Source organism: Salinibacterium sp. PAMC 21357 (assembly GCF_000247645.1).
Classification (GTDB): Bacteria; Actinomycetota; Actinomycetes; order Actinomycetales; family Microbacteriaceae; genus Rhodoglobus.
On record NZ_AHWA01000005.1, the window covers coordinates 227,395 to 285,065 of the forward strand.

The 57,671-nt window shown below is 60.0% G+C and carries 48 protein-coding genes, 3 rRNA genes and 1 pseudogene (2 of these 52 only partly in view); 32 read left to right on the forward strand and 20 right to left on the reverse strand.

The genetic code is table 11. The features are described from left to right. The 7 genes from ON14_RS11355 to pheT form a co-directional block, all read left to right on the forward strand. A protein-coding gene (locus tag ON14_RS11355) for a TrmH family RNA methyltransferase (protein ID WP_026037692.1) crosses the window boundary here: on the forward strand, positions 1–551 show its 3' portion. It extends 253 nt beyond the left edge of the window; the window shows 551 of its 804 coding nt (coding positions 254–804); its start codon lies off the left edge, out of view; it ends in the stop codon at positions 549–551. A gap of 72 nt (positions 552–623) precedes the next feature. Beyond that, positions 624–1,376 carry an amino acid ABC transporter ATP-binding protein gene (locus tag ON14_RS11360; RefSeq protein ID WP_010205219.1) on the forward strand — a complete coding sequence of 251 codons (753 nt, stop codon included), beginning with the start codon at positions 624–626 and terminating at the stop codon, positions 1,374–1,376. A 38-nt stretch (positions 1,377–1,414) separates the two neighbouring features. Beyond that, positions 1,415–2,290, forward strand: a complete 876-nt coding sequence (locus ON14_RS11365; protein WP_010205220.1) for a glutamate ABC transporter substrate-binding protein — start codon at positions 1,415–1,417, stop codon at positions 2,288–2,290. Positions 2,291–2,367: 77 nt separating this feature from the next. Then, a complete protein-coding gene (locus tag ON14_RS11370; RefSeq protein WP_010205221.1) occupies positions 2,368–3,036 on the forward strand; it encodes an amino acid ABC transporter permease in 669 nt (222 codons plus the stop codon). Beyond that, the gene (locus ON14_RS11375) at positions 3,033–3,962 is read left to right on the forward strand and encodes an amino acid ABC transporter permease (RefSeq protein ID WP_010205222.1); all 930 of its coding nucleotides are present in this window, start codon (positions 3,033–3,035) and stop codon (positions 3,960–3,962) included. Before ON14_RS11370 ends, ON14_RS11375 begins: the two co-directional genes overlap by 4 nt. 51 nt (positions 3,963–4,013) lie before the next feature. After that, complete coding sequence (pheS, locus tag ON14_RS11380; RefSeq protein WP_010205223.1) at positions 4,014–5,054, forward strand: phenylalanine--tRNA ligase subunit alpha; 1,041 nt, start codon at positions 4,014–4,016, stop codon at positions 5,052–5,054. Then, a complete protein-coding gene (gene pheT / locus ON14_RS11385; protein WP_010205224.1) occupies positions 5,054–7,546 on the forward strand; it encodes a phenylalanine--tRNA ligase subunit beta in 2,493 nt (830 codons plus the stop codon). Before pheS ends, pheT begins: the two co-directional genes overlap by 1 nt. Positions 7,547–7,551: 5 nt before the next feature. Here the strand turns inward: pheT and ON14_RS11390 are convergent, their stop codons facing one another. Beyond that, positions 7,552–8,100, reverse strand: a complete 549-nt coding sequence (locus ON14_RS11390; RefSeq protein ID WP_010205225.1) for a DUF937 domain-containing protein — start codon at positions 8,098–8,100, stop codon at positions 7,552–7,554. Between the two features lie 271 nt (positions 8,101–8,371). Here ON14_RS11390 and argC point away from each other — a divergent pair, with 271 nt between their 5' ends. The 9 genes and pseudogenes from argC to ON14_RS11435 all read left to right on the forward strand — a co-directional run bounded on the left by argC (position 8,372) and on the right by ON14_RS11435 (position 17,801). Next, the gene (gene argC, locus ON14_RS11395) at positions 8,372–9,418 is read left to right on the forward strand and encodes an N-acetyl-gamma-glutamyl-phosphate reductase (protein ID WP_010205226.1); all 1,047 of its coding nucleotides are present in this window, start codon (positions 8,372–8,374) and stop codon (positions 9,416–9,418) included. After that, the gene (gene argJ, locus ON14_RS11400; protein ID WP_010205227.1) at positions 9,415–10,566 is read left to right on the forward strand and encodes a bifunctional glutamate N-acetyltransferase/amino-acid acetyltransferase ArgJ; all 1,152 of its coding nucleotides are present in this window, start codon (positions 9,415–9,417) and stop codon (positions 10,564–10,566) included. Before argC ends, argJ begins: the two co-directional genes overlap by 4 nt. Continuing rightward, positions 10,566–11,479, forward strand: a pseudogene (gene argB, locus ON14_RS11405) (acetylglutamate kinase). The gene argJ and the pseudogene argB overlap by 1 nt, the downstream one beginning before the upstream one ends. Then, positions 11,476–12,663 (forward strand): acetylornithine transaminase, encoded by a 1,188-nt coding sequence (locus tag ON14_RS11410; protein WP_010205230.1) that lies wholly within the window; start codon positions 11,476–11,478, stop codon positions 12,661–12,663. Before argB ends, ON14_RS11410 begins: the two are co-directional and overlap by 4 nt. Continuing rightward, the gene (gene argF, locus ON14_RS11415; protein WP_010205231.1) at positions 12,660–13,586 is read left to right on the forward strand and encodes an ornithine carbamoyltransferase; all 927 of its coding nucleotides are present in this window, start codon (positions 12,660–12,662) and stop codon (positions 13,584–13,586) included. Before ON14_RS11410 ends, argF begins: the two co-directional genes overlap by 4 nt. Positions 13,587–13,652: 66 nt before the next feature. Next, positions 13,653–14,852: an argininosuccinate synthase gene (locus ON14_RS11420; RefSeq protein ID WP_010205232.1), complete on the forward strand. Its 1,200-nt coding sequence runs from the start codon at positions 13,653–13,655 to the stop codon at positions 14,850–14,852. Positions 14,853–14,854: 2 nt separating this feature from the next. Next, positions 14,855–16,291: an argininosuccinate lyase gene (gene argH / locus ON14_RS11425; RefSeq protein ID WP_010205233.1), complete on the forward strand. Its 1,437-nt coding sequence runs from the start codon at positions 14,855–14,857 to the stop codon at positions 16,289–16,291. A gap of 2 nt (positions 16,292–16,293) precedes the next feature. After that, positions 16,294–16,881 carry a DNA-3-methyladenine glycosylase gene (locus ON14_RS11430; RefSeq protein ID WP_010205236.1) on the forward strand — a complete coding sequence of 196 codons (588 nt, stop codon included), beginning with the start codon at positions 16,294–16,296 and terminating at the stop codon, positions 16,879–16,881. Beyond that, positions 16,881–17,801: a DUF817 domain-containing protein gene (locus tag ON14_RS11435; protein WP_010205237.1), complete on the forward strand. Its 921-nt coding sequence runs from the start codon at positions 16,881–16,883 to the stop codon at positions 17,799–17,801. Before ON14_RS11430 ends, ON14_RS11435 begins: the two co-directional genes overlap by 1 nt. Before the next feature lie 21 nt (positions 17,802–17,822). Here the strand turns inward: ON14_RS11435 and ON14_RS11440 are convergent, their stop codons facing one another. Further along, positions 17,823–18,377 (reverse strand): hypothetical protein, encoded by a 555-nt coding sequence (locus tag ON14_RS11440; RefSeq protein WP_010205238.1) that lies wholly within the window; start codon positions 18,375–18,377, stop codon positions 17,823–17,825. Further along, complete coding sequence (locus ON14_RS11445; protein WP_010205239.1) at positions 18,374–18,874, reverse strand: hypothetical protein; 501 nt, start codon at positions 18,872–18,874, stop codon at positions 18,374–18,376. The genes ON14_RS11440 and ON14_RS11445 overlap by 4 nt, the downstream gene beginning before the upstream one ends. Before the next feature lie 272 nt (positions 18,875–19,146). Here ON14_RS11445 and tyrS point away from each other — a divergent pair, with 272 nt between their 5' ends. The 11 genes from tyrS to ON14_RS11500 all read left to right on the forward strand — a co-directional run bounded on the left by tyrS (position 19,147) and on the right by ON14_RS11500 (position 33,940). Further along, positions 19,147–20,457: a tyrosine--tRNA ligase gene (gene tyrS / locus ON14_RS11450; protein WP_026037696.1), complete on the forward strand. Its 1,311-nt coding sequence runs from the start codon at positions 19,147–19,149 to the stop codon at positions 20,455–20,457. Positions 20,458–20,598: 141 nt separating this feature from the next. Beyond that, on the forward strand, positions 20,599–21,150 hold the full coding sequence (locus ON14_RS11455) for a dihydrofolate reductase family protein (protein ID WP_010205264.1): 552 nt from the start codon (positions 20,599–20,601) through the stop codon (positions 21,148–21,150). Positions 21,151–21,896: 746 nt separating this feature from the next. Next, positions 21,897–23,421 (forward strand): 16S ribosomal RNA (locus ON14_RS11460). Between the two features lie 508 nt (positions 23,422–23,929). Then, positions 23,930–27,046: ribosomal RNA gene (locus ON14_RS11465) — 23S ribosomal RNA — on the forward strand. Between the two features lie 180 nt (positions 27,047–27,226). Next, positions 27,227–27,343 (forward strand): 5S ribosomal RNA (gene rrf, locus ON14_RS11470). The 16S, 23S and 5S rRNA genes sit together here, the layout of an rRNA operon. 242 nt (positions 27,344–27,585) lie before the next feature. After that, entirely contained in the window at positions 27,586–27,936 is a 351-nt protein-coding gene (locus ON14_RS11475; protein WP_010205265.1) for an HPF/RaiA family ribosome-associated protein, read from the forward strand. A 131-nt stretch (positions 27,937–28,067) separates the two neighbouring features. Further along, the gene (locus ON14_RS11480) at positions 28,068–29,192 is read left to right on the forward strand and encodes a LacI family DNA-binding transcriptional regulator (RefSeq protein WP_202800948.1); all 1,125 of its coding nucleotides are present in this window, start codon (positions 28,068–28,070) and stop codon (positions 29,190–29,192) included. Further along, positions 29,192–30,805, forward strand: coding sequence for an FAD-dependent oxidoreductase (locus ON14_RS11485; RefSeq protein WP_010205267.1), 1,614 nt, complete (start codon positions 29,192–29,194; stop codon positions 30,803–30,805). The genes ON14_RS11480 and ON14_RS11485 overlap by 1 nt, the downstream gene beginning before the upstream one ends. Positions 30,806–30,821: 16 nt before the next feature. Next, a complete protein-coding gene (locus ON14_RS11490) occupies positions 30,822–32,099 on the forward strand; it encodes an extracellular solute-binding protein (protein WP_010205268.1) in 1,278 nt (425 codons plus the stop codon). 10 nt (positions 32,100–32,109) lie between these two features. Next, entirely contained in the window at positions 32,110–33,060 is a 951-nt protein-coding gene (locus ON14_RS11495) for a carbohydrate ABC transporter permease (protein WP_010205269.1), read from the forward strand. Beyond that, the gene (locus tag ON14_RS11500) at positions 33,050–33,940 is read left to right on the forward strand and encodes a carbohydrate ABC transporter permease (protein WP_010205270.1); all 891 of its coding nucleotides are present in this window, start codon (positions 33,050–33,052) and stop codon (positions 33,938–33,940) included. Before ON14_RS11495 ends, ON14_RS11500 begins: the two co-directional genes overlap by 11 nt. A 100-nt stretch (positions 33,941–34,040) precedes the next feature. On the opposite strand, the gene ON14_RS16210 is transcribed toward ON14_RS11500, so the two are convergent. The 7 genes from ON14_RS16210 to ON14_RS11540 all read right to left on the reverse strand — a co-directional run bounded on the left by ON14_RS16210 (position 34,041) and on the right by ON14_RS11540 (position 41,073). Continuing rightward, positions 34,041–34,169: a putative transporter small subunit gene (locus ON14_RS16210; protein ID WP_010205271.1), complete on the reverse strand. Its 129-nt coding sequence runs from the start codon at positions 34,167–34,169 to the stop codon at positions 34,041–34,043. A 9-nt stretch (positions 34,170–34,178) separates the two neighbouring features. After that, positions 34,179–35,855 (reverse strand): sodium:solute symporter family protein, encoded by a 1,677-nt coding sequence (locus tag ON14_RS11510; RefSeq protein WP_010205272.1) that lies wholly within the window; start codon positions 35,853–35,855, stop codon positions 34,179–34,181. 401 nt (positions 35,856–36,256) lie between these two features. After that, entirely contained in the window at positions 36,257–36,991 is a 735-nt protein-coding gene (locus ON14_RS11520) for an FAD:protein FMN transferase (protein ID WP_141630047.1), read from the reverse strand. Continuing rightward, positions 36,988–37,485 (reverse strand): FMN-binding protein, encoded by a 498-nt coding sequence (locus ON14_RS11525; RefSeq protein WP_010205276.1) that lies wholly within the window; start codon positions 37,483–37,485, stop codon positions 36,988–36,990. The genes ON14_RS11520 and ON14_RS11525 overlap by 4 nt, the downstream gene beginning before the upstream one ends. Before the next feature lie 26 nt (positions 37,486–37,511). Beyond that, on the reverse strand, positions 37,512–38,945 hold the full coding sequence (locus tag ON14_RS11530) for a ferredoxin reductase family protein (protein WP_010205277.1): 1,434 nt from the start codon (positions 38,943–38,945) through the stop codon (positions 37,512–37,514). A 65-nt stretch (positions 38,946–39,010) separates the two neighbouring features. Beyond that, positions 39,011–40,396: a sensor histidine kinase gene (locus ON14_RS11535; RefSeq protein ID WP_010205280.1), complete on the reverse strand. Its 1,386-nt coding sequence runs from the start codon at positions 40,394–40,396 to the stop codon at positions 39,011–39,013. Then, positions 40,396–41,073, reverse strand: coding sequence for a response regulator transcription factor (locus ON14_RS11540; RefSeq protein WP_010205281.1), 678 nt, complete (start codon positions 41,071–41,073; stop codon positions 40,396–40,398). Before ON14_RS11540 ends, ON14_RS11535 begins: the two co-directional genes overlap by 1 nt. Positions 41,074–41,091: 18 nt before the next feature. On the opposite strand from ON14_RS11540, the gene ON14_RS11545 reads away from it, so the two are divergent. From ON14_RS11545 to ON14_RS11555, 3 genes are all read left to right on the forward strand, one after another. Further along, the gene (locus ON14_RS11545) at positions 41,092–42,171 is read left to right on the forward strand and encodes an ornithine cyclodeaminase family protein (protein WP_237719731.1); all 1,080 of its coding nucleotides are present in this window, start codon (positions 41,092–41,094) and stop codon (positions 42,169–42,171) included. A 64-nt stretch (positions 42,172–42,235) separates the two neighbouring features. Beyond that, positions 42,236–43,705 carry an aminopeptidase P family protein gene (locus ON14_RS11550; RefSeq protein ID WP_010205284.1) on the forward strand — a complete coding sequence of 490 codons (1,470 nt, stop codon included), beginning with the start codon at positions 42,236–42,238 and terminating at the stop codon, positions 43,703–43,705. 46 nt (positions 43,706–43,751) lie between these two features. After that, positions 43,752–45,230 carry an SPFH domain-containing protein gene (locus ON14_RS11555; RefSeq protein ID WP_010205285.1) on the forward strand — a complete coding sequence of 493 codons (1,479 nt, stop codon included), beginning with the start codon at positions 43,752–43,754 and terminating at the stop codon, positions 45,228–45,230. A gap of 144 nt (positions 45,231–45,374) precedes the next feature. On the opposite strand, the gene ON14_RS15730 is transcribed toward ON14_RS11555, so the two are convergent. The 8 genes from ON14_RS15730 to ON14_RS11590 all read right to left on the reverse strand — a co-directional run bounded on the left by ON14_RS15730 (position 45,375) and on the right by ON14_RS11590 (position 53,432). Beyond that, the gene (locus tag ON14_RS15730) at positions 45,375–45,518 is read right to left on the reverse strand and encodes a MetS family NSS transporter small subunit (RefSeq protein WP_141630048.1); all 144 of its coding nucleotides are present in this window, start codon (positions 45,516–45,518) and stop codon (positions 45,375–45,377) included. Then, positions 45,515–47,098 (reverse strand): sodium-dependent transporter, encoded by a 1,584-nt coding sequence (locus ON14_RS11560; protein WP_010205286.1) that lies wholly within the window; start codon positions 47,096–47,098, stop codon positions 45,515–45,517. Before ON14_RS11560 ends, ON14_RS15730 begins: the two co-directional genes overlap by 4 nt. A 158-nt stretch (positions 47,099–47,256) precedes the next feature. Beyond that, positions 47,257–48,333, reverse strand: a complete 1,077-nt coding sequence (locus ON14_RS11565) for a C45 family autoproteolytic acyltransferase/hydolase (RefSeq protein ID WP_010205288.1) — start codon at positions 48,331–48,333, stop codon at positions 47,257–47,259. Beyond that, positions 48,330–49,169, reverse strand: a complete 840-nt coding sequence (locus tag ON14_RS11570) for an ABC transporter ATP-binding protein (RefSeq protein ID WP_010205289.1) — start codon at positions 49,167–49,169, stop codon at positions 48,330–48,332. Before ON14_RS11570 ends, ON14_RS11565 begins: the two co-directional genes overlap by 4 nt. Next, positions 49,166–49,963: an ABC transporter ATP-binding protein gene (locus tag ON14_RS11575; protein WP_010205290.1), complete on the reverse strand. Its 798-nt coding sequence runs from the start codon at positions 49,961–49,963 to the stop codon at positions 49,166–49,168. The genes ON14_RS11570 and ON14_RS11575 overlap by 4 nt, the downstream gene beginning before the upstream one ends. Continuing rightward, positions 49,963–50,790 carry an ABC transporter permease gene (locus ON14_RS11580; protein WP_010205291.1) on the reverse strand — a complete coding sequence of 276 codons (828 nt, stop codon included), beginning with the start codon at positions 50,788–50,790 and terminating at the stop codon, positions 49,963–49,965. Before ON14_RS11580 ends, ON14_RS11575 begins: the two co-directional genes overlap by 1 nt. Further along, positions 50,787–51,728: an ABC transporter permease gene (locus ON14_RS11585; RefSeq protein WP_010205293.1), complete on the reverse strand. Its 942-nt coding sequence runs from the start codon at positions 51,726–51,728 to the stop codon at positions 50,787–50,789. The genes ON14_RS11580 and ON14_RS11585 overlap by 4 nt, the downstream gene beginning before the upstream one ends. 69 nt (positions 51,729–51,797) lie before the next feature. Further along, positions 51,798–53,432, reverse strand: coding sequence for an ABC transporter substrate-binding protein (locus ON14_RS11590; protein WP_010205295.1), 1,635 nt, complete (start codon positions 53,430–53,432; stop codon positions 51,798–51,800). A 136-nt stretch (positions 53,433–53,568) separates the two neighbouring features. Between ON14_RS11590 and ON14_RS11595 the strand changes: the two genes are divergently transcribed. Continuing rightward, positions 53,569–54,618 carry a LacI family DNA-binding transcriptional regulator gene (locus ON14_RS11595; RefSeq protein ID WP_010205296.1) on the forward strand — a complete coding sequence of 350 codons (1,050 nt, stop codon included), beginning with the start codon at positions 53,569–53,571 and terminating at the stop codon, positions 54,616–54,618. 32 nt (positions 54,619–54,650) lie between these two features. On the opposite strand, the gene ON14_RS11600 is transcribed toward ON14_RS11595, so the two are convergent. Then, positions 54,651–56,018: a flavin monoamine oxidase family protein gene (locus ON14_RS11600; RefSeq protein WP_010205298.1), complete on the reverse strand. Its 1,368-nt coding sequence runs from the start codon at positions 56,016–56,018 to the stop codon at positions 54,651–54,653. A gap of 163 nt (positions 56,019–56,181) precedes the next feature. Further along, positions 56,182–56,841, reverse strand: coding sequence for a GntR family transcriptional regulator (locus ON14_RS11605; protein ID WP_039742762.1), 660 nt, complete (start codon positions 56,839–56,841; stop codon positions 56,182–56,184). A gap of 236 nt (positions 56,842–57,077) precedes the next feature. Between ON14_RS11605 and ON14_RS11610 the strand changes: the two genes are divergently transcribed. After that, positions 57,078–57,671, forward strand: partial view of an NAD(P)-dependent oxidoreductase gene (locus ON14_RS11610; RefSeq protein ID WP_010205301.1) — the 5' portion only. The gene runs 327 nt beyond the window's last position; 594 of the gene's 921 nt are visible here — the first part of the coding sequence; its start codon is at positions 57,078–57,080; its stop codon lies off the right edge, out of view.

Genomic DNA, 57,671 nt, shown 5'->3' on the forward strand with positions numbered 1-57,671 from the left:
TGGCCGACACGGTAACTCCTCAGGGCGTTATTGCGGTCTGTCGCCAGTTTCCGACATCGGTAAAAGACATGCTTTCGGGTGGCCCTAAACTCATTGCGATCCTCGAAGAGGTTCGCGATCCTGGCAATGCGGGCACAATCATTCGTGCCGCGGATGCTGCTGGTGCCGATGGTGTCATTCTCACTGGTCGAAGCGTCGACCTTTACAATCCCAAGGTCGTGCGCGCCACTACCGGTTCACTCTTCCACCTCCCGGTCGCGGTAGGCGTAGAGCTGGAAGATGTTCTGGAACGAGTCAAGGGCGCTGACCTTCGCGTAATCGCCGCCGATGTCAAGGGTGGTGATTTGCTTGCTGCCCGCACAGAGGGAGTGCTCGATCATCCGACCGCTTGGTTGTTTGGTAACGAAGCTCGCGGTCTCACCGATGAGCACTACGCGCTGGCGGATTGGGTCATCTCGGTACCGATTTATGGCCACGCCGAGTCAATGAACTTGGCAACTGCCGCCTCGGTCTGCCTCTACGAAAGTGCATTTTCGCAACGTAGCCGCTGATCTGTGTCACGAGCGTGTTACATCTAGGCGTGCCGTTTGACCGTTCTTGCACGCGTGTGGTTGTCTTGCCATATGGCAGCACAGAGCGGTGAACCTCTGGTCGTAATTGACCATGTCAACAAACATTACGGTGAGCTGCACGTGCTCAAAGACATCTCAACCACGATTCATCGTGGCGAGGTGGTGGTCGTAATCGGGCCAAGTGGTTCCGGAAAGTCCACGTTGTGTCGTGCCATCAACCGTCTCGAAACTATCGATGACGGCACGATCACCATCGATGGCAAGTTGCTTCCCGAAGAGGGAGCAGGACTCGCCAAGTTGCGTGCAGACGTGGGCATGGTGTTCCAGTCGTTCAACCTCTTTGCCCACAAGACGATCCTTGAGAACGTCACGCTCGGCCCACGCCGCGTGCGCAAGCTCGGCAAGGCCGAGGCCGACAAGCACGCGATGGAGCTTCTCGATCGCGTGGGAATCGCCAATCAGGCATCCAAGATGCCCGCTCAACTTTCTGGTGGTCAGCAGCAACGTGTCGCAATCGCACGTTCGCTAGCGATGGACCCCAAGATCATTCTGCTGGACGAGCCAACCTCTGCTCTTGACCCCGAGATGATCAACGAGGTGCTCGATGTCATGGTGCAGCTCGCCAAGGATGGCATGACGATGCTCGTTGTGACTCACGAAATGGGCTTCGCGCGCAAGGCAGCTGACCGCGTTATTTTCATGGCGGATGGCGAAATTGTTGAAGAGGCAGAGCCTGAGCAGTTCTTCACGAACCCCCAATCTCCGAGGGCGCAAGACTTCCTCTCAAAAATCCTTACTCACTAAAACAGCGGGTAATTTCACCACAGCATAAGGAGAAAAATATGAGGCTCAAAAAAGGCCTATCGATCTCTGCTATTGCGCTTGCCGGCCTCCTGGGCTTGAGCGCGTGTGCAGCAGACACCGGTACCGGTACCACTGACCCCGAGATCGTTGTTCCTGAGTTCGAAGCAGGAACCACCATGGCTGACCTTGCCGACGCTGGCAAGATCACCATCGGTACTAAGTTCGACCAGCCGCTGTTCGGCCTCAAGGGTCCGTCGGGCGAACCTGTCGGTTTCGACGTCGAAATTGGCAAGATCATTGCTGCATCGCTCGGTATTAGCGAAGACAACATCGAATGGGTTGAAACGGTTTCTGCAAACCGCGAGACGTTCATTGAGAACGGCACCGTCGACATCGTCATCGCTACCTACACGATCAACGACAAGCGCAAGGAAGTTATCTCCTTCGCTGGCCCGTACTACAACGCTGGCCAGGACATCCTCGTTCTCGAAGGTAACCCCGAGGGCATCTCAGGCCCCGAGGACCTCGCAGGCAAGGACGTCTGCAGTGTTGCTGGCTCGACCTCAGAGAAAAACATTGCTGAGTACGGCGTCAACCTCATCACCACTGACACGTACTCGAACTGCCTTGAGCCGCTTCGTAGCGGCACAGTTGTTGCTGTCACGACTGACAACGTGATCTTGGCTGGACTTGCCGACCAGAACGCCGGCGAGTTCGAAGTTCTCAGCAACCCGTTCACCGAAGAGCCTTACGGCATCGGTCTCGGTCACGATGACGACGCCTTCCGCGACTACATCAACGACGTGCTTGAGGGCTCGTACGACGATGGCACGTGGGACAGCGCTTGGGAAGAAACTGCAGGCAAGGTCCTGAAGCTTCCGACCCCTCCCGCTGTAGACCGTTACAGCAACTAGTGTCACCGGTGCCCACCTGCGGCTAACGCAGGTGGGCACCTTTCACGTCACGATCACTTAATTATCAGGAGGCCCGGATGGACGTCATCTCCAATGCGATCGACGCCCTTGTCGACATTACGCCGCTCTATATGGAAGGCTTTCTGCTGACGCTGGCTCTTCTGGGCATCTCCGGTCTGGGGGCTTTTGTTCTCGGGATCGTTATCGCAACGATGCGAATTTCGCCGGTACCCGCGTTGCGGTTGTTCGCAACCATATATACGGAGATACTGCGCAATATCCCGTTGCTCCTCGTCCTATTCTTCTGCGCCTACGTCCTTCCAATTTTGGGAGTGAGCTCAGACTTCTTCCTCCTCGCAGTGCTCGGACTGACTCTCTACACGTCACCATTTGTTGCCGAGGCCGTGCGATCTGGTTTCAACGGCGTGCCAGTCGGACAGGCTGAAGCCGCCCGAAGCATCGGCATGGGCTTCACCCAAACTGTAGGGCTGATCATCCTGCCGCAGGCTGGGCGAATGGTCGTTCCTCCATTGATCAACGTCTTTATTGCTCTCACGAAGAACACGTCAGTTGCCGGAATCTTCTTCGTCAACGAACTCTTCAAAGCGACCTACGCAGCCGCGCGAGATAACGGTGACGTCGTCGTGCTCACCCTGGTTTACGCTGTGGCGCTCTATCTCGCCATTACTGTCCCGCTCGGCCTCATAGCCGGAGCGATCGAGAAGAAGGTTATGGTGCTGCGATGAGCATGACTGTTCTCTACGATGCCCCCGGTCCTAAGACCCGGCGCAATTCGACAATCGCTTCAGTGATTAGCGCTGTCGCTATTTTGGCGGGTTTGGCGTGGGTATTTTTCACTCTCGCGGCTCCTCGAGTTAGCGCAAACGGTGCCGAGCAGCCTGGCATGTTCGACGAGTCACGACTCGACATTCTGAGTGATCCCGAAGTCTGGGGTGCATTTGGTGGAGGTGTCGTAGACACACTCCGTATGGCAGGGGCTGCCGCTATTCTCGCAATCGTCGTCGGAATCTTGTTTTCGTTTGGCCGCACAGCGGCATCCAAATGGATACGAGTACCCACCTCGATTCTTCTCGAGCTGTTTCGAGGAATGCCGCTTCTTCTTCTGATTCTGTTCGTCTTCCTCCTTTTCTCGACGGGGAGCTACTGGGCTGGAGTCCTCGGACTGGGGATTTATAACGGTGCGATCATTGGTGAAGCATTGCGCGCCGGCATCGTCTCATTGCCCAAGGGGCAACGAGAAGGCGGACTCTCGGTTGGGCTAACCTCGCTTCAGACTCGCTTCCTCATTGAGTTCCCGCAGGCGTTCCGCCAAATGCTGCCGATTATTCTTGCGCAGCTTGTTGTGCTCCTCAAAGACACGTCGCTGGCCTACGTCGTGGGGTATCCAGAGCTAGCGCGCACGATCAAGAACCTTCAGAATTTCTACGGTAGCCGCTACCTCTTCACTCTGTTTGCGGTCGGTTTTGTCATCTACTTGGTGATGAACCTGACGCTGTCGTACATCGCTCGCTATGCCGCAAAGCGCAGCGGACCGAAGCTGGGAAAGATCACGCCTGAGGCCCCCAAAATTCCCGGCGCTGAAGGTACTCGTGCGATCACGATGCCTCGTGGTGGCAGTCAGCATGGAGAAGCCGGCAATTCGCACTGGTAGCTCTCCTTCGGACGCGGATGGCAGTGAGGGTTTCCGCTAAACTCGGTTCTTGTGTCTGAACCCACCCCGATCACAGAACCAGCGGTAACCGCAGCGGTTGATGCAGCGTTGGCTGCCATTGAATCCGCGGCGACAATGGCCGACCTTAAAGCGGTACGCACCGCACACCTCGGTGAGTCATCGCCGCTGGCGGCGTTGAACGCCGAAATGAAGAATGTTCCTCCCGCTGACCGAGCCGCCTCAGGCAAGCTCATCGGTGGCGCACGCGGTCGCGTCAACGGCGCCTTTGGTGCGCGCGAGGCTGTTTTGGCGGTTGCCGAAGAACGGGCGAAGCTTGAAGCCGAAGCTGTGGATGTCACCGCAGTTGCCACTCGCTATGTCAAGGGAGCCCGGCATCCGCTCAGCCTGCTCATGGAACACATGAGTGACCTGTTCGTGGGAATGGGGTGGGAAGTCGCTGAGGGGCCCGAACTCGAGAACGAGTGGTTCAACTTTGACGCCCTCAACTTCGATGAGGATCACCCCGCGCGGGCGATGCAAGACACGTTCTTCATCGATCCCGTTGACTCGCACCTTCTGCTGCGCACGCACACGAGCCCTGTGCAAATTCGCTCGCTGCTTGAGCGACCGCTGCCCGTGTACGTCGTTGCCCCCGGTCGTGTATTCCGCACCGACGAACTCGATGCGACTCACACGCCCGTATTTCACCAGTTGGAGGGCATCGCAATCGACAAGGGCCTCACGATGGCTCACCTCCGTGGCACGCTCGAGCACCTCGCTCGCGCGATGTTCGGCGAGGGCGCCCAGATTCGCCTGCGCCCCAACTATTTCCCGTTCACCGAGCCCAGCGCTGAAATGGACGTGTGGCAGCCCAACGCCAAGGGTGGTGCACGCTGGGTTGAGTGGGGCGGCTGCGGAATGGTTAACCCGAACGTGTTGCGTGCCGCCGGGATCGATCCCGACGAATACCAGGGCTTTGCTTTTGGTATGGGAATCGAGCGCACGCTCCAGTTCCGTAATGAGATGAATGACATGCGAGACATGGTTGAGGGCGATATTCGCTTCTCCCAGCAGTTCGGAATGGTGGTCTGATGAAAGTTCCCATGAGTTGGTTGCGGGAATTCGTTGAGCTCCCCGCAGACATCACGCACGAGCAGGTTCATGCTGCCCTCGTCAAAGTCGGCTTTGAAGAAGAAGACGTTCACGGTTTCGAATTGTCTGGGCCGATCGTTGTTGGCCAAGTTCTTGAATTCGTTGGCGAACCCCAGTCCAACGGCAAGACCATTAATTGGTGTCAAGTGGATGTCGGCGAAGCTGAACCGCGCGGTATCGTGTGTGGCGCCCACAACTTTGTTGTCGGCGACAAAGTCGTGGTTACTCTTCCCGGTTCAGTACTTCCCGGACCGTTTCCGATTGCGGCACGCAAGACCTATGGTCACGTCTCCGACGGAATGATCGCGTCGACTCGCGAACTTGGTCTCGGAGATGAGCACGACGGCATCCTCGTGCTCTCGACGTTGGGAATCGACGCCGAACCCGGTACGAGCGCTATCGAATTGCTCGGACTCGACGACTTCGCTGTCGAAGTCAACGTCACGCCGGACCGCGGCTATGCCATGTCGATCCGCGGCATTGCACGCGAGTTCGCTCTCTCGACGGGGGCGACCTTCTCCGACCCGGCAGACGCTCCGACGGTCACCGAAGCCAGCGGCTATTCCGTGGTCATCGACGACGAGACGCCAATTCGTGGTCGTGCTGGGGTGCGGGCCTTCACCACCCGTGTTGTGCGCAATGTTGACGTAACCAAGCCGACGCCATCGTGGATGATTTCGCGTTTGACGCTCGCAGGCATGCGCTCGATCTCGTTGACGGTCGACATTACGAACTACGTGATGCTCGAACTCGGGCAGCCGATTCACGCCTACGATCTCGACCGTGTAGCGGGCGGGCTGACTGTGCGTCGCGCGCGTGCGGGGGAGACGCTCACCACCCTCGACGACAAGACGCGCACTCTTGATTCCAAAGATCTGCTTATTACCGACGACTCTGGCCCGATTGGCTTGGCCGGAGTGATGGGTGGTGCGAGTACCGAGATTACGGATGCTTCCACAAACGTTCTCATCGAGGCGGCCAATTTTGAGCCAGTTTCGATCGCTCGAAGTGCCCGTCGTCATAAGCTCGGAAGCGAGGCCTCTCGTCGGTTCGAGCGCGGTGTCGACCCGCTTGTGGCCCCTGCTGCTGCGGCGCGCGTCGTCGGGTTGTTGGTGGAGTTGGGTGGCGGAACAGTTGACGCTCTCGGTAGCGATGTGCCGGCAGCACACAACCCGCTGGCTATCGAACTACCGGAGGCCTATATTGAGGGCCTCATCGGCGTGCGCTATTCGTCGGACGAGATAACGGATTCGCTGACCGCAATCGGCACGACAGTCACGGTTACCGAAACTGGCTGGAGCGTTATCCCACCAAGCTGGCGCCCTGATCTCGACGACAAAACTACGCTCGCCGAAGAAGTAGCCCGCATTGTGGGCTACGACCGCATCCCTTCGGTGCTCCCAGTGGCTCCTCCCGGGCGCGGGTTAACGCGTGCGCAGCGACTGCGGCGCACGGTGTCAAACAGCTTGGCCTCGTCCGGTCTCACCGAGGTCCTGGCGTACCCCTTTATTTCGCAAGCGTCGAACGATCTTTTTGGTTCTCCGACTGCAGGGGGAGTTGCCGCGATTACGCTCGCTAACGCTTTAGATCCGGATGCGGCATCCCTGCGACGTTCGCTGCTGCCGGGCCTCACTGCCATCGCTCATCGTAATGTTTCGCGCGGCCTGACAGATCTCGCACTCTTCGAGGTCGGAACGGTGTTTTTGCCTGAGGCAGGTCGGGCGTACGGTAGCGGCGATCTGCCCGTTGGCGACGAATTGCCCACTGAAGCCGCGCTCTCTGAGTTGCATTCGAGTGTTCCGGCACAGCCGTGGCACGTCGCAGCGTTGTTTGTTGGCGATGCGATCACGCGCCAACCTGGGCAGCAAGCCGTTTCGCGCGGCCTAACGGATGCACTGGCAACGGTGCAACATCTGGCCGCGACAATGCTCATTGAGATCGATGTTGTGACGGGTAGCCATCAGGCGCTGCACCCGGGCCGCACTGCAGAGCTGCGCGTCGGAGATCAGGTTGTTGGTTACGCTGGCGAGTTGTTGCCGGCGTTGGCCCTTGAGCTTGATCTTCCTCGTGTTGTCGCGGTACTGGAACTCGACCTGAGCGCTCTCATCGACGGCGCAACGACCGATGTTGTGGCTATGCCGATCGTCTCATTCCCCGCGGCGACGCAAGATGTGTCACTAGTCGTCTCTGAATCGGCCCAGGCTGGTGAGCTACTTGCGATCATTCGCGAGGGTGCTGGCCCCCTTCTCGAGAGCGTGCGGTTAGTGGACGACTACCGTGGCGCAGGAATCGCGGAAGCACATAAGTCGCTGACCTTTGCGCTCCGCTTCCGTGCAGCGGATCGAACACTCACTCAGGCTGAAGCAACAGACGCAAAAAACGCGGCAGTGGGCCTTGCCCGCGAACGCGTCGGCGCTGAGCTTCGCGAGTAGCGCGCTTAGCGCTTTCCACCGCCCAGAAGTCCACCGATGAGACCGCCAATGAGGTCTTGACCGCCAGCGTTCCCGAGCAGGCCCCCGAGTAGACCGCCGATCCCGCCGGCAGTCGATGACGGTGATTCTGCAGCTGTCGAGGATGCCGTTTTCTGGCCAAGGAATCGTGAGCCGACCCAAGAAATGACGATGGGGGCGAGGAGCGGCAGCAGCTTGTTAATGAGCTCGCTCGTGACGTTGTCGTCGCTGTTGTTTTTGGCAACTGCGGAAGCAACGTCGTTCTGCTTTCCACCGAACACGTTGGTGACGATCTTTGCGCCGTCGGTGGTGTCAATTTCGTTGACGGTTGTGCTGGCAGCTTTTTTGCCGTGCGTGGTCAAGGCTTTTTCTAGCGATTGCGCACCGGCGTCGTCCTGTGCGTTGGCGGCCATTCCGCCGATGAGCGTCGGAACAACTTGCTTCACTGCACTTTCAGCAAGTTGCTCATCGATACCAAGTTTCTTGGCGATGTCAGCAATGGGAATGAGTTTTAGTAGGCCATCGAGGTCAGACATCTGTGCTCCTTCGGGGGAAAATATGCGAGCGAGGACCCGCTGCACTCAGAATATCGATTAGCCTGCGCCGGTGTCTGGGCACTATCCTAGAAATGTGACCGACTTCCGCACTTGCAGCCAGCGATTCTCGCTGAGCTTTGTGGTGCCGTCTTCGCCGGTTCTCCGCGGGGCTGACGAGCGACGATAGGCGGAGTATTGCCACGACCCACGAGGTTGTGTGATTCGCCGCCGCAAGTGTTCTCGTTTCCGAACCCACCTCGAAGGTAATTCCATGTCAATTTCGGTCGCCGTGGCCGGTGCCAGCGGTTATGCCGGTGGCGAGCTTCTTCGCCTCCTGTCCACCCATCCTGAGTTCGATGTCAGAACCGTGACCGCGTTTAGTAACGCGGGTCAGCGTCTCATCGACGTGCAGCCGCATTTGCGGTCACTCGCACACCTTGTGCTTCAACCGACTGAGCCGTCGGTGCTCGCCGGGCACGATGTTGTCTTTTTTGCGCTTCCGCACGGCAAGTCAGGAGCGTTGACGGCTGAACTCAGTCCAGACACTCTGGTTGTCGATTGTGGCGCAGACCACCGCCTCACTAGTGAGAAAGACTGGGCGGCGTTCTACGGTGGCGAGTTCTTCGGTGCCTGGGACTACGGGATGCCCGAACTCCTGCACGCCGCAGGGGGCACCCAACGTCAAGCCCTTGTCGGTTCGAAGCGTATTGCGGTCCCTGGCTGCAACGTGACGGCAATTTCTTTGGCGCTGGCTCCCGGCATCCGCTCTTCTCTGATCGAGGCAGAAGACATCGTCTCGGTGCTTGCCGTTGGCCCGTCGGGCGCCGGCAAGAGTTTGAAAGTGAACTTGCTGGCGAGCGAGATGATCGGTTCGGCTTCGGCCTATGCCGTTGGCGGTACTCACCGTCATACTCCCGAGATCGTTCAAAACCTGAAGGTGGCGGGGGCCTCATCGGTCTCGGTCTCGTTCACGCCAATGCTGGTTCCGATGTCGCGCGGAATTTTGGCGACGTCTACGGCCAAGTTGGTCGACGGCGTCACTGCCGCTCAAGTGCGCGAAGCGTGGGAGACGGCGTATGCCGACGAACCGTTCGTTCATGTGCTGCCGGAGGGCGCGTTCCCTCGCACCGCAGACACTCTGGGCGCGAACACAGCACTAATCGGGCTCGCTATCGACGAAGTTACGCGTCGCGTCGTCGTCGTCAGCGCGATCGACAATCTTGTTAAAGGCACCGCAGGCGCCGCTATTCAATCGACAAATATTGCGTTGGGGCTCGACGAAACCCTCGGCCTCGCGCTGGACGGAGTTGCACCATGAGTGTCACATCAGCCGCAGGATTCGAAGCAGCCGGAGTTGAAGCTGGGCTCAAGGCCAGTGGCGGCCTCGACGTTGCCTTGGTGGTTAACCGAGGGCCGCGTTTCGACGCCGCCGCCGTATTCACGAGCAATCGCGCTCAAGCGCATCCAATCATCTGGTCGAAGCAAGTCATCGACGATGGTGTAGTTTCGGCCATTGCTCTCAACTCGGGTGGAGCGAACTGTTTCACCGGGCCGCAGGGTTTCCAGGTGACACACGCGACTGCTGAGCATGTTGCCGAGATGCTCGGTACCTCTGCTGGCGACATCCTCGTCTGTTCGACCGGCCTTATTGGCGAGCCCCTGCCGCAAGACAAGGTGCTTGCCGGAATGACGGCAGCCGCAGCGGAGCTCAGCGCTGATGGTGGTGACAATGCCTCCCGAGCCATCATGACGACCGACAGTAAGCCCAAAACTTCTGTCGTTACCGGCACTGGCTACACGGTTGGCGGTATGGCTAAGGGAGCCGGGATGCTCGCGCCGGGGCTTGCGACAATGCTGGTGGTTATCACTACTGACGCCGCTATCGCCGCTGCCGACCTCGACCATGCACTGCGCGAAGCTACCCGGGTGAGTTTTGACCGTCTCGATTCTGACGGCTGCATGTCGACGAACGACCAGGTCAGCGTGATGGCGTCGGGCGCCTCGGGTGTTACGCCGGGAGCGGCAGAGTTTTCCGCTCTTCTCACCCAGATTTGCAGCGATCTTGCCGAACAGCTGCAGGCGGATGCTGAGGGTGCGAGTCACGAGATCCGTATTGAGGTCGTCGGTGCGCTGAACGAAGACGAAGCTGTGGTTGTTGGTCGCTCGGTTGCGCGCAATAACCTGTTCAAGGCAGCGATCTTTGGCAACGACCCTAACTGGGGCCGAGTGCTGGCGGCGATCGGAACCACGGATGCCGCTTTCGATCCCTATGCGGTCGATGTCTCGATGAACGGTGTGCGGGTGTGCCACGCCGGTGCCCCCGATCGCTCGCGCGACGAGGTCGATCTCACGGGACGCACGGTTCACGTGCTGATTGATCTTGCTACCGGCGATGCCGAAGCAACCATTTTGACCAACGACCTCACTCACGATTACGTGCATGAGAACAGCGCGTACTCCAGCTGATGCCGGCTTTCACACACGGCGCTGACCACGAGCAGGCTATGACAAAGGCGGGAGTGCTTATTGAGGCGCTCCCGTGGTTGAAGCGTTTTCGCAACCGCATCATTGTGGTTAAGTTTGGCGGCAACGCCATGATCAATGACGAACTGAAGCGTGCGTTCGTGCAGGACATGGTTTATCTGCGTCTTGCGGGCGTTCGTCCCGTAATCGTTCACGGTGGCGGCCCCCAGATCACGAAGGAACTGAAGATTCGCGGTATCGAGTCGGAGTTCCGTGCTGGTTACCGCGTGACGACGGAAGAGTCGATTGACGTCGTACGCGATGTGCTGACCGATCAGGTCGGTGCTGAGCTGGTTGACCTCATTAACGAGCACGGCGACCTCGCCAATGGAATTGCCGGTCATGAGCATTCGCTGTTCATCGGTGAGCGCATGATCAAGCACATTGAGGGCGAGCGCATCGACCTCGGTCTCGTCGGCAATGTGACTGAAGTGGATCCACAGCGGGTGATCCACGTGTTGGCTGCCGACCGCATCCCGGTGGTGTCGACTCTTGCCCAAGACGGGGGCGATATCGAAGACGATGGTTCAGGCTTGCTCAACGTCAACGCAGATTCTGCTGCTGCGGCACTGGCTATTGCCCTTGATGCGGCGAAGCTCGTCATTCTTACGGACGTGTCCGGTCTTTACAGTGACTGGCCAACCGCGAGTCTCTCGTCTCGATCATCAATACCGATGAGTTGCGCGAACTCCTCCCCAGTCTTGAGTCGGGAATGATCCCCAAGATGACCGCGTGTCTTGCTGCGGTGGATGCCGGTGTTCCGAAGGCCGCCATCATCGATGGTCGTGCCCCGCACTCGATTCTGCTCGAAGTGTTCACGCAAGATGGAATTGGCACCGAGGTGGTACCCGCATGACATGGCAAGACGACTATTCGCACCGCATGATGAACACTTTCGGAACTCCGAAGGTTGAGCTCGTGCGCGGAGAGGGCTGCGCAGTCTTCGATTCAGACGGCAAGCGCTACCTGGATTTCCTTGCTGGGATCGCGGTCAATTCGTTGGGGCACAATCACCCGGCGATTGTGAGTGCAATCACTAGCCAGGCGAACCTGCTTCATATCTCCAACTTCTTTGCCTCTGAACCGCAGCTTGCGCTTGCGGAACGACTTTTGCGCATTACCGGCGCTGGTGACGAAGGACGAGTCTTTTTCGCCAACTCCGGCACCGAAGCGAATGAGGCCGCGATCAAGCTCGCTCGTCTCACGGGCCGCCCACGCATCCTGTCGCTCATGGATTCGTTCCATGGTCGCTCATTGGGGGCGCTGTCGATTACGGGCAAGGCGGCACTTCGCGAGCCATTCGAGCCATTGCTGCCCAACGTTGAGCACATCGATTCGACGATCGACGCGCTTCAGGCTGCGATCGGGGCGGATGTCGCAGCACTCATCGTGGAGCCCATCAAGGGCGAAGCGGGTGTCCGTGAGCTCCCGGCTGGCTATCTCGAGGCTGCTCGTGAACTGACGACTCGGCACGGCGTGCTGCTCATCATCGATGAGATTCAGACTGGTGCCGGACGAACCGGTAGCTGGTTTGGCTTCCAAGAGAGTGGCATCGTTCCTGACGCCATCACCTTGGCGAAGGGGATGGGCGGGGGAGTGCCGATTGGTGCTCTCGTGACTTTTGGGGCGGCATCCGCTCTGCTGCAGCCGGGTCAACACGGAACCACTTTTGGGGGAAACCCGCTGGTCTGTGCTGTGTCGAATGCTGTGCTCGCTCAGATCGAGGCCGACGATTTGGTGGCTAACGCTGCTGCGCGTGGTGCTGAATTGCGCACCGCTTTGGCGCGTATCGATTCGCCGCTGATTGTTGAGCTTCGCGGCCGCGGACTCTTGATCGGAATCGGTCTCGCGGAGCCGGTCGCGCAGCAGATTGTCGCGGTTGCGCTCGAGCACGGGCTCATCATCAATGCGCCTGATAAATCCACGGTTCGACTTGCACCGCCGCTGATCATTGGTGACGACGAAATCGCCGAATTCATCGAGACGTTCAGCACCGTGTTGAACGTAGTAACTAACGAAGCACTTACGGAGGCATCATGACCAGGCATTTTCTTCGCGATGATGATCTCACCCCTGCCGAGCAGTCCGAGATCCTTGATCTGGCGGAAAAGGTTAAGGCAGACCGTTGGGGTCGCAAGCCTCTCGAGGGTCCGCAGACTGTTGCCGTGATCTTTGACAAGTCATCGACTCGCACTCGCGTTTCGTTTGCTGTTGGTATCGCAGACCTCGGCGGTTCGCCGCTCATTATCTCGACGGCCAATAGCCAGCTCGGCGGCAAAGAAACTGCCTCAGACACAGCTCGCGTTCTTGAACGTCAAGTTGCCGCCATTGTCTGGCGCACCTACGGGCAGCAGGGTCTTATTGAGATGGCCCACGGAACCCAGGTTCCCGTGATCAATGCGCTCAGCGATGAATTCCACCCGTGTCAGTTGCTCGCCGACCTCCTCACGATTCGTGAACACAAGGGCGAGCTCAAGGGCTTGACCGTTGCGTTCCTCGGTGACGGTGCCGACAATATGGTGCACTCTTACTTGCTCGCTGGCGCGACCGCGGGAATGCATGTGCGAATCGCGTGCCCCGAGGATTACCTGCCGCTGGCGGATGTTGTTGCTGACGCAGAAAAGATCGCGGCATCCACGGGTGGTTCGATTTCAGTTCTCACGGATGCGGCTGAAGCCGTGACCGGTGCGGATGTTGTGGTGACCGATACGTGGGTGTCGATGGGCAAAGAAGACGAGAAGGCTGCCCGCGTTGCCGCCCTCGGCGCCTACAAGGTAGACACGGCGTTGATGGCGCTCGCTAAGCCAGACGCAATCTTCTTGCACTGCTTGCCTGCTGACCGCGGGTATGAAGTTGAGGCCGATGTGATCGATGGCCCACAGAGTGTCATTTGGGATGAGGCGGAGAACCGCCTGCACGCCCAGAAGGCCCTCATGATTTGGCTGCTCGAACAAGCTGCCTAGTTTTCGGCGGTGTAGGCCGCCGTTGTAGTTCCCTAAACTGATTCACGACGTCAAGGAGAAAAACACATGTCAGAACGCGTAGTTCTCGCCTACTCGGGCGGACTCGACACTTCAGTAGGTATTGGCTGGCTCAAGGACGCCACGGGCAAAGAGGTCGTCGCACTTGCGATTGACGTCGGCCAGGGCGGCGAAAACATGGATGACATCCGCCAGCGTGCCCTTGACTGTGGTGCTGTTGAGTCGATCGTTATCGATGCGAAGGACGAATTCGCTGATGACTTCCTGATGCCCGCACTGAAGGCAAACGCCCTCTACCAGAAGCGTTACCCGCTGGTTTCGGCTCTCAGCCGGCCGGTGATCTCGCGTCACCTCGCGCTCACTGCCAAGGCACTAGGCGCTGACAGCGTCGCGCACGGTTGCACGGGTAAGGGCAACGACCAGGTTCGTTTCGAGGCTGCTGTTGCCGCTCTCGCGCCCGACCTCACGAGCATCGCTCCCGTGCGGGACCTCGCGCTCACCCGCGACAAGGCGATCATCTACGCCGAAAAGCACAACCTTCCGATTCGCCAGTCCGCCGCGAGCCCCTACTCGATCGACAAGAACGTCTGGGGTCGCGCAGTCGAGACCGGATTCCTAGAGGACCCGTGGAACGCTCCGATTGAAGAGCTGTACGAGTACACCGCTGATCCTGCCGCTGGTTTGCCCGCCGACGAAGTGACGATCACTTTTGAAGCCGGAATTCCGGTCGCCATCGACGGCGTCGCGATGTCGGCTCTCGCCATCGTTGAGCACATGAATGCGCTCGCCGGCAAGCACGGCATCGGCCGTATCGATGTTGTCGAAGACCGTCTCATCGGTATCAAGAGCCGTGAGGTTTACGAAGCTCCCGGCGCGATGGCTCTTATCGCCGCCCATGAAGAGCTTGAGTCGCTCACGATCGAACGTGACCTCTCCCGCTACAAGCGCGGTGTTGAAGCCGAATGGTCGAACCTCGTGTACGACGGACTCTGGTATTCAGGTCTCAAGCGTTCACTCGACGCGTTCATCGACGACACCCAGCGCTACGTCAGCGGAGAGATCCGCATGACACTCCACGCTGGCCGTGCCGTACCGACTGGCCGCAAGTCAGAGCAGAGCCTCTACGACTTCAGCCTTGCCACCTACGACACCGGTGACACGTTCGACCAGTCGCTCGCTAAGGGCTTCATCGAACTCTGGTCACTGCCGAGCAAGATCTCGGCTCGTCGCGACGCAAAGCAGGGCTAATCATGGCGCACTCTGCCGAAACTGGTGAGGGACAACTCTGGGGAGCCCGCTTCGCAAGTGGCCCTTCACCCGAGCTTGCCCGATTGAGCAAATCAACTCACTTTGACTGGCAGCTTGCGCAGTACGACCTCGCCGGTTCGCGAGCGCACGCTAAGGCGCTCGCGGCCGCGGGGTACCTCGATGACGGAGAACTCGAAACGATGACGGATGCCCTGACATCGTTGAGTGCAGCCGTTGCCGATGGCAGTTTTACCGCCCTTGAGTCAGAGGAAGACGTTCACGCCGCTCTCGAGCGTGGGCTCATCGAGCGGGCGGGTGCTGAGGTCGGAGGCAAACTCCGTGCTGGCCGCAGCCGCAACGATCAAATCGCCACTCTCGTGCGGATGTACCTGCTCGACCATGCTGGCGCGATTTCCGCCATGGTTGTCGACTTGATTGACGCCATTGTGGCGCAGGCCGAGAAGCACGATGCGGCCATCATGCCGGGTCGTACCCACCTCCAACATGCGCAGCCAGTGCTACTCGCGCATCATTTGCTCGCGCATGCGTGGCCTCTGGTGAGAACGCTCGAGCGCTTGCGTGACTGGAAAGTTCGCGCATCCACCTCGCCGTATGGTTCTGGCGCGCTTGCGGGCAGCACGTTGGGGCTCGACCCCGCGCTGGTTGCTCGTGAGTTGGGGCTTGCTCGCCCCACCGAAAACTCGATCGATGCCACCGCGAGCCGGGATGTCGTGGCAGAGTTCGCGTTCATTACTGCGCAGCTCGGCATCGACATTTCGCGACTCAGCGAAGAGATCATTCTTTGGAACACGCGCGAGTTCGATTTCGTGCAGCTCGATGACGCGTATTCCACGGGGTCGTCGATCATGCCCCAAAAAAAGAACCCCGACATTGCTGAGCTTGCTCGGGGCAAGTCTGGTCGCCTGATCGGTAACCTCACGGGTTTGATGGCGACGCTCAAGGCGCTGCCGCTCGCGTACAACCGCGACTTGCAGGAAGACAAAGAGCCCGTGTTTGACTCGGTCGAAACTCTCGAAGTGCTGTTGCCGGCGTTCACCGGCATGGTGGCAACGTTGCGTTTCAACACTGAGCGCATGGCTGAGCTTGCACCTCAAGGCTTCTCGTTGGCGACCGATGTTGCTGATTGGCTCGTACGTCAGCACGTTCCCTTCCGTGAGGCTCACGAAATCAGCGGTTCCCTCGTGCGCTTCTGTGAAGACAACTCGCTTGAGCTTCATGAGCCGTCGGATGACGACTATGCCGCGATTTCGCCGCGCCTCACGGGCGATGTTCGTGCGGTGCTCACGGTGGAAGGCTCGGTATCGAGCCGTGCCGGTGTCGGAGGAACTGCTCCGGTACGCGTTGCCGAGCAGCGTGCGGAGCTCACCGGGCGTGTTCGCGTGCTCGCGGCGGCTCTCGATCCGCAGGTTCTCAGCTAGACGTGTTCGAGCTGCTCAGCAGGCCGGCGACTGAGGTTGCTCCGCTTTTGTTGGGTGCTGTCGTGCGCGTCGGTGATGTCGCAGTACGGCTCACCGAGGTCGAGGCCTATCTGGGCGAGGTCGATCCTGGCTCCCACGCATTTCGGGGACCGGGCAAACGAAACGCTGTGATGTACGGGCCACCTGGCCATCTCTATACCTACTTCACTTACGGAATGCACACGTGCGCGAACGTCGTATGTATGCCCGAGGGCGTTGCCTCAGGAATTCTGCTGCGTGCTGGTGAGGTGATCGAGGGGATGGATGTCGCGGCTGAACGCCGCGCAACATCCAAGAAACCGGCTGACCTCGCGATGGGCCCCGCCCGTCTCGCGGTGGCGTTGGGAATCCGATTGGATGACGCCGGCACCAACCTCAAATCGGGTCGCGTCCGCTTAGAGCTGCCTCAATCGCAATCTCCGTTTAGGGCTGGTCCGCGCACGGGTGTCGCGGGCGATGGCGGCACCGACCAGTACCCGTGGCGCTTCTGGATTCCGGGGGAGCCGAGCGTGTCTCCGTATCGTGCCGCGGTGAAACGCAAGCGCAGCTAATGGCCCGGTTCACACCGCTAGAGCAGCGGATTGATGAGTGGGCGCATCGGCGTCTCGACAGGGTGCGCGGTGCGGCCGCGAACCCGCAATCCGCCAGCACGAGCGCGGCGTCGCCGCGCCTCCGCACGTGGGCTGTCGAGTTCACGGTGTTCGTGCTCAAGCAAGCGTGGGCCTGCGTGTTCGGGGGAGCATTACTCGCGGTTCTCGTGCTCACTCGCCTCTGGTATCCAGAGTCGGCGGCCCTCGCGCGCAACGATTTTTTGGTGCTCGCGGCACTCGCGATCCAGATTCTCATGGTGGTCTTCAAGCTGGAGACACTGCGCGAACTGCGGGTGATCATCCTGTTCCACATTGTGGGCACGGTGATGGAGATCTTCAAAACGGATGCCGGATCCTGGACGTACGAGGGCGACGGCGTGCTGCACATCTTCGGCGTCCCGCTCTATAGCGGCTTCATGTACGCGGCGGTCGGGTCGTACATGGTGCGCGTATTTCGCCTTTTCGAGCTCCGCTTCGATCGCTACCCCCGGCGCTGGATCACGGCGATTCTGGCCACGCTGATTTACATCAACTTTTTCAGCCATCACTTCATCGTTGATGCCCGGTGGTTTCTGTTTGCGGCGATCGCGGTGGTCTGGTGGCGAACGGTCATGCACGTCAGAGTTTCACGGGTGCGATTCCGGATGCCGGTGCTCGTAGCTTTCGTGCTGGTCTCGATCTTCATTTGGATCGCCGAAAATGTGGCGACTTGGTCGAACGCGTGGGTTTACCCGAATCAGTCGGACGGCTGGGAGCTCGTATCGATCGCCAAGCTCGGTTCGTGGCTCCTGCTGATGATCGTGTCAGTGGTGCTCGTGACGTGGGTCGAGAAACCGCGGCCTCCTGAGCCGCTCGGCGACAGCGCAAAGCAGCAGCCGTAGGGAGAAAAGCCGCAAGCGGGTTTAGCGTCCGACGAGTAATGCCGCGGTGCACAGCCCGGCCCACACCAGACTCACGAGAGTGCCGATGATGAATCGCTCGCGCGCGGCCGCGTTCTCCAATTCGGCGAAGCGACCCAGTCCTTTGATGGCGACGATGACAGCAATAGCGCCGGGCTGCCACACCATGAACGAGGCAATGAAGGCGAAGCGCTCAAGGTAACCGATCGTGGTTCCACCGCGCAGAATTTCACGTTCGGGCAGGGGCGAGTCGGCGTCGATCACGAGGATGCCGCCGTGCTCGCCGCGGGGTGCCGGATACGAGGCAAGCGAGAGCACGAGTGCCACGAGGGGGCTGCCCGCAATTGTCGCGAGGGCGACGAGGGCTGCACTGAGCAAGATCACGAGCCCAGCAACATCACCGGGTAAAGGGTTTCCGGTGGATCCCAGGATGAGGGCGATTCCGACGGGCAGCAGCGAGACGGTGGCGAGCCAGTACTTGTCGGTGCGGGCCGCAATCATGGATGCACCAATCGCTCCTATTGTGAGAACGAGTACCGCGATCCACCAGCCGATCATGACGTGCCTTTCTCTGCGCTGAGCGCGTTGTCGGTTACTACTCCACTGTGTGCTCTGTCGAGCAGGTTTGCAAGAGCCCGAACGGCGTCTTCTTCTGTGCGTAATCCGGCGACGAGCGCGCGCTGGCTGGCGGATTGTGGCGAGATACCGAGGCGTTCAGCGGCATCCGCTTGAGTGATGCCGGTGCTGAGCAGGTCGTAGAGTTCCCAGCCGTTGGCGGTGCGCCGGTTGCGCAACAGAATCAGCAGTTCGAGGAGCGGTTCGATGTCGCGGGCAAGTGCGCTGGCGGGGTCGGACTCGACGGCGCATTTGGCTGGACTCTTCTTGGCGCGATCGATGGCATCGCGGGCGGCGAGAAAAGCGCGTCCGCTGGTCGCGCGCACATTGGTTCCATAGGGGAGCGGCACCGCTCCGATCCCGATTCCCACGCTCCACTGTTCCGTGCGGGTCAGTTCAAGAGTGATGTCAAGAGCAGCCTGCGCCGAGGTCAGCAGCATCTGGGCTTCGTCTCCGGCGGTGCGTTCGGCGGGCAGGGCGAGGTCATCTGTGCGCTCGGCGTTGATGTGCTGCAGGGTTTGCGCTACGGCATCCGGGCTGCTGCGGCTGTTTCGTTGGTCCGCTGTGATACAAACATACCTAAAGGCTACAGCATTGATTCCTCAACATCAGGCCCACAAGCCTGATTCCCCACAATCAGTGCCTCAGCATTGTGGATGCCACCACTCTCGCTGCTCTCACCACCCCGCTATTAGGTACTACGGTTAATGATGTGTCAGCGACAGCATCAGAATCCCTCAGTACTCAAAGCAACGACAGCTCTTTCGAGAGCTTGTGGCAAGAACTCACTTGGCGTGGCCTCGTGCACGTCTCCACCGATGCGGATGCGCTTGAGAAGCTTCTCGACGGTGACCCCATCACCTACTACTGCGGATTCGACCCCACGGCACCCAGCCTTCACTTGGGCAACCTCGTTCAACTGCTTCTACTGCGCCGTCTTCAGCTGGCCGGCCACAAACCTCTCGGACTCGTCGGGGGAGCGACCGGCCTCATCGGCGACCCGCGTCCCACAGCAGAGCGCACGCTCAACGACAACGACACCGTTGCCGAGTGGGTCAGCTACTTGCAGGCTCAGGTCTCCAAGTTTTTGAGCACCGAGGGCGACAACGCTGTGCGCATGGTGAACAACCTCGACTGGACAGCGCCCATGAGCGCGATCGACTTTCTGCGCGATGTCGGCAAGTACTTCCGTGTCGGTACGATGCTCAAAAAGGATGCGGTGAGCGCGCGTCTCAACAGTGACGCCGGCATCAGCTACACCGAGTTCAGCTACCAAGTCATGCAGGGCATGGACTTCCTGGAGCTCTACCGCAACTATGACTGCGTGTTGCAAACCGGTGGCAGCGACCAGTGGGGCAACCTCATCAGTGGTAGCGACCTCATCCACAAGGCTGAAAGCGCGAGCGTTCACGCCATTGGTACGCCGCTCATCACCAACTCGGATGGCACCAAGTTCGGCAAGAGCGAGGGGAACGCCATTTGGCTTGACTCGAACATGACGAGCCCGTACGCGTTCTACCAGTTTTGGCTTAATACGGATGATGCGGATGTCATTGAGCGCGTGAAAATCTTCACGTTCTTGTCGCGCGAACAAATCAGCACTCTCGAGACCGCGGTGGCCGAGGCGCCGTTTAGGCGCGAAGCTCAGAAGACGCTCGCGTACGAAGTCACGTCTCTCGTGCACGGCCGCGCCGCAACGGAGGCGGCAATTGCTGCTTCGGCTGCGCTTTTTGGTCAAGGCGAGTTGACGTCGCTGGATGCAGACACTCTTGCTGCGGCGCTGCGCGAACTTGCGCACGTCGAGACAGCGGCGGAGGTGACGATCGTGCAATTACTCGTCGACACCAAGCTAGTGACGAGCGCGAGCGAAGCGCGTCGAGCAATCTCGCAGGGCGGTGTCTACCTCAACAATGTTGCGGTAGCGGATGACCAAGCGACGGTCGGCAGCGATCTTCTGGCCGGAAACGTGGCGGTTCTCCGTCGCGGCAAGAAGACTCTCGCGGGAATCTTCGTCACGTCCTAAGGCGTTGGCGTTTTAGCACCGTAGCTTCCGGGAGCTTCAGTGCTCCCGCTCGCTCCAGGCCGAGCGAGCGCCTACTCGCCAGAGCTGTATCTCCAAGTCAGTTGAGATGCCCCTGTCGCACGGTGCGCGTAGCCTGACGGCATGTCCCGCATACTCTTCGAAACCGCATCCACTCTCAACGGCTTCATCGCCGATGAGTCTCACTCTCTCGAGTGGTTGTTTGCGGTTGATGCTGATGAAACACCCGCTGTGGCTCCGACAGCCACGGTGATGGTTGAAGGGGCGACCACCTATGAGTGGGTGCTCGAACACGAAAATCTGATGGCGCAGCCGCATAAATGGACCGAATTCTTCGGGCAGAAGTCGACCTTTGTGTTCACCACCCGCACTCTCCCCGTTCCTGAAGGCGCCGATGTACGTTTCGTTAGTGGCAGCGTGACGGATGCTCTGCCAACGATTCGCGAAGCGGCTGGCGACGGTGACATCTGGTTAGTGGGTGGGGGAGACCTGGCCGCACAGTTCTTGGAGGCTGATGCTCTTGACCAGATTTCAGTCTCGTTTGCTCCGGCCACGCTGGTTGCCGGGGCACCCCTGTTCCCCCGAGTGCTGGGGTCGGATCGTCTTCGGTTGGCATCAGCGAAAGCGGTTGGTCAATTTGCGCACGTTGTCTATGACGTAGTTCCGCGCAACTGAGTAGCTGTTTCGAGCACAAGGCACGCCGAGACTGACGGGCCATGGACTACACCCTCCGCTCGCGTGCAACCATCATCTCGCGGCGCGTTTCGCGTGAGCATGATGCGACACGCCCGGGATGAGTGTGATGTTGGCGAGGGGGCTGGAATGCACGTAATGTTTCCTCTTGTCACCCCAAAGGTGCGGAAGTCCCGGGCAGTTCTGCTGCTAGGTTTCCGGCCTCAAGTGGGGGCCACCATCCTCTAAATCTGTTATAGTTTTAGTCCGGTCGGGTAGCGGAATTCCTCTTGTAGGTTTCGGTATCGGGTCGTTGGATGTTCCCGCTTTATTCGCGTGTTGGTCAGTTGTTGTGTGCCGTTCTGGTGCGGAATTGCTGGTTTGACAAGCGCGGTGAAGCTGGTAAGTTAGACAGGTTGCCTTCCGCTTTCGGCGGGGGTTGCCAACACAGGTTTTGAAAGCCCTGGGGTGAAGCCGTTTTGCGGTGGAGGTCAGGAGCGTCCGATCCTTGAGAACTCAACAGCGTGCACAATGTCAAATGCCAAAAACCCGACTGTGTTTATGGGAATTGTTCTAATCAGAACAGTTTCGTTTATGCAGCGGATTCCTTTGGAAAAAGATATAAACAACAAAGCAAGTCAGTATTGATTTGTTCTGTCAGTTTCAAACTTGTTGCCTCGACACCCTATTCCGGGTGCGGGTGACACAAGATGTGCTTCTGCAAGCTTGCTTGTGGTTGCAATCAAACATTTATGGAGAGTTTGATCCTGGCTCAGGATGAACGCTGGCGGCGTGCTTAACACATGCAAGTCGAACGATGAAGCCGGAGCTTGCTCTGGTGGATTAGTGGCGAACGGGTGAGTAACACGTGAGTAACCTGCCCTTGACTCTGGAATAAGCGTTGGAAACGACGTCTAATACCGGATACGAGCTTCAGCCGCATGGCTAGGAGCTGGAAAGAATTTCGGTCAAGGATGGACTCGCGGCCTATCAGGTAGTTGGTGAGGTAATAGCTCACCAAGCCTACGACGGGTAGCCGGCCTGAGAGGGTGACCGGCCACACTGGAACTGAGACACGGTCCAGACTCCTACGGGAGGCAGCAGTGGGGAATATTGCACAATGGGCGCAAGCCTGATGCAGCAACGCCGCGTGAGGGACGACGGCCTTCGGGTTGTAAACCTCTTTTAGTAGGGAAGAAGCGAAAGTGACGGTACCTGCAGAAAAAGCACCGGCTAACTACGTGCCAGCAGCCGCGGTAATACGTAGGGTGCAAGCGTTATCCGGAATTATTGGGCGTAAAGAGCTCGTAGGCGGTTTGTCGCGTCTGCTGTGAAAACTGGGGGCTCAACCCCCAGCCTGCAGTGGGTACGGGCAGACTAGAGTGCGGTAGGGGAGATTGGAATTCCTGGTGTAGCGGTGGAATGCGCAGATATCAGGAGGAACACCAATGGCGAAGGCAGATCTCTGGGCCGTTACTGACGCTGAGGAGCGAAAGCATGGGGAGCGAACAGGATTAGATACCCTGGTAGTCCATGCCGTAAACGTTGGGAACTAGATGTAGGGGCCATTCCACGGTTTCTGTGTCGCAGCTAACGCATTAAGTTCCCCGCCTGGGGAGTACGGCCGCAAGGCTAAAACTCAAAGGAATTGACGGGGGCCCGCACAAGCGGCGGAGCATGCGGATTAATTCGATGCAACGCGAAGAACCTTACCAAGACTTGACATATACGAGAACGGGCTAGAAATAGTTCACTCTTTGGACACTCGTAAACAGGTGGTGCATGGTTGTCGTCAGCTCGTGTCGTGAGATGTTGGGTTAAGTCCCGCAACGAGCGCAACCCTCGTTCTTTGTTGCCAGCACGTAATGGTGGGAACTCAAAGGAGACTGCCGGGGTCAACTCGGAGGAAGGTGGGGATGACGTCAAATCATCATGCCCCTTATGTCTTGGGCTTCACGCATGCTACAATGGCCGATACAAAGGGCTGCAATACCGCAAGGTGGAGCGAATCCCAAAAAGTCGGTCTCAGTTCGGATTGAGGTCTGCAACTCGACCTCATGAAGTCGGAGTCGCTAGTAATCGCAGATCAGCAACGCTGCGGTGAATACGTTCCCGGGCCTTGTACACACCGCCCGTCAAGTCATGAAAGTCGGTAACACCCGAAGCCAGTGGCCTAACCCGCAAGGGGAGGAGCTGTCGAAGGTGGGATTGGTAATTAGGACTAAGTCGTAACAAGGTAGCCGTACCGGAAGGTGCGGCTGGATCACCTCCTTTCTAAGGAGCATGTGCAACGCGTTTTTTCGTCTCTGCGGTATACACAGAGTTAGTGAAATTCGCATTATGTTGCCAAGTCGTACTGCCCTGTTCGGGGTAGACGGCGCTCATGGGTGGAACATTGACATTGTGGCCAGAGGATCTGTTTCCTCTTCAGTACATCAACTTTCGGGTTGGTAGGAACGAGGGGTGATGGGGGTGCTGGTCTTTGCACGTTGTTGGGTCCTGAGGGACCGGGCTCGGATTGTAAGATTCGTGTTCGTACCTTGGGCCTGGGACATCGAAAGGTGTTCCTGGGTCTACGGATCCTGGTCTTGTTTCCTGCAGGTTGGGGGATGAGGGAGGATACCGCCCGTATTTTGAGAACTACACAGTGGACGCGAGCATCTTAGATTCGACCGAAAGGTCGGATCACAGAAATAACAATAGCTGTCTGCCATTTATGGTGGTCAGTTCATTGGTCTATCTCAACACTTCGGTGTTGCGATCGATTCTTATACTCATGTGATATCAATTTTCTAAGAGCAAACGGTGGATGCCTTGGCATCTGGAGCCGAAGAAGGACGTATAAATCTGCGATAAGCCTCGGGGAGCTGATAATAGAGCTTTGATCCGAGGATTTCCGAATGGGGAAACCCCGCTGGGCGTTGCAAGACGACTCAGTGACTCCCGCCTGAATATATAGGGCGGGTAGAGGGAACGTGGGGAAGTGAAACATCTCAGTACCCACAGGAAGAGAAAACAACCGTGATTCCGTTAGTAGTGGCGAGCGAAACCGGACGAGGCCAAACCGATCATGTGTGATAGCCGGCAGGCGTTGCATGGTCGGGGTAGTGGGACTTTTCAGCTGTTACTGCCGTACAGCAAGAATTACAAAGTGATATAGACGAAGTGGATTGAAAGCCACGCCATAGAGGGTGCCAGCCCCTTAGTCGAAATGTTGCAATGGTTCGAAGAGTATCCCAAGTAGCACGGGGCCCGAGAAATCCCGTGTGAATCTGTCAGGACCACCTGATAAGCCTAAATACTTCCAGATGACCGATAGCGGACAAGTACCGTGAGGGAAAGGTGAAAAGTACCCCGGGAGGGGAGTGAAATAGTACCTGAAACCGTTTGCTTACAAACCGTTGGAGCAGCCTTAGTAGCTGTGACAGCGTGCCTTTTGAAGAATGAGCCTGCGAGTTAGTGATCAGTGGCGAGGTTAACCCGTGTGGGGCAGCCGTAGCGAAAGCGAGTCTTAATAGGGCGTTATAGTCGCTGGTTCTAGACCCGAAGCGAAGTGATCTATCCATGGCCAGGTTGAAGCGTGTGTAAGAGCACGTGGAGGACCGAACCCACTTAGGTTGAAAACTGAGGGGATGAGCTGTGGATAGGGGTGAAAGGCCAATCAAACTTCGTGATAGCTGGTTCTCTCCGAAATGCATTTAGGTGCAGCGTTGCGTGTTTCTTGCCGGAGGTAGAGCTACTGGATAGCTGATGGGCCCTAAAAGGTTACTGACGTTAGCCAAACTCCGAATGCCGGTAAGTGAGAGCGCAGCAGTGAGACGGTGGGGGATAAGCTTCATCGTCGAGAGGGTAACAGCCCAGACTACCAACTAAGGTCCCCAAGCGTGTGCTAAGTGGGAAAGGATGTGGAGTTGCACAGACAACCAGGAGGTTGGCTTAGAAGCAGCCACCCTTGAAAGAGTGCGTAATAGCTCACTGGTCAAGTGATTCCGCGCCGACAATGTAACGGGGCTCAAGCACACCACCGAAGTTGTAGATTTCGTATTTTAGGTAAGCCTTCGTGGTTCAGCCGTACGGAGTGGTAGGAGAGCGTCGTGTGGCGAGTGAAGCGGCGGTGTAAACCAGCCGTGGACGCTACACGAGTGAGAATGCAGGCATGAGTAGCGAAAGACGGGCGAGAAACCCGTCCTCCGAATGATCAAGGGTTCCAGGGCCAGGCTAATCCGCCCTGGGTAAGTCGGGACCTAAGGCGAGGCCGACAGGCGTAGTCGATGGACAACGGGTTGATATTCCCGTACTGACGAAGAACCGCCCAAACTAATCCAGTAATGCTAAGTATCTGAATCCCCTAGACCAATCCCTTCGGGGTGAGGCGTGGGGCCTAGCGTACGACCCTATTCTGGTGCGGTTAGCGTATTAACAGGTGTGACGCAGGAAGGTAGCTGAGCCGGGCGATGGTTGTCCCGGTCTAAGAATGTAGGCCGAGAGATAGGCAAATCCGTCTCTCACTAAGGCTGAGACTCGATGGGTAGTCCTCACGGACGAAATCAGTGATCCTATGCTGCCAAGAAAAGCATCGACGCGAGGTTCAAGTTACCCGTACCCAAACCGACTCAGGTGATCAGGTAGAGAATACTAAGGAGATCGAGAGAATCGTGGTTAAGGAACTCGGCAAAATGCCCCCGTAACTTCGGGATAAGGGGGGCCTAAGGCGTGAACGGACTTGCTCCGGGAGCGCTGCAGGGCCGCAGAGACCAGTGGGAAGCGACTGTTTACTAAAAACACAGGTCCGTGCTAAGTCGCAAGACGATGTATACGGACTGACGCCTGCCCGGTGCTGGAAGGTTAAGAGGAACGGTTAGCCGTAAGGCGAAGCTGTGAATTTAAGCCCCAGTAAACGGCGGTGGTAACTATAACCATCCTAAGGTAGCGAAATTCCTTGTCGGGTAAGTTCCGACCTGCACGAATGGCGTAACGACTTCCCAGCTGTCTCAACCGCGAACTCGGCGAAATTGCACTACGAGTAAAGATGCTCGTTACGCGCAGAAGGACGGAAAGACCCCGTGACCTTTACTATAGCTTTGTATTGGTGTTCGGTGTGGCCTGTGTAGGATAGGTGGGAGACTGTGAAGCTTGGACGCTAGTTCAGGTGGAGTCATTGTTGAAATACCACTCTGGTCATATTGGATATCTAACTTCGAACCGTAATCCGGTTCAGGGACAGTGCATGGTGGGTAGTTTAACTGGGGCGGTTGCCTCCCAAAAAGTAACGGAGGCGCCCAAAGGTTCCCTCAACCTGGTTGGTAATCAGGTGTCGAGTGTAAGTGCACAAGGGAGCTTGACTGTGAGACTGACAAGTCGAGCAGGGACGAAAGTCGGGGCTAGTGATCCGGCAGTGGCTTGTGGAAGCGCTGTCGCTCAACGGATAAAAGGTACCTCGGGGATAACAGGCTGATCTTGCCCAAGAGTCCATATCGACGGCATGGTTTGGCACCTCGATGTCGGCTCGTCGCATCCTGGGGCTGGAGTAGGTCCCAAGGGTTGGGCTGTTCGCCCATTAAAGCGGTACGCGAGCTGGGTTTAGAACGTCGTGAGACAGTTCGGTCCCTATCCTCTGCGCGCGCAGGAAATTTGAGAACATCTATCCCTAGTACGAGAGGACCGGGATGGACGAACCTCTGGTGTGTCAGTTGTTCCGCCAGGAGCACCGCTGATTAGCTACGTTCGGAATGGATAACCGCTGAAAGCATCTAAGCGGGAAGCCAGCTTCAAGATGAGATTTCCATGGCTTAGGCCGAGAGACTCGCAGCTAGACTACTGCGTTGATAGGCTGGATGTGGAAGCAGGGACTAACGACCTGTGGAGCTGACCAGTACTAATAAGTCGATAAATTGATAACACCCCACCTCACTGGGAGTCCGTAAGGACTTCGAATGGTGAATGAGAAGAATTCTCGCGTCCACTTTGTGGTTCCCGATTTACGGTCGGGAACTGCGCCCAGCACACACTGCTGAGCACCCACCTCGGTGGAAGCTCTGTGATGTGAACTGGCCCAGACTGATACATAAATCAATAGTGTTTCGGCGGCCATAGCGAGAGGGAAACGCCCGGTTACATTCCGAACCCGGAAGCTAAGACTCTCTGCGCCGATGGTACTGCAAGGGGGACCTTGTGGGAGAGTAGGACACCGCCGGACTTAAATTGTAAAATAGCCACACCCTTCGGGGTGTGGCTATTTTGCGTTAACCACTCGGCAACCCCGTGCAGAGGCGTCCCGCAACGCCCTCAGCTAACCAGGGCATCCTCGGAACGTAACAGGGCATCCTCGGAACGCCCAGCCTTCCGGCGTAGCGTGACGTTTACTTGTACCGCCGGCCCTCCCGCGGTTTCCTCGCGTCAGGGCAACTTGCGGCACACCTCAACCGCCAGGAGGCAGCCATGCAGGTCGTCGTGAACACCGACAACAACATCACTCTCAACGAGAACGCGATCCGTGAAGTTGAAGCCGAAGTGCAGAGCAAACTTTCCCATTTCAGCTCGCACCTCACCCGCGTGGAAGTCCACCTCAGCGATGAGAGTGCTGGCCGTAGCAGCGGGGGCGACATCCAGTGCCGGCTTGAAGCTCGCCCGGAAGGGCGCACGCCCGAGCTCGCGACAGACAATGCTTCGGCGGTCGATGCAGCCCTCAATGGAGCGCTTCGCAAGATGCAGCATGTGCTCGACACGACCTTCGGGCGGATCGATCGTCGCAAGGGCTCGACTTCAATGGGCGGCGAGCAAACGCCCTAACGCCGAGGGCGTGCCCCGGCCGGGATCCCCGAAGGCGATCTCCTAAGCGGCGTTGGCAGGCCTCAAGCTTTGGGGTAGCAACCCGGCATCTTTTCGTTGATTTCTGTGATGATACGTATAATCACTTTATTTTGTGTACGGTAATACGCATCATCACTTTTTTACTCAACGAAGAGAACGGCGGACGACCAGTGGCGATCAATCGGCCAGAGCGCGTCACTCAGCGAATGATCGCTGAGCTCGCCGGCGTGAGCCAGGCGACGGTGTCGCTCGTGCTCAACGGGAAGACCGACTCGACAACGCGCATTCCTGCCGAGACCCGCCAGCGCGTGCTCGAGGTCATCCGCGAGACTACCTATGTCGCCGATCCCGCCGCTCGCAGCCTGGCCGGGGTGGGAAATAACCTGATCGGCATCTTCACCTACGAGCACGCATTCCCCCACGAAAGCTCAGACTTCTACACGCCGCTGTTGACCGGTATCGAGGGTGCTGCAGAGCAGATCGGCGTCGATCTGCTGATGTTCACGAGCGCTCCTGTTGTTGATGGGCGTCGCCGTCTCTTTCACGAGAACAACCGCCTTCGCCTCGCCGACGGTTGCCTCCTGCTCGGGCGTGAAATGGATGCCGACGAGCTTACGCGCCTCGTCGACAGCCGCTACCCCTTCGTTGCCATCGGTCGACGAGATGCCGCTGACGGTCGCATTCCTTACGTTGGGGTGGACTACGGGGGAGCGACCGCGCAACTGGCTCGCCTAGCAATAGACCTCGGTCATAGGGACTTCTACTACCTGCACCTGCCCTTCGCGGCGGAGTCCACCCGCGACCGCAAAGACTCGCTGAGTGCGGAAGTCGAATCCGCCGGGCTTAGTGTGACCATGGCTGTCACCGAGAGTGCTGAGGGAGCCGACCTCGACCTGGCGTGGGCGGCGATTCGGAAGGCACAGCCGACCGTACTTTTCGTAGAGGATGCGGGCCAGGCGGAGGCTCTCCGTGACATTGCGGTCGCTGATGGTGTCGCCGTGCCAGAACAGCTCTCGATCATCGCTCTCGGAGAGCGCACGAGGCCTAGCGGGCATGCTGTCGATTTCACCCGGCTGAGCGCCCCGCGCCAAGAACTTGGGTCGCGCGCTGTAGCGCTGCTCGACCAGATCATGAACGGAACGCGCGACTCGACCGAGCTCGCCCATCAGCAGCTTGTGAGCTGCACAGTCATCGCGGGCGCCACTGTGGCTGCACCACGAGTAGGGAGTATGTAATGAAGAAGCTCAATGCAGATGTCGTGGTGGTTGGCGGCGGAATGGGCGGAGTGGCGGCAGCGCTTGCCGCTCTGCGCGCCGGTCGAAGCGTCATCCTCACCGAACAGTACGAATGGCTCGGCGGGCAACTCACGAGCCAAGCCGTGCCCATGGACGAGCACACGTGGGTTGAACAATTCGGGGTAACCGCGTCGTACCGCGAACTGCGCGACGGCATCCGCGGGTACTACCGCGACAATTACCCGCTGAACGCACAGGCCCGCGCAGAGCGCCACCTCAACCCCGGTGCCGGTCTTGTCAGCCGCTTATGTGCCGAACCCCGAGTGGCAGTCTCAGTCATCGACTCGATGCTGGCGCCGTTCACCGGCTCGACCAAGCTCACCCGGATCAACGGCGTGATCCCGGTAAGCGCGACCGTCGATGACACGATTGTGCGGTCAGTTACGGTGCGCGACGTCACCACCGCCGAAGAAACCGAATTGACAGCGCCCTACATTTTGGATGCCACCGAACTGGGCGACCTGCTTCCGCTCACCGGCGCCGAATATGTCACCGGCACCGAAAGCCGTGCCGACACTGGGGAGCCCAGCGCACCCGAGCACGCGGCTCCGGACAACGTGCAGGCGTTCTCGTGGTGCTTCGTCGTTGACCACCGCGATGGCGAAGATCACACGATCGACAAGCCGCGCGACTACGACTACTGGAGTACCTACCAGCCAGACTTTTGGGGTGCACCTCTCGTGAGCCTCACCGCGCCCCACCCGCGCACCCTCGAGATTGTCACGCGAGCCTTTACTCCCACGATCGACGACGACCCCTTCGCGCGGATCGCCGACCAGCGAGCCGGTGGTGGCGACGATGAACTCTGGATCTTCCGTCGCATCCTCTCTACGAAGATGTTCGAGCCCGGTCACCTCGACAGCGATGTCGTGATGGTCAACTGGCCGATGATCGATTACCTCGACGGGAACCTCATCGATGCCTCCGATGACGATGCTGCCAAGCACCGGGATGCCTCCCGCCAGCTCTCGCTCGCGATGTTCTACTGGCTGCAAACCGAAGCGCCACGACCCGACGGCGGAAAAGGATGGCCGGGATTGCGCCTGCGTGGCGACATAACCGGTACCGCCGATGGACTCGCCCAGGCACCCTACATCCGAGAGTCACGGCGCATAATTTCGGAATATCGCGTGGTGGAAGACGACCTCTCTATCGCTGTTCGCGGCCATGGTCGCCCCGCAACTTTCCCTGACACCGTGGGCGTGGGCATGTACCGCATCGACCTGCACCCCTCCACAGGTGGGGATAACTACATTGATGTCGCTTCGGCGCCATTTGAGATTCCGCTCGGAGCAATGATCCCGGTTCGCCTGGACAACCTGCTTCCGGCGGGTAAGAACGTCGGTACCACCCACATCACCAATGGAGCGTTCCGGCTTCACCCGGTGGAGTGGAACATCGGCGAATCGGCGGGCTGGCTAGCGGCCTTCTGTCTAGACCGTGAGGTTGATCCCCGCACGGTTCGCAACACTCCTGAACTGCTTGAGGAGTTCCAAACCCTGCTAACCCGCCAAGGCGTCGAGCTGCACTGGCCCGACGTAACTGGCTACTGACCGAGGAGAAAGACCAATGAGATCAGCAAAGTGGCTGACCGCCGCTGGACTGCTAACAACAGCAACTCTGGTGCTAACCGGATGTTCTGCAGCTAGCTCAGATGAACAAGCATCAGATGTCGACTTGCGGATGACCGTGTGGACGTCGAACGAAGATCATCTCGCGATGTTCGATTCGATCGCCGACGCGTATATTGCCGACCACCCAGAAATCGCGTCGATCACCTTCGACCCGCTTCCCTTCGCGGACTACACGACGACCCTGACGACCCAGGTCGCCGGAGGAAAGTCACCAGACCTCGCGTGGATTCTGGAAAATACCGCGCCCGATTTTGTTGACTCCGGAGCTCTCGTTCCGATTCAGGAAACCCTCGAAGCTACCGAGGGGTACGAGTACGACGACCTCAGCGATGCTGCGACAAAGCTCTGGAAAAGCGACGGGTCGCTTGTTGCTTACCCATTCTCAACCTCACCCCTCGTGATGTTCGTGAACAACGACCTGCTGGCCGAAGCCGGGCAGCCAACGGCAGCAGAGCTGCGCGGTGAAGGCAATTGGGACTGGGAAAGTGTCTCGGCAGCCAGCAGTGCGGTCAACGCGGCTACGGGCAAAGCCGGGTTCGTCATCCGTGACTTCGACTACACCTCCTGGGACAACCTCGCTTCGATCTGGGATGGCTGGGGAGCTCAGCCATGGAGCGATGACGGCGCTACCTGCGAGTTCGCTTCAGACGAAATGACTGACGCGTTTACCTTCATCCATGACGCTGCCTTTGAGGCAAGCGCAATGCCTGGCCCCGGAACTACAGCCGACTTCTTCGCGGGTGAATCAGCCTTCACGGTGACTCAGATCTCCCGTGCATCGCTGCTCGCGGAGGACGGTTTCAGCTGGGACCTGCTCCCGCTGCCCGCTGGTCCTGCCGGCGAATACTCGATTGTTGGTCAGGCTGGCATCGGCGTGATGTCTCAGGGCGAAAATCCCGAGGCCGCGACGGGCTTCTTGGCCTACTTCTCGAACCCTGAGAACTCCGCGCTTCTGGCGCAGTGGTTCCCGCCAGCTCGAAACTCTCAGCTGAATGCCGAGACGCTTGCTGCGGCCAACCCCGTGCTGTCCGCTGAGCAGATCGACGATGTTGTGGTTCCAGGAATCCTCACCGGTGTCGTTCGACAGGGCCATACAGACTCCGCCAAGATCAGCCAAACCGTGCGCGCATCGCTCGATGCAATGTGGACAGCGGATGCTGACGTACCTGCAGTGCTTCAGGGCGTATGTGACGCCGTGGATCCGCTGCTCTAAGGAATAGATCGTGGCTTCTTCTACCCCAGTGCTGTCGGATCGGGCTCGCGCCCGGTCCGGCGGCACCCGGCCGCGGCGCGCGCTGACCTATCGTCAGCGTGACGCAGCGGCCGGCTACCTTTTCGTTGCACCCCAAGTTCTTGGTGTGACCGCCTTTGTCCTGGTGCCTCTAGCTCTGGTGGTGTACTTCAGCCTCCATGAATGGAATGTGCTCGGCAACAAGTTCACCTACGTGGGCGTCGAAAACTTTGAGCGATTTTTCACCGACCCTCAGATCGTTCCTGTCATGCAGGCAACCGGCGTTTTCTCTATTGGACTCGTCTTCTTTAACCTAGTAATTGCGCTCCTGCTGGCGGTCATGCTCAACCGATCCATGGCCGGGATCACCTTCTTCCGCACCATCTTCTTCTCTCCCGTTGTCGTCTCCCTTGTTGCCTGGACGATTGTGTGGGGCTTCCTCTTTCAAGACAACGGTGGCATCAACGGGATGCTCGAAGTGATTGGCATCGAGGGCCCCAACTGGCTGCGCGAAGGCCCAACCGCAATGATCAGCGTGATCATCGTTCAGGTCTTCAAGAACGTCGGGCTCAACATGGTGCTCTTCCTTGCCGCACTGCAGGGGGTACCTCGCGAGCTGACCGAAGCCGCCACGATGGATGGCGCCAACGCCCGGCGACTCTTCACGCGGATCACCATCCCGCTGATTTCACCAACCATCCTGCTCACCTTCATCATTACGATCGTCGGCTCGCTTCAGGTATTCGCGCAGATTGCGGTGCTCACCCAGGGTGGCCCCGGCATCTCCACCACAGTGCTCGTGTATTACCTCTTCCAACAGGCTTTCCTCTTTGGAGAATTTGGCTACGGCTCTGTACTGTCCATCGTTCTATTCGTCATCGTGCTGATTCTCACAGTTGCGCAATGGCAGCTACGCAAGAGGTGGGTGTTCTATGAAAACTAATGCCGCAACGATCGCCGCACCCGTAGTGGTGCGGCGCATAGCGAAAAACCAGATCACAGTGAAGCGTGTTCTGTTCTACGTCGCGCTCACCGTAATGGCGGTGCCATTCATCCTTCCTACACTGTGGATGATTAGCTCATCGCTCAAGCCGATCGGCGAAATCTTCGCGTTTCCGCCGACACTCTGGTCTGCCAATCCGACCCTGGATGGCTATGTCCAAGCGTTCGAGTTGCAGCCGTTCGTTCGGCAATACTTCAACTCGCTCTACATCGCGCTATTTGTGACGGCGGGCACGATGTTTATCTCATCTCTCGCCGGCTACGCCTTTGCGCGCATCCGCTTTCGAGGTCAGAACATCCTGTTCATGATTGTGCTTGTTGGGCTTCTCATCCCCAGTGAGGTCACCATTGTTCCGCTGTTCCAAATCTTCAGCGGGATGGGACTCATCAACACCCACTGGCCGATCCTGTTGGTCTCGACCTTTGGGGCACCGAGTGTTTTGGCGACGTTCATCATGCGGCAGTTCTTCATATCGCTACCGATCGAGCTTGAAGAGGCGGCACGACTGGATGGGCTTGGTCGCTTTGCGATCTGGTGGCGCATAGCCATGCCGCTGGCGAAGAGCGCGCTCGCCGCGGTCGCGATCTTCACGTTCCTCGCTATTTGGAATCTGTATCTCGAGCCGACGGTGTACCTGCAGTCGCCCGAGCTATTCACTCTGCCTCAGGCGCTCACGCGGTACGCGGATGCCTACGGCGGGCAACTATGGAACGTGCAACTCGCGGCCGCGACAATGACGGCACTGCCGGTGCTCGTCGTATTCGTTCTGGCGCAGAAGCAGTTCGTCGAAGGCCTCGCCCAAACCGGGCTGAAAGGCTAACGCTTCAGCCGAAGAGCCGGCGCATCTCGTTACTCGAGGGCGACCGGCTCTTCGGCGATGGGAAACTGTGCAGGGGATCAGTCAGGGCTGACAGCGGCAACTAAATGATGCTGCGGCCCTCAGCGCGGGCTTCACGCCAATCCTTGACGAATCCGCGCACGAGCACGAAGAGCACGCCGGCGACGATGACTGGCCAGACGAGCATGTAGATAGCAATGATGATTTCCATGGTGGTCTCCTAGCGCGTGGTCGGGGTAGATTTGCGGTCAAGGTCGGCAGCAGCATCCGACACAACATCGAAGTCACCGGTGCGATCGCTGATGACCTTGAAGTCGAAGTTCTGCGTGCTGCGGAACGACATGAAGTAACAAATAACGGTGCTCACGGCGTACGCGACCAAAGATCCGCTCAGCACGGCGTAGTCGTGAAGGAACCCGATGGCGAAGGGCGCTGACGCGAGGGAAGCCACAATGCCGACAGTCACGCCGACCTTCTTGCCGAAGAAACCGAATGCCATGATTCCGAGAACCACTCCGATTCCGATGACGGACAAGACGTCGATAGCGATTCCGTAGGCTCCCGTGAGTTCGATCCATTCGAACCGCACGACGATGAAGACGACGAGTGCGACCAGCACCGATGTCGTGAAGGCTGCGTTGGTGACCTTCTTCCAATAGAAGCTGGCGATTACCGGGAACACCAGCGCGCCCCAGAGTGCGCCTACAAAGACCAGCAGGTCGAGAATGTTGAGTGCGCCGCTCGCAAAGTACAGCCCCGCACCGGTCGCGACGACCATGGAGATGCGCCCGACGAGCAACATCGTCTTGGGGTTGGCCTTGCCTTTCTTGGCAATGTTCTGGCCATAGATATCCGCCATCATGATCGATGACAATGCGGAAAGGTCGGAGTCTGCCGTTGAGGCAAGTGAGCCGATGATCATGATGAAGAGAACACCGAGCAGAACCGGGCCGAGGAAGGTGCTCGCCAGCTGGGGGATGAGGTTGTTGGTGTCACCGTCAACGGGCTCGATGCCGAGGTAGAGGGCCATGACGCCGAGCATCCCGATGCCGATGATTGTCGCACCGTAGCCGATTGTCGCCGTAATGAAGGTGGGCTTAATGAGGTCTTCGCGCACAGCAAAGAGTCGCTGGGCGATTGTCTGATTGCCGATGGCGTACGCCAGAACCGCGGCAATATAGGGAGCGCCCTGGTTGAGGAAGGCATCCGAGGAGAAGAAATTCGACTGCTGCGGGGTGAGGTTTGACGCCCCCGCGATGAACATGTCGGTGCCACCAGCAGTGAAGAACACGGCGGGGACGATGATGATGACCGCACCCAACATCGCCACTACCTGCGCGAAGTCAGTGAGCACGGACGCGCGGAAGCCCGACCACAGCGTGTACAGCAGGACACCGCCGGCAACAAACAAGATGCCCTGAGTGAAGCTAAACGGCGAGAGCATCGAAATGAGTGCTCCTCCCGCGATGAAGTTTGAGGTGAGGCTGATGACGCTGCCCAGCACGTTAGAACCAGCGAGCATGAGTTGGCTCGAGCGACCATGACGCGCGCGCATGACCTCAGCGAGAGTGTGGGCGCGCGGGGCGACAGCACGAATGCGTTTGCCGAAGGGATAAATGAAGAGGATCATCAGGGCGCCCCACAGCCCGTAGTGGATGGGGCCCGAAATGCCGTACGTGTAGCCCGACGTTGCGGAGGCGTACATGGAGGAGGCCCAGATCCACGTTGCCGTCATCGAGGCTGCTGAAATGCCAAAACCAATCTTATGGCCGGCGTTCATATAGCCGTCAGCGTTCTCTTTCTTCTTGCCGATCATGATCGACATGATCAGGGTACCGCCGAAGAATACGACGAGGAGTCCGATCACAATCGGCGCTCCCAGTTGTTGCATTTCCATCCAGTTCCTCTCAATGGCAGGACAGACCCCAATAGGAAGGATTCGTCCCGAATTATGTGGCGCGCGTCGACCGTCAGGAACCCCGCCGGTCTGTTGTTCTCAGCGATTACCGCTAGAGATCAGACGCTGCGTAGGCCTTACGCCCTCGCCGTAGGTCAGCCAACCCGGCGCTCAGGCGCGATCCGCGACGTCCCTCCTGGGGAGCTCAAGCGTGAAAGGCGAGCGACGAGGGACAACGACCTCGAACTCATCGACACTATCAAAGCTCTCAGTCAAGCTTGACCATTGTGAGTGTAGAGCGGTTGCAGGGCGCCGCCGAGAGCTGCCCGATCGGGCGATGCTCGCGCTAGCGGGATCGTGACTCGAGGGCCGCTTCGGGTTGGGCTTGGCAGCGCTGGACGCTATCGCGTAGCTAGTGAACGCAGCAGTCCTTGAGTCGTGCGCAGCGCGCCCGCGCGGTCGACGGTGATGACGTCAACATCCCAGCGATCAGTGATGTCGTCGAGAGCATCCCGGCCGCCGGCAACGATCGCCGTGGCGAGCACATCTGCCGTGACGATGTCGGCCGCCGCAACGCTCACCTGGATGAACTGCGGAGGGGCGGTGCTGCCTCCGCGCCAAATGTGGTCGCCCCGGTGGGCACTACCCGAGGTCGCGAGAGCGAGCAGCGAACCGCCGAGGGTGATCGCGCAGAGTAGAGCCGAGCTATCCGCGGGGTCAACGATGCCGGTGGGCTGGGCTCCGCCGGTGGGGGAGATGAGAATGTCGCCACCAACGTTGATGCTCCAGCTCGGGCATCCGACAGTCTGCAGGTGTTTGCCGGCACGTTCGATTGCTTCGGCTTTGACGATGCCATTGAGGTCGATCACGCCATCGGGGCGGTGCGGGCTGAAACTGCCGCCAGTGGACGAACGCCATTCGAGAGCGCGGGCGTAGCTGGCCAGAAGCTCGTCGCTCGCCGCTGACAGCGACAACTGGCCGGAAGCAATGCGGCTCAGCTCCGACTCGGGGCGGTACAAACTAAAGCGCTGCTCGATCTCGTCGAAGATCGCACGCATTGGCCTGAGCTCGGCTTCCCACCCGTCGGGCAGCTCAATCGACGCAACAGTGCCCATCGTCTCTAGCGTGTACCTCATGACGCTCCGGCCTGATCGAGTGCCGACTGCACGGAAGCCAAGTACGCCTGCGTTGTATAGGTAGCGCCGCTCACATTGGAGACGGCAGTGGATTGAGAGGCAATGATTTCACTGCGCAGCACGGGCGCTGCACGGTTACTGATCTGAATCGACCGGCCATCCTCGTCAGTCAAGTGCAGGGCGGTTACTTCGCTGATGCTGCCACCGGCGATAGTCAGCTGCACTTGCACAGCACCAAACCGTGTGTTGATGCTCGAACCGGTGTAGGTTCCATCGGCCGGGCCGGAGGCTACAGTTCCGCTGGTCTCTGTGCCCGTGTTTGTGCTGGTGGTTGGAGCCGTGGATGTTTCCGGCGTCGTTGCACCGGAAGAGGTTGAACCGGATGTCGAACCGTTCGTCACTTCGCCGACGGGCAGCGTCAGTGACGAGCCGTTCGCGGTCGTGACCGCGGTTCCCGCTTGGTAGCCAACAATGAGCACGCTGGCCGAAGCCAAGATGCTGCCTAATATCGCTCGTGTTCTCACCAGTCGAACCTCTCTGCGTGAATCTGATGGGGGCGGATGCCGGTGGCGCGAACATCCGCTTCGACGAGGTCAAGCCACGCGGTGGGCCCGCACAGGTAGACGTCGGAGTCGGTGATGTCGGGGAAGGCCGTGCTGAGGCTGACCCCGCGGGCGGCGTCGGCGTGCGACATCCAACTTTCGATTCCGCGTGGGCGGTGGCCGATCATTGTGTAGCAGGTGGCGCCCTTGGCGGCAGCGATTGCCTTGATTTCATCCCAGTGGTAGGCCTCGTCGGGGGTGCTTGCCCGCAACAGAATTGTTGCCTCCCCGGGAGCAAAGGACGCGTGCTCGAGTAGCGCGCGCACGGGAGTGACACCGATGCCGGCCGCAATGATGGTGAGTTTCGGTGAGGTGCGCGCGGTTGATGAGAACAAGCCGTAGGGGCCCTCAATACTCACCCGGGTTCCGACAGGAACAGCGCTGAGTTGGGCGCTGCCCGTGCCGAGGTCGCGAATCGTGATGCGGGCCGAACTGTTGGTTGGCATTGCCGAAAGCGAGATCGGGTGCGAATGCCACCAGGTGCGCGGCGCCCAGAAACGCCAGATGAAGAACTGACCACCGGATGCTTCGAGCCCGCGCAGGTCGTTGCCCGCGAGGTGAATCGTGGTGACCCCGGGCGCAATCGTGGTGACCGCGGCCACACGCATCCGATGGCGCAGGCTCGAGACGAGTGGCTCGACGAAACGGAACGTCACGATGCTGCCGAGGGCGACGACGTAGAGCGCGATCCAGTACACGCGCTGAAGGGTGCCGTCGGCGAGCACGCCACCGACGCTCAGCTGATGGGGGAGAGCGAAAGCCACCGAAACATAACTGAGCAGGTGGACCAGGTGCCAGCCTTCGTAGCTGAACCGGCGGCGCACCGCGACAACCGAGGTCACGACTACCGCGATCAGTAGGCCCAGTGCGATGAAAGCCAGAGGCATATCGGGCAGAGAAAGCATCGGCCCGATTTCGGCAATCGGGTTGATGCCCGAGCTGAGCCCGTAGCCGGTAAGCAACAGGGCGCCGTGGGCGAGAAGAAGGTAGAGCGCGGGCTTGCCGAGCGAACGGTGCACGGCGATGGCGCGGTCGTGGCCGATGGTGCGATCGATGAGCGGGATACGGGCGGCGAGCACCAGCATCACCAGAATGAAGTCGGTGCCGATCAGGCCGGCGACGATGCCGATGCTCGTGACGGTCTCGGCGACGGAGGAGAACTGGTCGACCCCGCCGGACGCCAGAAAGAGGGCGGCCGCTGCTGCCCCCGAAGCCCAGAGGGCGGTGACGAGTAGGTCAGAGAGTCGTGCCCGCCGCGCAAAATTGCGGCGGTATTCGTAGGCGGTAGCGACGGCCGCTCGGGCAGTGCGGGGCCTGGCCGTAGCGGCGCGAGGGCGAACCTGAGTGGACATGTCCCTACTGTGCTGGCTTCAGCTATGGGATCGCTAAGAAAAACCGCCCATTTGCGTGAGCGAATTCACATGTTGGGGATCAGCACCGTTGCACGCAAGCCATCGCCGGTGTTGTCGACCGTGGCCGACCCTCCCGCCGCAGTCGCGATGGCCTGAACGAGAGCAAGCCCGAGTCCGCTGCCCCCAGTCGCGCCCGTGCGTGAGACGTCGGGGCGCGAGAAGCGATCGAACGCGATCGGGATGAACTGCTCAGGCATGCCGGGACCATCGTCGGTGACCTCGAGATGGAGACCATCCACTTCGATACTCAGGGCCGCAAGAATGCCACCGCCGGTCGAGATCGCGGCAATCGCGTTGGAGAGCAGATTGTCGACGAGGCGACCGAACGATTGCGCCCCGATTCGAAAGCGCGCCTCCTCATCGACGGTGGAACACGTGAAATCGACTCTCGCCGCCTTCGCCATACCGAGAAGACGAGCGCGGTCAATGCTGCCCGTGAACTCATCAACAAGTCGTCCGGCGCTCGCCGTCGCCGTGCTCGCCTCCGTCTCGATGCGACTCAGCTCGAGAAGGTTGGTAGCCAATGACGTCAGGCGATCCACGGATGCTTCCGCCGCGGTGACCTGGGCGGCGAGAGCCTCAGCATTGCCAAAGTCGGCGTGTGCGAGCTCAAGCTGGGTGGTGAGCGCCGCCAGCGGCGTGCGCAACTCGTGGGCGGCATCCGACACCATCTGTTTTTCGCGATCGGTGGAGGCTCGCAGGCGGGCGAGGAAAGCGTTGAGCGTGGTGGCGAGGGCCGCGAGCTCGTCATCCGCAGCACCTACGGGGAGGGCGGTAGCGGTATCGCCGCTGAGCTGTTCCGCTTTGCGGCGCATCGCGGTGACCGGGCGCAGCGCAGCGCTGGCGAGACCCCACGAGGCAAGGCCGAAGCCGAGCAGCAACACGACCCCCGCAACGATGAGGATGCGATCGAGGCCGTGAAGCGCGAGCTGGCTCGCGGCGGTACTGCGTGCCGCCCACAACTGCCAGGTGCCCGCGTCGGTGGTGAGGGTGCGCCCGGCAACGACAAACGATTGGACATCGTCGTCGTCGGCGGCTTTTCCCTCGTGGTCGCTGCGGTCATCCTGCACGACAATCGAGGTGTCGCTGGGGTCGGTGCGCGTGACTTCCGTGGTAATGCCCCGGGGAAGAGTGTTCACTTGCACGTCGCCGTTGGGGTCGGTGATGTAGACGAGAACCCCGGTGCCCGGGTCATCCACTGATTCATCGGGGTTCGCCGTGATGTCGGCAACAAACGGTGTGAGGTCACTGGTGGCGAGGGAACGATCAGCTTCGGTAAGAATGTCTTGCACCGCAATGCGCACCACGACGAGCGCGATCAACAGCAGGATTGTTGCGGCGGCAACACTGCCGAGAGTGATGCGGGCGCGAATCGACAGCTTCGAGAACATCACTCCACCGCCGCCAGCGAGTAGCCAACACCGCGAACCGTGCTGATGGTGACGCCCGCCACTATCGGGTCTAGTTTGCGCCGCAAGTAACTGACGTACTGGTCGACAACCGTGGCATCAATGTGGGCGCTCGTGCCCCACACCTCCTCCAAGATCTCGGCGCGGCTGAGCGTCTCGCCGGTGCGAGAGCTGAGCATCCAGAGCAGAGCAAATTCTTTGGAACTCATCGGCAATGCTGTGCCGCCGGATGTTGCCCGCACGGTGGCGGCGTCGAGCACCAGGTTGCCAATTTTGCGGCTTGCTTTCGCGGCAGTCGTATCGCGGCGAACGAGCGCTCGGATGCGGGCCGCGAACTCTGCAAACGCGAACGGTTTGGTGAGATAATCGTCGGCGCCAGAGTCGAGGCCGAGCACTCGATCCTCTACCGCGTCGCGCGCCGTGAGAAGCAGCACAGGCAGGTGGTTGCCCTGTTCGCGCAGGTGCCGACAGATTTCGAAGCCCGACATTTCGGGGAGCATGACATCGATGGCGGCCGCCGAGAAGTCGTCGCTGGCTACCGCAATGAGAGCATCCATGCCGTTAGCGACCAGAGTGACCGTGTAGCCCTCAGCTTCGAGACCGTGCTGAACGAGCGCGCCCATGGTCTCGTCATCTTCCACGACCAGGATGTTCGTCATGGTGGCCAGACTACGCCCGTGAATGGGGAACTCGACGACGTTGCGCGGGCAGACGCCGCGATACCATTGGGCCTGCAGGTGTTGAGAGAAGGGGCATCAATGTTCGAGCAGAATTCACCGGTCGTGCCCCGCTCTGAAACCCCTATTTCGAGCAGCGCAATGACGCCCGCCTACCTCGACGACGCAGCCGTGCGGGCAGCGATTAGCCCCGGCGCCGCGGTGGCTGCCGTTCAGGATGCGCTGAGGTCAGGCTTCGATCCCGGCACAGACCATGCGCGGGTTTTTGAGAAGCTGACGCGCGGCGACTTTCTGCTGATGCCCTCAGAAGTTGGTCCGTATGCGGGAATCAAGGTGCTCACCGTTGCTCCGGATAATCCGGGCATCGGATTGCCCCGCATCCAAGGTCTCTACATTCTCTTCGACTCCGAGACTCTTACGCCGCGACTGTTGCTCGATGGTGCTGCGTTAACGAGCATCCGCACCCCAGCGGTGTCACTGGCCGCCACGGCAGGGGCACTGCTGCGCTCCTCGGATCCGCTCGACGTTGTCATCTTTGGGGCGGGGCCCCAAGCGGTCGACCACCTCGCGACCCTGCGTGCTGTTATTGGAGATCGTCGGCACCTCGCCTCGGTCACCGTGGTCGTGCGCACGCTGCGCTCGGTTGAGCTGCCCGATTCGCGGGTCGTGCAGACCGGAAGTGCCGAGGCTGCGGCTGCTATCGCCGCGGCCGGGGTCATCATGTGCGCCACGACCGCGCGAACTCCGTTATTCGACTCCGCTGCCGTGCGCGCGGACGCCGTGATCATTGCGGTTGGCTCTCATGAACCGGATGCTCGTGAACTCGATAGTGCGCTGATGGGACGATCTCAGGTCGTTGTCGAAGATGTTCCGACAGCGTTGCGCGAATCGGGAGACGTGGTCATGGCGATCGCGGACGGCGCTCTCACTGCGAGCGACCTCATTCCGCTGGCGGACGTCATCCGAGGCACGACAGCGCTCGATGCCACTCGCCCGGTGCTCTTCAAGAGTTCGGGCATGAGTTGGGAAGACTTGGCCATCGCGGCCGCCATCGCGCGCAGCATCGACGCACCGCAGTAACGCTCCGCGGGGCCCACGGCCCACCACGTTCTCACTTCCGCACGCCACAACGAAAGGCAGCCCCATGCACTCGAATTCAGATTCCGACCAGCACGCGACATTCACGCCCTCAACGCCCTCAACGCCGCATCCCGATCGAGGAGACCCGCGGCTGCCCCACTTGCGAAACGCAACCGGGTTCGTTAACTACATGGAAACGGGATGGGCGACCCCCGACCGCACGCCTGACACGGTGCCCGGCATCGCGGCCGCTACCGCCGCCCACCGAGCTCGTCTCAGCCCTGCCTTCGCCGGGCGTACCATCGTGCTGGCGGGCGGCAAAGCTCCCGTTCGGGTGAACGACAATTACTACGGTTTCCGCCCCGACAGCAACTTCTTCTGGTTGAGTGGATGCTCGGCCGAAGACGCCGTGCTCGTGATGAGCCCGACAGCCGGCGGCCACGATGCAACGCTATTCATTCCCGCACCGGCATATCCCGGAGAAGCAGACTTCTTTGCGGATGCCGCCCACGGTGAACTCTGGGTCGGCTCGGCACCGGGCATGCCCGAATGGACCGCCGCGCTGCAGATTGAGACGCGTCCATTGGCTGAGCTAGAGGCCGCCTTGGCTCGCGCGACAGACATCGCGCTTACGGGATCGTTGCTCGGCGCGAACCCGTTGCTGCACTCGATCCCCGTTTCGAACGACCTCGGCCGCGTGCTCTCGGAGATCCGCATGGTCAAAGACGAGTGGGAAATCGCCGAACTGCGCGGTGCGGTGAATCACACGATCGAGGGTTTCAAGGCGGTCGCCCGGGAGATTCCGCAGGCCATTCAATTCGGTGGAGAGCGCTGGTTGCAAGGCACCTTCGACCGCTACGCGCGCACCGTCGGCAACGGCACCGGGTACACGACGATCGTCGGCAGCGGCAAGAACGCCCCGGTGCTGCACTGGGTGCGCTGCGACGGCCCCGTGCAACCCGACGCCGCCGTGCTGCTCGACATGGGAGTGGAAGCCCGCTCCCTGTACACCGCGGATGTCACGCGCACGCTTCCGGCATCCGGAACGTTCTCTGCCGCCCAGCGTCAAGCGCACGACCTGGTTGAGAAGGCACACCGGGCGGGACTTGCGGCGGTCGGCCCCGGCAAGATCTTCAGCGACTTTCACCTCGCCGCGCTCGAAGTGATTGCGACCGGGCTGCACGACTGGGGCATGCTTCCTGTCTCGGTCGATGAAGCCTTGAGTGCTCAGGGGCAGCACCACCGTCGCTACATTGTGTGCGGCATCGGCCATCACCTCGGACTCGATGTGCATGACTGTGCCCAGTCGGGCTACTCCGCCTACCAGAGCGGAGAACTCGTGCCCGGAATGGTCATGGCGGTTGAACCCGGACTGTACTTTCACGAGTGGGACATGACCGTGCCGCCTGAGTTGCGCGGCCTCGGCGTGCGCATCGAAGACAATGTGCTCGTGACCCCGACCGGCCACGAAGTGCTCTCAGATGCGCTGCCAATTACAGCGGATGGCATCGAAGGGTGGATGCGCGCGCTGTAACCAAGGACAATGGGTGGTGATAGCTCATTTTCTGAAAGGTGCATACATGGAAATCTTCGCCACTGGCGGACTCGTCCTCCTCATCGGGATCGGGGTGGTCGTTCTTGTTGTACTGTTCTTGGTCATGTTGCTGATCGCTCGCGCCTGGTTCAAGGTCGCGCGCGCTGACGAGGCCCTCGTTGTTTCGGGTCGTTCGCAAAAGGATGGTGCGGGCAACGATTCCGCCGTCACCGTTATCGTCAATGGCAAGGCACTGGTCAACCCGATCACGCAGCGCCACGAGACGATTTCGCTTCGTTCGCGCCAGGTGTCAATGACTGCAGAGGCGCAGTCGGCTGACAACGTAACGCTTCAGGTTGAAGCTGTGGCGATCGTGAAGATCGGTTCTGACCCTGCCCTGGTTCGTCGTGCTGCCGAGCGTTTCGCTTCGCAGGATGCCGCCATCGAGCAGTTCACAACAGAGCAGCTTGAAGGTGCTCTTCGTGGTGTTGTCGCAACTCTCTCCGTTGTTGAGCTCATGCGTGAGCGCAAGAAGTTCTCTGACCAGATCGCGACGGATGTCTCGACCGAACTGTCGGAGCAGGGATTGATTCTCGACTCCTTCCAGATAAAAGGCATCGGCGACAAGGTCGGCTACATCCAGTCGCTCGGAACTCCGCAGATTGAGTCGAAGCGTCGCGAAGCAGAACTCGCCACGGCCGACGCCAACCGCGAAATCTCCAAGCGCAACATCACCGTTGCCGAGGCGAACCTGATCGAGCAGACCGCGCTCGACAAGAACACCGCAGACTCCAAGGCCGAGGTCGGTAAGGCCAACGCGGAAGCTGAGCAGGCTGAAGCGCTCGCTCGAGCCACCGCCGAGCAGGGCGTTCTGCAGCAGCGTGCCGAGAACCGTCAGGCAGAGCTCGACGCTGACGTGAAGCGTGTAGCCGACGCCAACCTGTACAAGGCTCAGAAGGATGCCGACTCCGATGCCTACCGTCTGGTCAAGGGTGCCGAAGCTCAGGCCCAGATCGCGGCTGTCGAAGCTGAAGCAGTGCGCGTTCGCGCCGCTGCTGACGCGGATGCCGTGCGTCTTTCCGGTGAAGCACGCGCAGCAAGCATCGAGGCAGAAGCTGCGGCTCTCGCCAAGCACCAAGATGCGCTCCTCGCCCAGCGTGCCCTCGAATCACTGCCGCTCGTCATGGAACAGTGGGCCAAGGGCTACGGCCAGATCGGTTCCGTCACCGTCATCGGTGGCAACGGATCAAGCGCAGCTGACACCATCGGAAATGAAAGCTCAATCGCCCTGCGTAGTTCGTTCGAGTCGATCAAGGCAGCTACCGGACTCGACCTCGCGTCGATCATCCAGGGCCGCGCCGTCGGTCAAGCCGTCGGTGAAGGTGCTCGCGGTGCCTCGAAGGGCGACTCGAAGGGCAACTCGAACGAGAGCTCAGCCGACAGCATTCTCGCCGCTAAGCTCGCAGAAGTTGCGCTCAGCGAGACCTCTGCGGGAAACGCCGAAGGCAACGAAAGCGCCGAGTAACAGCATGATGCGCTAATCGAATTGCGCGAAGGGCGGGTATCCACGGTGGATGCCCGCCCTTTTACGTGTCGCCTGCGGCGAATTGTGAGGCTCGGCCAGAAAGCGAACGCCGTGCGTTGATCGCGAACCTGTAGGCAGCGGGTACTAGTCGTCGTCACTCACGAGCTCTGAGCCCTCGGGATACACGTCGAGCTGGGGTTTGCGCGCAAGGAAGATGATGCTCGCGATGAGGCCGCCCCAGACGAGTACGGCGGCGACGAGGAAGAACGTGATGGCGATGCCGCTCATTTCTTGAGCTCCTTTAGCGCTTGAGTGCTGGGCCAGGCGGTGAAGTCGTCGGGGTCATGCTTCCAGCGCAGAGCCGTCATGGTGATCGCACCGATGAGGATCACGGCGACGGTTCCCCAACCCGCAACCGCGAGGTACCAGAGCGGGTAGCCCTCGTAGCCTTCTGTGACGAGCACGATCACTCGTTGGATGAGCATGTAGAGCAGCACGACGGGGGCGAGAACTCCGACGAGAATTTGCCAGATCGGGCCGACCTTGAAGGTGGAGACAGCGTTGAGATGGCCGGCCAGTTCGGGGCCCTTGCGGAACACCCAAATCACGAGAATCGTGGACGCGATCGCGGCAACGACGATGCCGATATTGTTCGCCCACTGGTCGACGGTGTCGAGAGTGATCAGGCCGGTAGTGGTCGAGAACAGCAGCACGGAGACTATCGCGAGAGCGGAACCCACTCGAATCGAAGCCTGACGGGCGGTGATCCCGAATTTGTCTTGGAACGCGGATGACACGACCTGAAGCACTGACAGCAGGGAGGTGAATCCGGCCATGACGAGCGAGCCGAAGAACAGCGCACCGAAGAGCGGACCGCCGGGCATCTGCGAGACGATCGCCGGGAATGTGATGAACGAGAGCCCGACGCCGGTGATGCCTTCGAGCTCGTCAACGCCGACGCCCTGCTGGAACGCGAAGTACCCGAGAGTCGCAAAGACTCCGATGCCGGCAATGATCTCGAATGACGAGTTCGCGAACGCGACGACCAGCGCCGGCGCGGTCACGTTTGCCTTGCGGCTGCGGTACGACGAGTAGGTGATCATGATGCCGAACGCGATCGACAGCGAGAAGAAGATTTGGCTGTAGGCCGCGATCCACACGCTGGGGTCGCCGAGCGCTGAGAAGTCTGGGGTGAACAGAGCATCCAACCCAGTCATTGCACCATCAAGGAACAGCGCGCGCACCACCAAGATGAGAAAGGCCACGACGAGTAGCGGCAAGAAGATGACGTTAGCGCGCTGCACACCCTTAGCAATGCCGGAGCCGAGCACGGCAAGCACAGCAACCCAGACGAGTACGAGTGGGATGAGAACAGCGGGCACGAACTGCGAGCTGAAGCCGGCATCCGAAGTTTGCAAGAATTCGTTGACGAAGAATCCGGCAGTGTCATCGCCCCAGCGCAGGTCGAAGCTGAACGTGAAGTAGCTGGCAGCCCACGCGACGACGGCCGCGTAGTACACGGCGATGACGATGCAGATCCACACTTGGAACCAGCCGAGCGACTCGAGCCACTTGCCGGCTTTGCCGCCGAGACGACGGAACGCAGTCGGTGCTGAGCCGCGAAAGCGGTGGCCAATCGCATAGTCGAGAAACAGAATCGGGATGCCGGCCGTGACCAACGCGATCAGGTACGGGATCAGGAATGCCCCGCCACCGTTCTCGTAGGCGACACCGGGGAAGCGCCAAATGTTGCCGAGACCCACGGCGGAGCCGATGGCCGACAGGATGAACCCCAGCTGGCCCGACCACTGTTCACGCGGTCGTGACGCGACCGTTCCGTTTTCTCCCGAATGCTGTTTCGTTGCCACAGTTGCTCCTCTGCGTGATGGTCACCCAAATGACCGTCGCTGGGGCCGCCCCGAATGCGTGGCCCGCTGCCCCCACAATGGGGTGATCTCACGTTAACACTGTGGGGTGCCCGATTGCGACAAGTGACAGCTCGCGTTTGTGGGCCCGCGCGGCGCGATTATCGGCGAGCGGCGACCAATCGGATGGTCGTTTCGGCGGTGGCATCTTTGGGGGAACCCGGCGAGACGGTGATTGCTCGTGCTGCGGCATCCAGAGTAATCGTGGCCAGTGTCGACCAACGGTCGCCAAAGACCGCGCCGATCGCGGGAACGCAGCAGAGTTGCGCCTCATCGCCGGGTTCGGAGAACAGATACGGGATGAGGGCGCTCGCCGCGGTAGGCAGCGGTGCGGCTGCAGCACGCTCGACGAGAACGTCGTACCGTGCTTGAGTATCGGGATCGTAGAGGCCGAGTTTCTCGCCGCGGCTCAACTGGGGATCGACGAAGTGGTTGGTGTGAACAAGCACCCCGTCGGTGGGTTCCAGCATGGCGGCGCCTTCAGGGTTTAGCTCGACGATGACGGCACCTTCGGGGCTCACTACGGTGATGGCGCTTGAGGTGCTCACGGGAGCAGATCGAAGAATCTCAACCGCCTCAGCCAACGTCGATGCTTCGGCGAGTACGCGGGCTGCAACGAGGTGAACGGGCACGCCATCCGGCCGGTCGGCTTGGTGGCCAAGAATGTTGAGCATGATGCCGACTCCGGCGTCATTGATCCCAATCTTGCCGAGGATGCCGTGCTCCGTCAGCCCCACGAAGGTGCGTGGCGTGCCGGAGACTCTGTGCAGGTGCCAGCATTCCTCGAGGTCTTCATGCCAGTCCCAGGTCTGCGCGCCGACGGGATTCACGCCAGCATTGACGATGGTGGAACATTCGCCGGGTTTTGTGCCGACGGCTTGCGAGAGGATCTCGGTGCGCGCATTGATGGCAGCAATTTTCCACAGTGGGGTGGCACTTCCCTCGGCGAGACCCTTGAGTTCATCAGCCAGAGCGGGGCTCCATTTTTCGGTCGCGACTAAAGCCTGCTCGGCATACCGGCGCACATCGTCGATGCTGATTGCGGATGCTTCGAAGAGTTCCAGGTAGATCGCGATGCCCTTCGTGAGGGTGTCGGCGATAGCGCGACCGCGGTCGACGCCCCGCTGGAAGGCATCGGTCGAATCGATGTGAATGATCTCCGGTGTACTGCGACTCATGATGCGATCTCTTCTCGGAGTTTTTGGATCATTCCTCGCTGGGGCTTCCAACCGGGGCGAGGAGCGCAGGCCAGCAGGAGTTGGGTGTACGGATGCTGCGGGTTGGTGAGCACTTCGGCGGTTGTTCCGCGCTCTACGATCTGCCCGCGGCGCATCACGACGACCTGATCGGCAATCATCTGCACGACCGAAAGGTCGTGGGTGATGAAGAGGTAGGTCAGGTTCTGCGATTGCCGCAGCTCTGCCAAGAGTTCGAGAATCTGGGCTTGTACGGTCACGTCGAGTGCTGCCACTGATTCGTCGAGCACAATGACGGCGGGGTTGGCGGCCAGCGCGCGCGCAATTGCTACTCGCTGTTTCTGGCCTCCCGACAGTTCGCTCGGCAATGCGTCGAGGAATCGCTCTTCGAGTCCCACGAGAGTGAACAGCTCGATGCAGCGCGCTCGTCGCTCGGCTCGGCTGAGGTGCGAGTGGGCTTTGAGCACTTCGTCCACCGCAACGCGCACGGGGAGCCGGCGGTTGAGCGAGCTTTGAGGGTCTTGGAACACCATCTGGATGTCACGGGCGCGGCGACGCAGTTCACGTCGGTTCGCGCGGGCGGCGACCGGCTCGCCGCTCACCGACACTCTGCCCGAGTCTGGTTTTTCGAGCCCGACGATGATGCGGGCGAGCGTGGTCTTGCCCGAACCGGACTCTCCGACGACGGCCAGGCACGAGCCTTTGTCGACGCTCAGAGTGACATTGTCGAGCGCCTTTACGTGCTGTTTAGCTCCGGTGTGGAAGGTCTTAGTGAGCGCTTCGACCGTGATTTCTGGGGTGTGTGCCGCGGTGGTCATGATGTGGCCTCGCTTTCCGGGGTCCAGGTGAGCCCCGCAGGGCGTGACTCCATCAATGCTCTGGTGTACGGATGCTGGGGGTTGTCGCGCAGCTGCTCCGGTAGTCCGATTTCCACAATTTCGCCGTCTTTCATCACGGCAATTCGGTCGCAGACTGCGGCAGCGAGGTCGAGGTCGTGGGTGACGAACAGCATTGCCATGCCGAGCTCGTGACGGCACTCATCGAGGATGGCCATCACTTCTGCTTGGGTGGTGACGTCCAGCGCGGTGGTTGGTTCGTCGGCGAGCATCAGCCGCGGTCTGCCCGCAATTGCGCCCGCAATGACGACCCGCTGAAGCATGCCGCCCGAGAGCTGATGCGGGTACGAGCGCAGCACGCGATCAACGGCATCGATGCCTACTTGCTCGAGCAGCTCGCCGGCGCGAATCTTCGCGGTCTTCGTGGGCTGTCCCTGGGCGTCGTGCATTCCCTCGATGAGGTACCGCTCAACAGGGAGCACCGGGTTCAACACGGCGTGCGGATTCTGAGCGATCATCGATACATCGTTGGCCCGCATCCGGCGTAACGCTTCACCAGTGAGACCGCGAACGTCGACATCGTCGAAAGTGATCGTGCCGGTGACCTCGGAGCCAGCCGGTTCGATCTGGAGGATGGAACGCAGGGTCATGGACTTGCCACTACCCGATTCGCCGACCAGACCGACTGCTTCGCCCGCCGCCACGGCGAGAGAGACGTCGCGCAAAATCTGCAGGTCCGGCCCGATGGTGAGCGAGAGGTTGTCAATGTTAAGCATCAGGCTTTCCTCCCTGCGGCGGCACGGCCACCGAGTCGTTCTCCGACGTAACCGAAGGCTGCCACGGTGATGACAATGCTGAGTCCAGCGAGAACACTCTCTGCCGGATAACCGTTCAAGAGTGACTGTTGTCCGCTTGACACCATGAGCCCCCAATCGGCTTCCGGCGGTTGCACGCCGAGGCCGAGGAAGGACAGCGCGGCGAGCTCGATCATTGCGAACCCGAAGTTGATGGTGGCGCCGGTCACGATGAGCGGGGCGACGTTCGGCAACAGGTGTCTGCCCGTGATCACAATTCCGGGGATGCCCTGCAATTCGGGGGAGCGAATGTAGGGGAGGTTGCGTTCGCGCATCGCCATGCTGCGAACCACGCGAGCGGAGTACGGAATGTACGCCACCGAGAGTGCCAGTGCCGCTGTCGTGAGGCTGGGACCAAAGACCGCAATGGCGAGCATCGCGAGCAGGAGGTTGGGAAAAGCGAAGAGCAGATCCAGAACTCGGCTGAGGAAAGAGTCGACAATGCCGCCCCACCAGACGGCAGTGAGAGCGATCAGGGTTCCAAAGACAGCCGTGATCCCCACGACGATCAGCGGACCAGTCAAGCTGGAGCGTGCGCCCCACAGCAGTCGAGAGAAGATGTCGCGGCCAGCCTGATCGGTGCCAAACAAGTGCTCGAAGGACATGCCCTGGTAGCGCTGCGTGACAGATCCAATGGTCGGATCGTAGGGGGCAATGAGGGGAGCAAAGAGCGCACCAAGCACCACGACGGCGATGACGCCGCAGGCGATGAGGCCGAGGGCGCCCATCCGTTCAGCAAATTGTTTCATCGGTTTGTCTCCACTTTCACTCGCGGATCGATGGAGGCATAGAAGAGGTCAACGAGAAGGTTGATGACACCAAAAGCGGCGACAAGAACAATGGCGATTGCTTGCACAACGGCGAAGTCCTTGCGTTGAACAGCGTGCACGAGCAGGGTGCCGATGCCGTCAAGCGTGAACGCGTACTCAACAACAAAGGAACCGGCAATCAGCCCGGCGATGTGAACTCCCACGATGGTGCTCACGGGGAGCATCGAGTTGCGGATGACGTGACGTCGCATCACGAGGCTCTCGGCAACGCCGCGCGCTCGGGCCATTACCGAATGCTCAGAGTCACGTTCCTCGCGAATGGAGGTGCGGGTGATGCGTGCCACGACGGCGGATGACGGCAACGCTAGAGCAAATGCGGGAAGCGTGAGGTGCCAGATTCGGTCGAAGAACCCATCTCCGGAGCCGAAGACAGGAAACCAGCCGAGCCCGACGCTGAAGATGCTCATCAGGATGAGGGCGGCGAAGAAGGTGGGGATCGCGAAGCCCAGGTTGGAACCCAAGAGGATGATCTTGTCGACAACGCCACCGCGCGTACCCGCAACGATGCCCATGCCGATGCCCAGCACGATGATGATGATGGCCGCGAGCGTGACCAACATCAGTGTGGTCGGCAGCCGACCGGCGAGCAGCTCGCCGACATCCTGCTGGTTGGCGAGGGAGCGGCCGAAGTCGCCATGCAACACGTTGGTGAGCCAGTTCCAGAACCGCACGAGGAAGGGGTCATCGAGAGAATACTGTTCGCGGATGGCCGCGAGAACTTCTGGGCTTACCGTTCGTCCTTGAACGAGAAAGTTTTCGGGGCTTCCCGGCGCCGCATACATCGCGGCAAAAACGAGAAAGCTTGACGCGATGAGCACCCCGACGAGGGCGGCTAAGCGTCGCAATATGAAAGTCACTGGATGAGCCGTTTCCTTAGAGACGAAGGCCGGGGGCCGTGTGCGAACACAGCGACCCCCGGGAGTGAGCTATTCGCCCGAAGCGCCGAGGTCGGCAGCCCAGGGGTAGTAGAGATACACGAAGGATGCGGGAGCACCCGTGACGCGGTCATTCATGAACAGTCGCACTGCAGGATCGACGATCGGGATCCACGGGAGATCCTCCATCGCCGCAGCCTGCGCCTCGTTCACGAGTTCAGCGCGCTCGCCGTCGTCTTCGGTGGCAGCGGCTTCGTCAAGCAACGAGTCAATTGTTGAGTTGCTGTACTCGTTGTAGTTCTGAGATCCACCGGTTCCCACAATTCCGCGGAGGAACGCAAGCGGGTCAGGAACATCCATGTAGTTGTAGGTGACAAACGCGTCGTGACCTTCCCGTGCAGCGGGGTCGGAGAAGAACGCTCCGAATTGTGCGCTCGGCACACCTTCTGGCTCAACGGTGAGTCCAATAGCGCGGGCGCCGTTGGAGATTTCCGAGATGATGTCGGCATAGTAGGTGCGCTCTGAGGGGTAGACAATCTTGATCGGCGCGGTCAGATCGACCGTGGCGTCCTTGAGAACTTCTTTGGCGCCTTCGATGTCGGTTGTTGTCGGTGCAAGTTCTTCGCGACCATCGGTGAACTCGCTGTCGCCGTAGGCCCATCCGTTATCGGGAACGAGCGAGCGTGATGCGCTCGCGGTGCCCTCGAAGACGGTAGCCGCAATGGCGTCACGGTCGGTGGCCATCATGAGTGCTTGACGAACGGCAGGATCAGCGAAGACTCCGTTTCCGGTGCCGATGATCGCCACCAGCTGCAGTGAGTTGCCGAGGTAAAGACTTCCCTCGGTCGAACTCTGAAGTGACTTCAAAGCGCCAAGGGGCACATCGTAGGAGCCGTCGATTGCGCCAGTGTCGAGAGCGGTAGCGATAGCTGCTGCATCAACGATGAAGTTGATGTCGACCTGAGCGGCCTGCGCCTGCTTGTCGCTGTTCCAATAGTTGTCGTTCTTGATCAACGAGATCGACTGACCTTGATCCCAGTCGCCAACGGAAAATGGGCCGGTGCACATGACCTTGCCGGTCGGGTTTCCGAAGGATTCTCCAGCGGCTTCGCGGAAGTCCTGCTGAATGACGGTACCGACGGGCGTGACCATGTACGAGTTGAACGCTGCGTCAGGCTTGGTGAGCGTGACGGTGACTTCCCAGTCGGCGGTCTTCTCGATGGAGGCGATGTTGCTAACGAGCCCTCCGGCCCAGTAGCTTCCTTCGCTGGCGTCTTGGTGACGACTCAGGCTGTAGACGACATCATCGGCGGTCATTTCTTGACCGTCCCAGAACTCAACGCCCTGGCGAATTGTGTAGATGTAGGTCAGGTTGTCTGGGGTTTCAACCTTTTCGGCCAGCCCCGGTTCGATGGTGAAGTCAGGCTGCAGCTGCATGAGACCTTCACACAGGTTTGCCACGACAGTGTTTTCTGCGTAGTTGAACGATTTGATGGGGTCGAGCGAGGCTGGCTCGCCAAACGGGAGGTTCCACGTCACCAGGTCGAGCTCGCCGGTCGCGGCGGGGGTGAGAGTGAGGAGGTCGTTTGTGTCGACCCCAACTGTCGTGTCGTTGCCTGCGCCTGAAGCGCAGCCGGTCAGTGCGATGGCCAGAATACTGGCGATCGCGATTGCTTGTTTCTTCATTGAATATTGCTCCTAGGTAGGTGACACCTGAACGCCAAGATGCATGCTGTGTGGGAAAACCTAGTTGACCAAAACGTTTTGGTGGGAAAAAGCCCAAAACGTTTTACATTTCCGTAACCTGCGGTACTCTGCCTCTGTGAGCAACGGTCTGGCGCGGCGACGAGCGACAATCCATGACGTCGCCAAGCAGTCCGGCGTCTCGATCACTACGGTTTCTCATGCTCTGAACGGCAAAGGGGTCATCGCAAAAGCGACCCGTCAGCGCGTTATCGATACCGCTGCCGACTTGGGGTATAGCCCCGATGCGATCGCCCGCGGGTTGCGCAGCCGTCGCTTAGGAATTCTCGGGCTCGTGATCCGCCCGCTCGACACGCTCGGCTCCTACCAGCCAGAAGGCGTCGACTACTTTTTGCGGTTCGCGGGAGCCGCCGCGGTCGAGGCATTGGATCGTGGCTACGGTCTCGCACTGATGCGAGACCCCACCGTGGGAAACGCGCCCGGGATTGCTCTCGCGGCCGATGGTTTCATCATTTCCGACCCTGTTGCAAACGATCCCGTGATCGCTTTGCTCGACCGCAATGGGATCCCGGTTGTCGCCGTTGGCCGCGATATTGAGCGGCCAGACTTCACCGCCTGGCTGGGCGCAGGCACCGTCACCAATACGGATGCCGTTGTTCGTCACCTTGCCGAGCGCGGTGCCGAACGCATCGCGCTGGTAACCGGCGAAGACAACAACTCGTGGAATGCCGATAGCGAGAAGACCTACCGAGAATGGGCAAAAAAGTCTGGACAGCCAGCGCTCGTTTATCACCAAGATGAGGGCTTAGGTGAAGCCGGTGGCCGGGCACTGGCCGAGGAAATGATTGCGTCTGACGCGTCGCTTCCCGACGGCATCTACTGTTTGACCGGCCGACACGCGGCCGGGGTTCAAGCAGGCCTGCAGGCTGCCGGGTACCAAGTACCGGGCGACATCATGATTGTGGCCGGATCTGACTCCGAGCAGACTCGCAACAGCGCGCCCCCGATTACCTCTATTGATCTGGCACCCGAGGCGACGGCCAAAGCAGCTGTAGCGTTCTTGGTAGAACTGATCGACGCCGACAGCGATGCGGAGGTTCTGCCGCCCGCGGTCAGCTACCAAATCCGGGATCGGGCATCAACGCGTCGAGTCGCTGCCCTCTCGTAACCACGCTCACTCCCGCCCACGTGGCTGCCGAGTCAGAGCGGGCTCGTTAGTCCCTCAAACAGGAGACCGCGGCCCAGAATGTTCTCGGCGGCGCGATGACCGGAGCGCAGCGCCGCGGTGACGGTGGCGGGGTCATCCGTCCAGGTTGCTTCGCCCGCAAAGTGCAGCACGTTCTCCACCGGGGTGGCCATCAGGTCGTGGTCTTCGGGCGTGGATCCCGGGGCCATGTAGGCGTACGACCCGTACGAGTAGGGATCGTCTTGCCAGCGCGTTACGAGCACGTCGTCGGGTTGCTCAACGCGCTCGCCGTAGAGGCCGCGCAGGGCATCGAGAACGGAGGAGTTGATTTGCTCGTCGCTCCAGTCGCGCGCTTCGATGGCGCTGGGGCCGGCCGCGAACGTGAGCAGGGTGGGGACACCGTGCAGGTCAGTGAGGTCGTACCAAGAGTGCCACCACTTGCCGGCCTCGCCCTGCTGGCGAATCGCATAGACGTTCTCATCCCAAAAGCGAGTGGGGAAGCGCAGAAAAACCTTCTCAAAGTTGTTCATTTCGAAGCCATCAATGGCGTGGGTGAGCCACTCGGGTAGTGCTGGCTCGAACGCGAGATCGCCGCTCTTGAGCACCCCGATCGGCACCGTTACGACCACGCGGTCCGCAGTGAACTCGCCCTGCGCGGTGGCAACCGTGGCGCCCGTCTGCGACCAGCGGATGCCGGTGACCACATGCTCGAGACGCACGTCGAGCCCCGCCGCGAGATTGGTGGCCAGCTCGTCATAGCCGTTAGGGAAAACAACCTCGTCGCCCTCGACCGTGTCATCGTCGAGACCGTGCGCATCGAGAAGCCCGGCATGCACGCCATACTGCTCCTCAGAGCGGTGCAGCACGAACTCGCGCACGCGCTCCGCCCGATCAGGGTTCCAGCCGAGGGCGGAAAGCGCGACGTCGGCCGCCTGCTCATAGGTTGAGCCGAGAGTGGAAGCCTGCACCGCCGTCGCAAGATGGGCGTCGAAGGTGCGTACGTCATCCGCGAACTGGGCGACAGCGTCGTCGCTGAGGCGCTCGCCGGTGGGGCTGTAGTACGCGATGGGGCGGCCGGTGGGCTGGTAGCTGCCGACCGTGAACTCGACCGTGCGCATGCCGAAGGCGTTGACGATGTCGGTGAGGGGGTTGTCGTCGACGCCGTGAATCCAGGATGCTCCGCGGTCGGTGGCGACGTCGCCGGAGCGTTCGGTGTGGGTGCGGCCACCGGTGCGGTCGCGGGCTTCGAGCACGAGCACGCGTTGGCCAGACTGGGCCAGAAAGCGCGCCGCGGTGAGGCCGGAGACTCCGGCGCCGACGACGATGGTGTCGAAGGCTGTCGCGGCAGGGTCGACGGTGGGCGCGCTAGCGAAGTCGGTCATGAGGTCACAGTAGCAACGTGGTGCTGGGTTCGGCTGACCTTGAGATCGGCGCAGGGTGTAACTCACCTGCGCAGACTCTCCGCCGCGGATAACTAGCAGAAAAGTAGATCTCTGATTGCCCGAGTGGACGCGCTAGTAGGCGGTCAGCGATCTCAGCGCACTCTCAGTCGAGGGGTGCGTCGTCAAGGTACCGCAATGAGAACTCATTCAAGTGCCCCGCCAATACTTCTCGGACTCGGTCAAGGTCTCCGCTGGCGATGGCGTCGGCGATGACGGCGTGATCCGCATACCTCATGCGGGCGGATGCGCGTGCGGGGCCTACGGCGATGATCATCATCTTGATCTGGCCGCTGAGCTGGCGCCAGGATTTTGTGAGCGTTGCGTTGCCGGTCAAACGGCAAATGAGTTCGTGAAACCCGAGGTCGGCCTCGATCTGGGCGGCGAAACTAAGTGATTCATCCTTCAGCGGCATCAGTGCATCGCGGAGACGAGCGGCAACGGCCTCGCGGTCGGGACGCGCCGCGAGAAGTGACGCCGCCAGCGACTCTAGTGCGCCGCGCACTTGAAACACTTCGGCGATTTCCTTCGCCGTCATTCTGCGAACGCTGAGGTGCCCCTTGCCATCGCCGACAAGGAGACCCTCCGCTTCAAGGGGGCGTAGCGCTTCGCGCAACGTGCCTCGGCTCACGTTAAGTTCTTCGGCAAGGCGCATTTCAACGATGTGCGCGCCAGGCTCAAGCGAGCCGGCAATGATCGCTTCGCGAACATGGGCAGAACAGCGCTGTCGCAGGGTGCGCTTGTCGAACTTCACCTCAAGACTCATTGTCAAATGTTAACATTATTTAGCGCTTACGAAAACTATTTCGAAACAGCCTTTAGTGACCCGATGTCGCGCTCGGGGCGCATCTGGCGCGGCCGGGCGGGATGATCGACGTCGCCATCAGGGCTCCCGGAAAATTGCGTGGGGTAAAATTGTTGACAAAACTTGCATAAGTGTTGACAATAATAACTATTGGTTCGCGAACAACGGCGACCAGACAGACTTACGAAGAGGTAAGAATGACATTCGAAACGAATGACCGCACAAGCTCGGTGGGTTTCATCGGCGTCGGCGCAATGGGCCTACCCATGGCACGCAATGTCTTGCGAGACCGTCCTGTCGTCCTGTACGACGTCGATGCAGAACGAATGAGCGAGCTCGCGAACTTAGGCGCCGTTGTCGCGTCATCTCCCGAACATGTTGCGCGACTGGCTGCAACCGTGGTCGTCATGGTGGCTACCCCGGCGCAACTACACGCAGTCCTGTTCGGCCCGGGAGGGGCAGCTTCTGCTCTCACTGCTGAGCACACCCTGATCATTACTAGTTCAGTGGGCATCGGAGCGATAAAGGACGTCGAGACCGCCCTTGCCGGTCACGGCGTGGGCATCATCGACGCGCCAGTCACCGGGGGAGTCGCTCGAGCAACGACGGGAGACCTCACCATCCTTGCTGGCGGCAGCCCCGAACTCCTTGAGCGGGCACGCCCCGTACTCGAAGCAATGTCCGGCCGCATCGCCATCTGCGGAGATGCCGTTGGGGACGGCCAAGCTGTGAAGTTGGTCAATCAACTACTGTGCTCGGTACACCTCGCCGCCGCCGCTGAAGCGCTCGCT

Bases quoted from the DNA above. Each gene is read 5' to 3' on its own strand.
- ON14_RS11360 (WP_010205219.1), top strand. From the start codon at position 624: ATGGCAGCACAGAGCGGTGAACCTCTGGTCGTAATTGACCATGTCAAC.
- ON14_RS11365 (WP_010205220.1), top strand. From the start codon at position 1,415: ATGAGGCTCAAAAAAGGCCTATCGATCTCTGCTATTGCGCTTGCCGGC.
- ON14_RS11370 (WP_010205221.1), top strand. From the start codon at position 2,368: ATGGACGTCATCTCCAATGCGATCGACGCCCTTGTCGACATTACGCCG.
- ON14_RS11375 (WP_010205222.1), top strand. From the start codon at position 3,033: ATGAGCATGACTGTTCTCTACGATGCCCCCGGTCCTAAGACCCGGCGC.
- pheT (WP_010205224.1), top strand. From the start codon at position 5,054: ATGAAAGTTCCCATGAGTTGGTTGCGGGAATTCGTTGAGCTCCCCGCA.
- ON14_RS11390 (WP_010205225.1), bottom strand. From the start codon at position 8,100: ATGTCTGACCTCGATGGCCTACTAAAACTCATTCCCATTGCTGACATC.
- argC (WP_010205226.1), top strand. From the start codon at position 8,372: ATGTCAATTTCGGTCGCCGTGGCCGGTGCCAGCGGTTATGCCGGTGGC.
- argJ (WP_010205227.1), top strand. From the start codon at position 9,415: ATGAGTGTCACATCAGCCGCAGGATTCGAAGCAGCCGGAGTTGAAGCT.
- ON14_RS11410 (WP_010205230.1), top strand. From the start codon at position 11,476: ATGACATGGCAAGACGACTATTCGCACCGCATGATGAACACTTTCGGA.
- argF (WP_010205231.1), top strand. From the start codon at position 12,660: ATGACCAGGCATTTTCTTCGCGATGATGATCTCACCCCTGCCGAGCAG.
- ON14_RS11420 (WP_010205232.1), top strand. From the start codon at position 13,653: ATGTCAGAACGCGTAGTTCTCGCCTACTCGGGCGGACTCGACACTTCA.
- argH (WP_010205233.1), top strand. From the start codon at position 14,855: ATGGCGCACTCTGCCGAAACTGGTGAGGGACAACTCTGGGGAGCCCGC.
- ON14_RS11435 (WP_010205237.1), top strand. From the start codon at position 16,881: ATGGCCCGGTTCACACCGCTAGAGCAGCGGATTGATGAGTGGGCGCAT.
- ON14_RS11440 (WP_010205238.1), bottom strand. From the start codon at position 18,377: ATGATCGGCTGGTGGATCGCGGTACTCGTTCTCACAATAGGAGCGATT.
- ON14_RS11445 (WP_010205239.1), bottom strand. From the start codon at position 18,874: ATGCTGCTGACCTCGGCGCAGGCTGCTCTTGACATCACTCTTGAACTG.
- ON14_RS11455 (WP_010205264.1), top strand. From the start codon at position 20,599: ATGTCCCGCATACTCTTCGAAACCGCATCCACTCTCAACGGCTTCATC.
- ON14_RS11475 (WP_010205265.1), top strand. From the start codon at position 27,586: ATGCAGGTCGTCGTGAACACCGACAACAACATCACTCTCAACGAGAAC.
- ON14_RS11485 (WP_010205267.1), top strand. From the start codon at position 29,192: ATGAAGAAGCTCAATGCAGATGTCGTGGTGGTTGGCGGCGGAATGGGC.
- ON14_RS11490 (WP_010205268.1), top strand. From the start codon at position 30,822: ATGAGATCAGCAAAGTGGCTGACCGCCGCTGGACTGCTAACAACAGCA.
- ON14_RS11500 (WP_010205270.1), top strand. From the start codon at position 33,050: ATGAAAACTAATGCCGCAACGATCGCCGCACCCGTAGTGGTGCGGCGC.
- ON14_RS16210 (WP_010205271.1), bottom strand. From the start codon at position 34,169: ATGGAAATCATCATTGCTATCTACATGCTCGTCTGGCCAGTCATCGTC.
- ON14_RS11510 (WP_010205272.1), bottom strand. From the start codon at position 35,855: ATGGAAATGCAACAACTGGGAGCGCCGATTGTGATCGGACTCCTCGTC.
- ON14_RS11520 (WP_141630047.1), bottom strand. From the start codon at position 36,991: ATGAGGTACACGCTAGAGACGATGGGCACTGTTGCGTCGATTGAGCTG.
- ON14_RS11530 (WP_010205277.1), bottom strand. From the start codon at position 38,945: ATGTCCACTCAGGTTCGCCCTCGCGCCGCTACGGCCAGGCCCCGCACT.
- ON14_RS11535 (WP_010205280.1), bottom strand. From the start codon at position 40,396: ATGTTCTCGAAGCTGTCGATTCGCGCCCGCATCACTCTCGGCAGTGTT.
- ON14_RS11540 (WP_010205281.1), bottom strand. From the start codon at position 41,073: ATGACGAACATCCTGGTCGTGGAAGATGACGAGACCATGGGCGCGCTC.
- ON14_RS11550 (WP_010205284.1), top strand. From the start codon at position 42,236: ATGCACTCGAATTCAGATTCCGACCAGCACGCGACATTCACGCCCTCA.
- ON14_RS11555 (WP_010205285.1), top strand. From the start codon at position 43,752: ATGGAAATCTTCGCCACTGGCGGACTCGTCCTCCTCATCGGGATCGGG.
- ON14_RS15730 (WP_141630048.1), bottom strand. From the start codon at position 45,518: ATGAGCGGCATCGCCATCACGTTCTTCCTCGTCGCCGCCGTACTCGTC.
- ON14_RS11565 (WP_010205288.1), bottom strand. From the start codon at position 48,333: ATGAGTCGCAGTACACCGGAGATCATTCACATCGATTCGACCGATGCC.
- ON14_RS11570 (WP_010205289.1), bottom strand. From the start codon at position 49,169: ATGACCACCGCGGCACACACCCCAGAAATCACGGTCGAAGCGCTCACT.
- ON14_RS11575 (WP_010205290.1), bottom strand. From the start codon at position 49,963: ATGCTTAACATTGACAACCTCTCGCTCACCATCGGGCCGGACCTGCAG.
- ON14_RS11580 (WP_010205291.1), bottom strand. From the start codon at position 50,790: ATGAAACAATTTGCTGAACGGATGGGCGCCCTCGGCCTCATCGCCTGC.
- ON14_RS11590 (WP_010205295.1), bottom strand. From the start codon at position 53,432: ATGAAGAAACAAGCAATCGCGATCGCCAGTATTCTGGCCATCGCACTG.
- ON14_RS11600 (WP_010205298.1), bottom strand. From the start codon at position 56,018: ATGACCGACTTCGCTAGCGCGCCCACCGTCGACCCTGCCGCGACAGCC.
- ON14_RS11605 (WP_039742762.1), bottom strand. From the start codon at position 56,841: ATGAGTCTTGAGGTGAAGTTCGACAAGCGCACCCTGCGACAGCGCTGT.